A 43,128-nucleotide genomic window follows, 5' to 3' on the forward strand; every position below is an offset into this window, starting at 1 on the left:
GCAGCATCGTCGGCTCCGAATCAAAGGGGCGATCCAGTGACGATGTATGCGGCAGATATGGTTAATGACTGTTAACTGGAGCCATATTCCGGGGCGCACTCAGGCGCCCCGGAATGACCAGGACAGCTACGTGCCCAGCGCCTGTTCCAGATCGGCGATCAAATCTTCCTTGTCCTCGATGCCGATCGAGAGCCGCACCACGTCGGGGCCGGCGCCGGACTTGACCTTAGCGGCGTCGTCGAGCTGGCTGTGCGTGGTCGAGGCCGGATGGATGACCAGCGAGCGGGTGTCGCCGACATTGGCCAGATGCGAGAACAGCTGCAACTTCGACACCAGGCTGACGCCGGCATCGTAGCCGCCCTTCAGGCTGAAGGTGAACACGGCGCCGGCACCCTTCGGCGCGTATTTGCGCGCGAGCTGGTTGTACTTGTCGCTTGCAAGGCCCGCATAGTTCACCGCGGCCACCGCCGGATGGCCGGCGAGGAATTCGGCGACCGCTTTCGCATTGTCGCAGTGCTTCTGCATGCGCAGCGGCAATGTCTCGATGCCGGTGAGGATCATGAAGGCGTTGAACGGCGACAGCGCGGGTCCGAGGTCGCGCAGGCCGAGCACGCGGCAGGCGATCGCGAAGGCGAAATTGCCAAACGTCTCCTGGAGCCGGATGCCGTGATATTCGGGCCGCGGCTCCGATAGCATCGGATATTTGCCGCCTGTCGACCAGTCGAAAGTGCCGGCATCGACGATGATGCCGCCGATCGAATTGCCGTGGCCGCCGAGAAATTTCGTCAGCGAGTGCACGACGATGTCGGCGCCGTGGTCGATCGGGCGGATCAGATAGGGCGAGGCCAGCGTATTGTCGACGATCAGCGGGACGCCCGCCTTGCGCGCCACCGTCGAGATCGCCTCGATGTCGGTGATGCTGCCGGCGGGATTGGCGATGGACTCGATGAAGATCGCTTTCGTGCGCGGCGTGACCGCGCGTTCGAAGCTCGCGATGTCGTCGGGATCGGCCCACACCACGTTCCAGCCGAAGCTCTTGAACGCGTGGGTGAACTGGTTGATGGAGCCGCCATAGAGCTTTCGCGCGGCGATGAACTCGTCGCCGGGCTGGAGCAATTGCTGCAACACCACGACCTGCGCGGCATGGCCCGAGGCCACCGCCAGCGCGGCCGTGCCGCCTTCGAGTGCTGCGACGCGCTCTTCCAGCACCGCGTTGGTGGGATTGCCGATGCGGGTATAGATGTTGCCGAAGGCCTGCAGGCCGAACAGAGAGGCGGCGTGGTCGGCGTCGTTGAAGACGAACGACGTCGTTTGATAGATCGGAGTCGCGCGCGCACCAGTGGTGGGATCGGGCTGTGCACCGGCATGCACGGCGAGGGTCGAAAATCCCGGAAGGCGATCGCTCATTGAGGGCGTCCTGTTCTCGTGGTCTGAAATCGCGCGGCATGCTGATTGGCGCCGCGGCTGCCGTCAAGGCGCGGCTTCACATCGGAACGATCGTGCTACGCATTGTCGCGTTCGCGAAATGAAACCTTCGCAACTGCGTCAGCTTTGCTCGGTCTTGTTTTTGGCGGCGCGGTCCGATGCCGCGGTTTCGCCGCCGCCGACACTCATCCGATTGAGGGATAGCCGCATGCCCTGCGTCGGCACCGGAGCGCGTTTCGAGCTCAGCGTGCGTGAATTGACGCCCATCCACGAGATCTCCGACGACAGGCGGCCATATTCGATCTTGGGGCAGCGGTTCATCACCACCTTGATACCGACCGATTCCGCCTTCAGCGCCGCCGCATCGTCGCGTGCCCCCAACTGCATCCAGATCACCATCGGCAGCGGATCGAGCGTGAGGGCTTCCTCGACCACGGGCATGATGTGGCTGGAGTTGCGGAAAATGTCGATCATGTCGACGGGACGGCCGATGTCGGACAGCGAGGCGACGAAGGGTTTTCCGAGCAGCTCCTTGCCGACATGGCCGGGATTGACCGGGATCATGTCGTAGCCACGCTGGGCCAGATATTTGAACGCGAAATAGCTCGGCCGCACGTTGGCCGGCGAGGCGCCGACCATCGCGATCGATTTCACGTTGTTGAGGATGCCCCGGATGTAATTGTCGGGATAGGCGTCGTGGTTCATTGGCTCATCTTTTCGGGCTCATCTTTCGCCGTCATTGCGAGGAGCGAAGCGACGAAGCAATCCAGTCTGTCTCCGAGGAGGGATTCTGGATTGCTTCGCTTCGCTCGCAATGACGAATTACTCATCCCGCCATGTCGGCGTGCGCTTCTCGATGAAGGCGCCAATGCCTTCCTCGGCGTCGCGCGCCATCATGTTCTCGGTCATCACCTCTGCCGCATAGCGATAGGCATCTGCAAGGTTCATCTCGGCCTGGCGGTAGAACGCCTCCTTGCCGAGCTTGACGGTATAGGCGGATTTCAGCGCGACCTGTTCGGCGAGCGCAATGGCGGCATGGCGCTCGCTGCCGGCGGCGACGACACGATTGACGAGCCCGATCTCGCGAGCGCGTGCGGCCGGGATCGGCTCGCCTGTCAGCAACATCTCCATCGCCTGCTTGCGCGGCACATTGCGCGACAGCGCCACCATTGGCGTCGAGCAGAACAGGCCGATGTCGACGCCCGGAGTGGCGAAGTGTGCTGCTTCCGAGGCGATCGCGAGATCGCAGCTGGCCACGAGCTGGCAGCCGGCCGCGGTCGCGATGCCCTGGACGGATGCGACCACGGGCTTGGGCAGGTGCACGATCGCCTGCATCATCGCGCTGCAGGCGGTCATCATCTCGGCGAAGAAGGCACGGCCGCGATCCGGATCGGCGCGACGCGCGGTCAGCTCCTTCATGTCGTGGCCGGCGGAGAAGGCGGGACCGTTGGCCGCGATCACGACGCCGCGGACGGACTTGTCGTCGCGGATCTCGTTGAGCTCGGCATGCAGGCTTGCGATCATCGCCGCCGACAGGCTGTTGCGGGCGGCCGGGCGGTTGAGGGTCAGGACCGCGATAGGGCCGACGGTCTCGCGCAGCAGGATCGGCAGTTGCGGGGAGGGGGCGCGGGCGGCCTGGACGGACATCAAAGCGTTTCCGGTTGGATTATTGCGATTGGATGACGCAGATAACTTAATGTAACAGGGGACGTGAAGCGAGGGTGAGGGGCAGCATGGCGTTAGCGAAAATGAGCGTGGCGGAGCTCGAGCAGTTCCTCCGCAACGAGTTTCCCCAGGCCTTCAGCGGCGACGACATCACGATCGAGAGCGCGGACGGTCAGGCCTGCCTTTTGCGTCAGCGCTATAGCGAAAAGATGCTGCGGCCGGGTGGAACCGTGTCCGGCCCGACCCTGATGGCGCTCGCCGATTTCGCGATGTACGTGGTGCTGTTGTCCGCGATCGGGCCGATCGGGCTCGCGGTGACCACCAATCTCAACATTAACTTCCTGCGCAAGGGCCAGCCCGGGCAGGACGTGCTGGCGGAGGCGCGGCTGCTCAAGCTCGGCAAGCGCCTCGCAGTCGGTGAGGTGAAGCTATTGTCCGGCACCTCGCCCGATCCGATTGCGCATGTCACCTCGACCTATTCCATTCCAAACGTTTGAACTTTTTACGGGTATCTTAATACCATATTTCTAAGTCGTTGATATTGAACAAGTAAATTCCGCCTTTGGGCATTGACCGCGGCGCCTCTGTTCTCTAAAAAACCGCCAGTCCGGTGCGGTGTTCGCGCCGATGCTCCCCGTTCACGGAAACTCTGACATGAAAACCTTTTCGGCAAAGCCGGCTGAGGTGACGAAGAAGTGGGTACTGATCGACGCCAAGGGTCTGGTCGTCGGCCGTCTCGCCACCATCGTCGCCATGCGCCTGCGCGGCAAGCACCTCCCGACCTACACCCCGCACGTTGATTGCGGCGACAACATCATCATCATCAACGCGCAGCATGCGGTTCTCACCGGCCGCAAGCGCGAGCAGAAGACCTATTACAAGCACACCGGCTATGTCGGCCACGTCAAGGAGCGCACCGCGCGCCAGATCCTCGAGGGCAAGCATCCCGAGCGCGTGCTGGAGAAGGCCGTCGAGCGCATGATCCCGCGTGGCCCGCTCGGTCGCGTCCAGATGGGCAACCTGCGCGTCTATGGCGGCGCCGATCATCCGCACGAGGCCCAGACGCCCGAGAAGATCGACATCGCCAAGTTGAACCGCAAGAACACGAGGGCCGCATAACATGGCCGAATCCATCCAGTCGCTCGACCAGCTCTCGCAGCTCAAGACGGCGGCCGCGCCCGACGCGCCCAAGCACGAGAAGAAAGTCGACAAGTTCAACCGCGCCTATGCCACCGGCAAGCGCAAGGACGCGGTCGCCCGCGTCTGGATCAAGCCAGGCGCCGGCAAGGTCACGGTCAACGCGCGCGAGGTCGAGGTCTATTTCGCCCGTCCCGTGCTGCGCATGATGATCGAGCAGCCGTTCTCCGTGGCCGCGCGGTCCGGCCAGTATGACGTGATCTGCACCGTCGCCGGCGGTGGTCTGTCCGGCCAGGCCGGTGCCGTCCGTCACGGCATCTCCAAGGCACTGACCTATTTCGAGCCGGAGCTGCGCACCGTGCTCAAAAAGGGCGGCTTCCTCACCCGCGACTCCCGCGTGGTCGAGCGCAAGAAGTACGGCAAGGCCAAGGCCCGCCGGTCCTTCCAGTTCTCGAAGCGTTAATCGCATCGGTCGCATTCGTCGCGAAAGCGGCTTCAATGAGATGCAAAAGGGCGCTGATTTCAGCGCCCTTTTTGCTGTTCGTTTGTATGCAAATTGATGGCGTGTTTCCTGAAAACTTGGGCTCGCATGAAAACCTGAATGGAACCCGCGGGACATAGCGTCGCTTTTGGAAGGGCGCGCAAATCGGTTGATCCGATCGCGTAACTGCTATGTCTAGAAGGGGGCCGACATGATGTCGCTCGATAGCATCACGCTCTATTTGGTCGCCACCATGGTCGCCGCACTGCTCGGCGCCATGATGGTGTTTTTCGGAAGGCAGGAGAATAGCGCTGCGCTGAAATGGTGGGGCACCGCCTATCTCCTCGGCGCCGCATCGGTCGCGCTCTGGACGGCGGCGGGCGACAGATTGGGGCCGCATCTTTACCTTGCGCTGAACGCGGTCGGCTTCGTCGCGTGCGGCATGGTGTGGAATGCGGCGCGCGTCTTCCACGGCCGCAAGCCGAATTGGCCGGGTCTCCTGGTCGGCGCGCTCGCCTGGGTCGCTGCCGCCACGTTGCTCGATCCCCCCGCGTCCATGCTGCGCATGATCGTCGGCGCCGGCATCGTGTCGGTCTATGCGGCGTTGACCGCCAGCGAGCTCTGGGTCGAGCGACGCAAGAGCCTGCAACGGCGCTGGCCGGCCTTCGTGGTGCCGGTGATGCACGGCTGCGTCTTGATGCTGCCGATCGTGCTCGGCAGCTTCCTGCGTCCGCACGATGCGGGTTTCGCCAGCAGCATCTGGGTCACCGTGTTCGCGGTCGAGCTCGTGCTTTATGCCGTCGGCACCGTGTTCGTGATCTTCATGCTGGTGTCCGAGCGCACCGTCACCGCGCACCGGACCGCCGCCTCCACCGATCCGCTGACCGGCATGCTCAACCGCCGCGGCTTCTCGGAAGCCTGCGGGCGCGTGATCGAGCGCGAGGCAAAGGCCGGACGTCCCGTGACCGTGATGATCTTCGATATCGATCATTTCAAGTCGATCAACGACCGGTTCGGCCATCCCGCCGGCGACGAGATGCTGAAACTGTTCTCGACCGTCGTCGTCAGCAATCTGCGCATCAGCGACATGTCGGGTCGCATCGGCGGCGAGGAGTTCGCCGCCCTCCTGCCGTGTTCGCTCGAGGAGGGCGTGCTGGTCGCTGAGCGCGTGCGCGAGGCCTTCGAGACCTCCGGCGTCGTCGTCGACGAGGGCCCGGTCGACACCACCGTCAGCATCGGCGTCGCCGGCGGTCCGGCCGGCACCGAGCTCGAAGTGCTGCTGGCCTCGGCCGACACCGCGCTCTACCAGGCCAAGCGCGGCGGCCGAAACCGCGTCGAGTCGGCGGAGGAGCTGCCACTGTCGCTGGAGAACTGGCGCCGCCAGAGCGCCGCGCGGATCGGCGTGCCCAACACGCAGTCCAAAGCGCAGCCGGCGACCGCCTAGGCAAAGGAGGCCTCGCCGTAATCCCCTGTTTACCATTCGATCCCTACCATTGCGGTCATGGAATCGATCCGTCGACAGAACCCGCAGACCGCCTTGATGTCGCTCGAAGCCGCGGCGACTTCGGCACGCGGCGGCTTCGCGTGCCTGTTCTCGACCGCGGACGAATACGAGAGCGCGCTGATCACCGAGCGCCGCGCCCAGGGGCGCTACACGCAAGGCCGCAATTACTGGCCGCTCGCGCTGTTCGCCGGTTGTGCGCTGATGGTGGTGGGCACCGTTCTGCTGCTCGCCTGAGTGATCTTCATTCTTGGACCGGGCAGGGCGCCGTTTCGGCGCCTTTTTCTTTGTCGCGGGCTGCGGTAGACACGCCCATCGAACAAAATGGGTGGAAACAGATGATCACCGAGATCGCGCAAATCGACGTCAAGCCGGGCAGCGAGAAGGATTTTGAGGCCGCCGTTGCCAAGGCGAAGGCCGCTTTCGGCCGCTCCAAGGGTTTTCACGGTTTCGAGCTGCACAAGTCGATCGAGAAGCCGCAGCGCTATCGTCTGATGGTGAAGTGGGAGACGCTCGAGAACCACACCGTCGATTTTCGCGGCTCCGAGAATTTCACCGAATGGCGCGGCCTCGTCGGCCAGTATTTTGCTGCACCGCCTGAGGTGGAGCACACCGAAACCGTGCTCATCACCTGAGGCGGCTCAGGCCGCCTCCGCCAGAGGCGGCGCTTCATACGTCTTGAAATGGTCGATCACGACTTTGGCGATGGCGACCAGTGGCAGCGCCAGCGCCAGGCCCCAGATCCCGAACACGACGCCGAGCAGGATCTGGAACGCGAACAGCGTGGCCGGCGGAATGTCCAGTGCCTGCCGCTGCAGCAGGGGCGTCAGCACGTAGCTCTCCATGGCGTGGACGCCCATGAAGAGGAGAAACGCCGACAGCGCCGGAATCCATCCTGAGGCGAGGCTCGCCAGCACGACCACGACGCCGGCTATGATGGCGCCGACGGTCGGAATGAAGCCGAGCAGTCCCGCCTGAATCCCGAGAATGAAGGAGCCCGGGATGCCGATGATGAGAAGCCCGATCCAGGTTACCGCGCCGACCGCGAGCATGACGATCATCTGTGCGATCAGCCATCGTTCAAGTGTCTCGCTGACGCGGTCGATGATGACGGCCGTGCGCGCGCGATGTTTTGCAGGCGCGATGAACAGCAATCCCTCGCGATAGACGCTGGGTTGGGCGGCGAAGGCGACTCCCAGAAACAGCACGATGAAGATGTTTCCCACGCCGTGGATGGTGCCAAGCAGCAGCTTGAACGTCTGGCTCACGATCGCCCCGCCGCTGGAGGCAAGGGCGCCTGCGCCGGGTATTGCCCCGCGCGACGCCGTGCCGGCCGACGGCGTCGGCTCCGGTTGCGCGTCGGGAGACGAACCGGGTCCGGAGCTCCCGAAATCGAAGAAGCTGGTGTCGATGCCGTGATTGTCCAGGAATGATTTGACGTTGCCGATCTGGGATTTGATGGTTTTGCTGAGTCCCGCCGCCTGATCGGCGATGGTGGCGCCGCCGAGATATGCGATGCCCGCGAGCATCAGCGCGAGGGCCAAGCAGACGATCGCGAGCCGCAGCGTATGCGGAAGACGCGCGTGCCGGCCAAGCGCGTTGGTCAGCGCGTTGAGCCCAAGGCCCAGCAGCACCCCGGCGAAGATCAGGAGCAGGGTGGTCGCGAAGTACCAGGAGAACGCGAGCAGCACGGCGAACAGCACCACACCGATGCCGCCGACCGAAATGCCCCAAGCCAGATCAAAACGGGTCGGGGGTCGTTCATTCGGGAATGTGATCACGCAATGTCCTTTAGGTGGACCGGGGGGCACTCTTTCGACAAACACGCTTTTGATCAAGACCGCGTCAACGCGCTTGTTTGACGCTGCCGTATGAACGGTGCAGACCGACGAGGAGAGAACAGATGGGGCGCGCTTGAGTTTCATCAGCAAATGGGTGGGTCTGCTCGGGCTTCTGGCCGTGCTCGTGATTGGCGACCAGATCCGGATCAATCGGCCCGGTCACAAATATCGCCTCGCGGTCGAGGTGACGACGCCTGACGGGATCAAGACCGGGTCGGGCATTCTGTCCGTCGTGCCCGATCGCGGCTATAGCCGGGGCGGCCGCACCACGATGCGCGGCGAGGCCGTGTTCGTCGACCTCGGCCGGGGAAAGAATGTGGTGGCATTGCTCGCGCATCAGCAGGGCGCGAAGCTCGATCTCGACGACATCAACTATGTCGCGCTCCGCGCTTATGGCGCTGCGCGAGGCAACCGCGTCTCGTTCAACGAGCTCAACCGGCAGACCGGCGTCGTCGCGGTGCAGGGCGACCTAATGCCCGCGCTGGTGAGCTTTGGCGATCCCCTGGACCCTACGACCGCGCGCCTTGTCGCCGGCGACCATGTGGAGGCGGTGCTGGGCGACGGTTACGCACTCCGTGGCCTTACCGCCGAAATAGTGCCCAACGGGCTTTGGCCGATCGATTTCGGTGGCGCGCTCGGGGAGCCCGTGACGCGCGGAATCGAGACGAAACTGCCCTGGTTGGCTGCGCCGGGCGACCCGGCGGCGACCGCGCTGAAGACCGCCGGCCTGCCCCTTGGCGGCGCGATCGTGGCCCGGGAGGCATTTGCGCGAAAATAGCATTGCCGTCCCGCGTACCCTTCTGTTGAATTTGTTCCACCCCAGGGGCATGTTTGGAGAATCGTCTTCGGCGAGAGGTCTGAACGGGAGATGAGAAAGCCGGTCGTCGGCGTGATCGGGAACGCCCATCGCGTTGAGAATCGATTTCAGGTCCAGATGGTCGGCGAGCGTAATCTGCGCGCCGTGGCCGAGGTTTCCGGCGGTCTGCCGGTGATGTTCGCGGGCTCGCCCGACATCACCGATATCGGCGCGCTGCTCGATACCGTCGACGGAATCGTGCTCACCGGCGCCCGCGCCAACGTCCATCCGACCCGTTTCAACGTCGATCCGTGTGAGGCGCACGAGCCCTACGACATCCACCGCGACGAGGTGGCGCTGGCGCTCTCGGTCGCCTGCGTTGCCCGCGGTATCCCGCTGTTCGGCATCTGCAGGGGCCTCCAGGAGATGAACGTCGCCTTCGGCGGCTCGCTGCATCCCGAGATCCGCGAAATCCCGGGCCGCATGAACCATCGCATGCCAAGGCTTGAGAATGGTGAGATCCATCCCGACCCGACAGTGGTGTTCGCCGATCGTCACGACGTCGATCTGACACCGGGCGGCGCGTTCGCGGAATTGCTCGGCTGTGACAAGATCAGGGTCAATTCGCTGCACGGCCAGGGCATCCTCGATCCCGGCAAGCGCGTGCTGATCGAGGGCATTGCCGAGGACGGCACCATCGAGGCGATCCGGATCGCGGAAGCCAAGACCTTTGCGCTCGGCGTGCAATGGCACGCCGAATACGACCCGCAGCACAATCCGATCAATCGAAAACTGTTCGAGGCGTTCGGTCAGGCCATGGTGGCGAAGCAGCGCGCGGCGGCGTAGCTGCGGGGCTGCGCCGAGGCCTATAAGGCTATCGATCGTTTCGACCGGCGGCGGAGGATTGGCGATTTTCGCAAACAGGCACGAGAACTAGTCTCCAGGATGGATTTCGCGGCGCTGAATGCATCCTGCGAATTACCAACAGCGCTCGCGATCTCTCGGGCGCAATAAACCAGATATCAAGAATTGATGCGCGCCAGTTTTCTCGATTCCGATTCGTTCTTTGAGAACGAAATGGAGTCAGACGCAGAACGAAACTCGATGACCACAAAAAAGGCGCCCCGAGGGGCGCCTTTCGTGCGTCGTGGTCGTTCGGGCCGCCTAGCCCGAATAGTACATCTCGAACTCGACCGGGTGCGGGGTCATTTCGAAGCGGGCGACTTCGGTCATCTTCAGCTCGATATAGGCGTCGATGAAATCGTCGTCGAACACGCCGCCGTTCTTCAGGAAGCCGCGGTCCTTGTCGAGGTTTTCCAGCGCCTCGCGCAAGCTGCCGCACACCGTCGGGATCTGCTTCAGCTCTTCCTTCGGCAGATCGTAGAGGTCCTTGTCCATCGCCGGACCCGGATCGATCTTGTTCTTGATGCCGTCGAGGCCCGCCATCAGCATCGCGGCGAAGCCGAGATAGGGATTGGCGAGCGGATCGGGGAAGCGCACCTCGACACGCTTGGCCTTCGGCGAAGCAGTGTAGGGGATCCGGCAGGAGGCCGAGCGGTTGCGCGCGGAATAGGCGAGCAGCACGGGAGCCTCATAGCCCGGGACCAGACGCTTGTAGGAGTTGGTCGACGGGTTGGTGAAGGCGTTGATCGCCTTGGCGTGCTTGATGATGCCGCCGATGTAATGGAGGCAGGTCTCCGACAGGTCGGCGTATTTGTTGCCGGCGAACACCGGCTTGCCGTCCTTCCAGATCGACTGGTGCACGTGCATGCCCGAGCCGTTGTCGCCGAACACCGGCTTCGGCATGAAGGTGGCGGTCTTGCCGTAGATGTGCGCGACCTGATGAATGCAGTATTTGTAGATCTGCATGTGGTCGGCCATCAGCGTCAGCGTGTCGAACTTCATGCCGAGCTCGTGCTGGGCGGAGGCGACTTCGTGATGGTGCTTCTCGACCTTCACACCCATCTTGGCCATGGCGCCGAGCATCTCCGAGCGCATGTCCTGCACGGAATCCTGCGGCGGCACCGGGAAGTAGCCGCCCTTGGTGCGGACACGATGGCCGAGATTGCCGCCTTCATATTCGGTGTCGGAGTTGGTCGGCAGCTCCGAGGAGTCGAGGCGGAAGCCGGTGCTGTAGGGATTGGCGGAGAAGCGCACGTCGTCGAACACGAAGAATTCGGCTTCGGGGCCGACGAAGACGGTGTCGCCAACGCCCATCGACTTCACCATCGCCTCGGCCTTCTTGGCGATGCCGCGGGGATCGCGGTTGTAGGGCTCGCCGGTGGTCGGCTCGAGCACGTCGCAGGTGATGACCATGGTGGTCTCGGCGAAGAACGGATCGATCGTCGCGGTCACCGGATCGGGCATCAGGCACATGTCGGACTCGTTGATCGCCTTCCAGCCGGCGATCGATGAGCCGTCGAACATCGTGCCTTCGGCGAAAATGTCCTCATCGATCATGCTGATGTCGAAGGTGACGTGCTGCCACTTGCCGCGCGGATCGGTGAAGCGCAGGTCGACGTATTTGACGTCGTTGTCCTTGATCGATTTCAGGACGTCTTTGGCGGTCTTCATGCATACCCCTTTTGGCTCTGCGGGTCGGTTTCCAAACTTCGAGCGACCGTGTTCACGCTTCTTGAGGCGCGCGAGGCACAAACAAAACGAGGCCGCCGAAGCAGCCTATTTCTTGTCAGAATGTCGCAAAATGCGGGATAGCACCCGGCTCAGATAGCGTCCAGCCCGGATTCGCCGGTTCGGATGCGGATCGCCTCTTCGATGTTGGAGACGAAAATCTTGCCGTCGCCGATGCGCCCGGTTTGCGCGGCGCGGCGGATTGCGTCGATGGCGCGCTCGACCAGATCGTCGCCGATCACGATCTCGATCTTCACCTTGGGCAGGAAGTCGACGATGTATTCTGCGCCGCGGTACAGCTCGGCGTGACCCTTCTGCCGGCCGAAGCCCTTGGCTTCGGTGACGGTGATGCCCTGAAGGCCGACTTCCTGAAGCGCTTCCTTCACCTCGTCGAGCTTGAATGGCTTGATGATGGCTTCGATTTTCTTCACTGCGCGCCTCCCGGCCTTTCGAACAAATAGCAACGTCTTCGTCAGGATGCGCTTTCTTAACGCACGATCTTGTCTTCGCTATGCCGGGATCCCTGACCAGTCCGGCAACAACGGCCGGCCACACCCTGATAAATGCCAGTGAGCACGACGAACCGAAGCGACTTCCGCGAAAGCAGGGTCTATGCCAAGTTGCAAATGCCCTGATTATTGGAGCGTTATCAGCCTTTTAACGTGCAGCTCTGATAGGTGGCGCCGACCCGCACAAAATACCGCAGACTACGAAATAGGCAAACGGTTCAATACTTGTGCAGATCGTTGTTCCGCCGGATAGCCCGGTGCGGAACGTGCCTGTTGAAAAGGCTTTTGGACAGGGAAGTGGCATGGAAGTTCTGACCAACGCCGAAATGCAGCGCGCCGACCAGCTCAGCATTGCGGCAGGCACCCCCGGCTTCAAGCTGATGCTCAGCGCCGGTCAGGCGGTCGCCGAGGCCGCCCACGCGCTGGTGGAGGAGGGGCCAATCCTGATCGTGGCCGGCCCGGGCAACAACGGCGGGGACGGTTTTGTCGCAGCCGCCGAGCTCGCCGCGCAAGGCCGCGAGGTCTCGGTGATCCTGATGTGCGAGCGGGACCAGCTCCAGGGCGATGCGGCCTCGGCCGCGCGGGGTTGGAAACACCCGGTGCTCCCGTTCAACCCGCAGGCGATCGGGCGACCGGCGCTGATCATCGATGCGCTGTTCGGCGCGGGCCTCAGCCGTCCCGTCGAGGGCGAGGCGCGTGAGATGATCGAGGCGATCAACGCCAATGGTGCGCCGGTGCTCGCGGTCGACCTGCCGAGCGGCATCAACGGCACCAGCGCGGCCGTGCTGGGCGTGGCCGTGAACGCCGCCGAGACCGTCACCTTCTTCCGCAAGAAGCCGGCGCATCTGCTGCTGCCGGGGCGCATGCATTGCGGTCACGTCCGCGTCGCCGACATCGGCATCGAGGCGCAGGTGCTGGACGAGATCGCGCCGCAGATTTTTGAGAACGATCCGGACTTCTGGGGCTCGGCCTTTCCGGTGCCGCGCATCGACGGCCATAAATACGCGCGAGGTCATGTGCTGGCGGTCTCGGGCGATGCGGCGGCGACCGGTGCGGCGCGGCTCGCCGCGCGCGGGGCGCTGCGCGCCGGCGCGGGCCTGGTGACTCTGGCCACGCCGCGTGATGCGCTGGCGATCAATGCGGCTGCGCTCACCGCGGTGATGGTTCACCCCGTCGATACCGCCATCGAGTTCGGCGAGCTGCTCGGCGACAAGCGTTACAACACCTGCATCATCGGCCCTGGCGCGGGCGTCGGCGAGCGCACCTGCGATCTCGTCCACACGGCGCTTACCTCCCAGCGGCGCCTGGTGCTCGACGCGGATGCGCTGACGAGCTTTGCCGCCAATCCCGAGCGCCTGTTCGAATCGATCAAGACGTCGCAGGACAAGGCGGTGGTGCTGACGCCGCACGAGGGCGAGTTCCCGCGGCTGTTCTCCGACCTCAGCAATAAACATCCGGGGCGCTCGAAGATCGAGCGCGTGCGCGCCGCCGCCGAGCGCTCCGGCGCGGTCGTGCTGCTGAAGGGCGCCGACACCACGATTGCCGCGCCCGACGGCCGCGCCACTATCGCCGCCAACGCTCCGCCCTGGCTCGCCACCGCGGGTGCCGGCGACGTCCTCGCCGGCATCATCGCAGGCCTCCTTGCGCAGGGCGTCCCGGCGTTCGAAGCCGCCAGCATCGCGGTGTGGATGCATGGCGAAGCGGCGAGCGAGGCGGGGCCGGGCCTGATCGCGGAGGATCTCACCGAGACGCTGCCCGCCGTGCACCGACGGATCTATCATGCGCTGGGGATCGAGTACTAATGCTCAGGCCGCTCGCGCTCACCGATATGGGCGCGGCGGCGCAGGTTCACCGGGCTGCATTCGACCATGCGATGCCCTCGCTTGCTGGGCTGCATACGCCGGATGAGGACCGCTGGTTCTACCGCGAGCATGTCTTGGCGACGTGCCGCGTGTGGGGACGCTTCGATGCCGATGTACTGAGCGGAATCATCGCTGTCCGTGACGGCTGGGTCGAGCAGCTTTACGTGCTTCCTGCTGTTCAAGGGCGCGGCGTCGGCACCGAACTCCTCGATATCGCCAAGCGGGCCAGCGAACAGCTGGAGCTCTGGACCTTCCAGCGCAACGCGTTGGCGCGCCGCTTCTATGAAGCGCGCGGGTTCACGCTGATCGAGCAGACCAACGGGACCCGAAACGAGGAGAAAGAACCGGACGCTCGCTATCTTTGGACGCGTGGCCGATAGCTCACTCCACCCCGTACCAGCGCACCAGCCGCGGCGCGGCCCAGTCGGTGACGACGGATTCGATCAGCCACTGTCCGGGGGAGGCCGCAGCGAACGCGATGCGCTGGGTCTGGCCGGGTTCGATCGCGAGCGTGTCGAGCCAATAGGGCTTCCAGCCGTCGTCGAGCTTGTCGAGCAGGCGGAAATGGTGGCCGTGGAGATGGAAGACGGTTGCGACGGGGGCGGGGTTCTTGAGGGCCAACACGACGGTGCGGCCGGCCTTGGTGCGAAAGGCGGGGGCGGAGGACGTCGAGAAATTTGCGGCCCGTACCCACCCGGCGTCGGCTGCCCCGAGAGCGACATCGAATCGCAGGGCGCCCCTCAGATCGAGCCGGTCGGGCAGGTCATTCGGAGGGAGTGGCAAGAGCGGCGACAGCGGCGCACGCCGCTCAAGCTTGCCGGAGACCATCAGGCGGCCGACTTGGCGCGCCTCCTTGCGGTCATGCAGCAGGAATGGGGCCGATGTGGCCGCATCCACGAAGGCGTCGGCGCGTGCGCCGGGAGCCAGCACCAGCGCGCCGTTGCGAGCCGGGAACGGCTCGGCCGGCTGTCCGTCCAGGGCCAGCACCTGGACCTCGTGACTTTCCAATTTGATCGCCAGAACAGAACGTTGGGAGCCGTTGATAAAGCGCAGCCGCAGCCGCTCATTGGCCGAAGCTGAGAGTTCGAATGAAGTCGTTCCGTTGATTGTATAGAGCGGGGATGTGTCCTTCGGGTCCCGGCCCGGGGCAAGTGCGGTCCCATCCGGCCGCAGCCGCCACTCCTCGATCAAGAGGACCACGTCGCGATCGGCGGCGACCGTGTTGGTCTCGGTGGCGATGATCGGAAGCGGGCGCGCGGGCTGCTTCAGGCCGTCCTCGAACAGCCGGAAGTCGGCCAACAGGGTTCCCGCGGTTGGCACTGAAATGATTGATGTTTCCGTCGCGTCCGGGGCCGTCGGTGCGCGACCCCGAAGCGGGTCGGCCGCGGCCGGGCCATTGAGGCCGTACCAAACTGGTGCAAGCGGCACAGGCAGGTCGTTGCGGAAGACCACCTCGCAGCGGTCGCCACGTTTGAGGCGGACATCCCCGAGATGGCTGACGGCGGCCAGCTCCCAGATGGGTGTAGCCGGCTGCCCCGACCTCAGAGCCAGCGTTGCCGGCCTTGCCTGAAGCGCGAGTTGGGCGGTCACGGCCGGGACTGCGCCGCCCGCCGTCAGCCCGGCCGCAGAGGCGCCAAATCCGGCCAAAACCTCGCGCCTCGTCAGGTCGAAGATCCGCGTTTTCATGGGCCGATCCGGACCACGCCGTGCTGGATAAGTCCAGCCGTCGTGCCTAGGTGAAGCCTGCCTCTATCGGGCCATTTTTTTGCTGCGAACAGGCGGGCACATGCTATAAGCCCGCCGCCCGCGGCATCGCGGCCGGTCTTGATGCAAATTTACGCGGGCGTGGCGGAACTGGTAGACGCGCTGGATTTAGGTTCCAGTGACGAAAGTTGTGGGGGTTCGAGTCCCTCCGCCCGCACCAAGCGCTTTCAGCGTTTGCACGGATTACGCGATCTGCTCCCGCGCGGATGTTTGTCCGCCGGAAGTCGGTCCGATGAACCACCGGCGTTGAGGCGTTCGCCTCGCGCCGGATCGATTAATGACAGCGTCCCGACGCATGCGCGCCGGGACCGAACGAGAAGAAGATTGGACACCATGCAGGTCACAGAAACCCTCTCGGAAGGTTTGAAGCGCGAGTTTAAGATCAGCGTTCCCGCGTCTGATCTCGACGCCAAGGCCGGTGCCAAGCTCGTCGACCTCAAGGACAAGGTTCGCATCAACGGCTTCCGTCCCGGCAAGGTGCCGGTCACGCACCTCAAGAAGGTCTATGGCCGCTCGGTGATGGCCGAGACCATCGACCAGACCATCCGCGACACCAACACTCAGCTGTTCTCCGAGCGCGGCTTCCGCCTGGCGACCGAACCGAAGATCACCATGCCGACCGAGCAGGCCGAGGTCGAGGAGCTGCTCAACGGCAAAACCGATCTGACCTACACGGTTGCGATCGAGGTGGTGCCGTCGATTGCGCTCGCCGACTTCAAGACCTTCGAGGTCGAAAAGCCCGTGGCCGAAGTCACCGACGCCGACGTCGACGAGGCGATCAAGCGCATCGCCGATTCGAACCGTGGCTATGCCGCGAAGGGCGAGGGCGCCAAGGCCGAATCGGGTGATCGCGTCACCGTCGCCTTTAAGGGCACCATCAACGGCGAAGCCTTCGAAGGCGGCGCCGGCGAGGGCATCCAGGTGGTGATCGGATCCAACACCTTCATCCCCGGCTTCGAAGAGCAGCTCATCGGCATCGCCGCCAACGAGACCCGCACGCTGAAGGTGGCGTTCCCCAAGAACTACATGAACGACAAGCTTGCCGGCCAGCCGGCCGAGTTCGAGACCACCGCGACGCTGATCGAGGCGCCGCAGGATCTCGCGATCGACGACGAGTTCGCGAAGACGCTCGGCCTGGAATCGCTGGACAAGCTGAAGGAAGCGGCGCGCGAGCGGCTGGTGGCCGAGTTCGCGACCGCGACCCGCCAGCGCGTCAAGCGCGCGCTGCTCGACCGCCTCGACGAGGCCCATCGCTTCGAGGCTCCGCCCTCGCTGGTCGACGAGGAGTTCAATCTGATGTGGAACTCGGTGAAGGCCGAGATGGACTCCGCCGGCAAGACCTTCGCCGACGAAGACACCACTGAAGACGCCGCCAAGGAAGAGTACCGCAAGATCGCCGATCGTCGCGTGCGGCTCGGCCTCGTGCTCTCGGAGATCGGCGAGAAGAACAAGATCTCCGTGACCGATGACGAGGTCGGCCGCGCCGTGATCGAGCGGGCGCGCTCGATGCCGGGCCGCGAGAAGGAGGTCTGGGACTATTACCGCAGCAACGCCCAAGCGTTGGCCCAGCTTCGTGCACCGATCTATGAGGACAAGGTCGTCGACTTCATCCTCGAGCTTGCCAAGGTGACCGAGAAGAAGGTCTCGCGCGACGATCTCTACAAGGACGACGAGGCGGAAAAGACCGCGGCCTGAGGGCTCCAGAAGAGCCTTTAGGAAAGCCTCCAGGATAGCCTTGCATTAAGGATGATCAGCGAAGAGGTCGAGCTAGCCAGGTGGCCGGCTGGGCCTCTTTGTACGAATCAGCTTCAACTGCCTCACGGATTAAGCCTTAATTCGCTCCGCACTTGTCAGGCGCGAATTGGGCTATATCTGTCGCTACGCCCTCTGCTTCTGCCAAGTGCCTCTACCAAGTTCTTCTGCCAAGTTCCTGCATCACGGGACGTCCATCGGCCTTCCGGCAGATCCAGCCCCGACTGGCAGCCGGGCCTGGCGATGTCCGCCTCTTCAAAACCCTAGGTGACTCATGCGCGATCCGGTTGAAACCTACATGAACCTCGTGCCCATGGTGGTCGAGCAGACCAACCGTGGCGAGCGCGCCTACGACATTTTCTCGCGCCTTCTGAAAGAGCGCATCATCTTCCTGACCGGGCCGGTCGAGGACGGCATGTCGACGCTGATCGTCGCGCAGCTGTTGTTCCTTGAGGCGGAAAATCCGAAGAAGGAAATCTCGATGTACATCAACTCGCCGGGCGGCGTGGTGACGTCGGGCCTCGCGATCTACGACACCATGCAGTTCATTCGTCCGCCGGTCTCGACGCTGTGCACCGGCCAGGCCGCCTCGATGGGCTCGCTGCTGCTCTGCGCCGGCGAGAAGGACATGCGCTTCTCGCTGCCGAACGCGCGCATCATGGTGCATCAGCCCTCCGGCGGCTTCCAGGGCCAGGCCACCGACATCATGCTGCACGCCCAGGAAATCCTGAACCTGAAGAAGCGGCTCAACGAGATCTACGTGAAGCACACCGGCCAGACCTACAAGGCGATCGAGGACGCGCTGGAACGCGACAAGTTCCTGACCGCGAGCGACGCCAAGGAGTTCGGCCTGGTCGACAGGGTGATCGACAAGCGCGCCGAGGAAACCGCGTCGCCGAAGACCCCGTAGCACTACTGTGCCGGCAATCCCTCTGGGACCGCGGGCACATCAGGGAGCGTTCACGTTAAGGACACGTGCGCGCGTCGCAAAACGCACTTTTGCGCCCTGCGACAGGCAGAAAGTTCCGCTTTCGTGCTTGTTTTTCGTGGCAATCCAGCAACGCCGGGGTGATTTCGATCACTTCGCCCGTGCCAAGACCGGAAATCACGGTATTGTCACGGGTAGCCGGCGACCCCCGATTAGCGAATTCTTGATAGTCGGGTGCCAGCATGGTTCGCTATGACTGATCGGCTATGATCGCGGGGAATCGAATGACCGCGATTCGCACGGCATGTAACGCGTAGGGTCTTTTTTGGTACGGAATTTGCTCTATTTGAAGGACTGTACCGGCTGTCGTGCCGGAATAGGGCGATCGAGCGGACGGGATCGAACCGCGGACGGAGACATGAATGAGTAAGGTCGGCACGAGCGACTCCAAGAACACGCTGTATTGCTCGTTCTGCGGCAAGAGCCAGCACGAAGTGCGCAAACTGATCGCGGGTCCCACGGTCTTCATTTGCGACGAGTGCGTTGAGCTCTGCATGGACATCATTCGCGAGGAGAACAAATCCTCGCTGGTGAAGTCGCGCGACGGGATTCCGACGCCGAAGGAAATCTGCAAGGTGCTGGACGATTACGTGATCGGCCAGAACCATGCGAAGAAGGTCCTCTCGGTCGCGGTGCACAATCACTACAAGCGCCTCAACCACCAGACCAAGCACAACGACGTCGAGCTTGCGAAGTCGAACATCCTGCTGATCGGTCCGACCGGCTCGGGCAAGACGCTGCTCGCGCAGACGCTCGCCCGCATCCTGGACGTGCCGTTCACGATGGCGGATGCGACGACGCTGACCGAAGCCGGCTATGTCGGCGAGGACGTCGAGAACATCATCCTGAAGCTGCTCCAGGCCGCCGACTACAATGTCGAGCGTGCCCAGCGCGGCATCGTCTACATCGACGAAATCGACAAGATCAGCCGCAAGTCCGACAATCCCTCGATCACGCGCGACGTGTCGGGTGAGGGCGTGCAGCAGGCGCTGCTCAAGATCATGGAAGGCACGGTGGCTTCGGTCCCGCCGCAGGGCGGCCGCAAGCATCCGCAGCAGGAGTTCCTGCAGGTGGACACCACCAATATCCTGTTCATCTGCGGTGGTGCGTTCTCGGGCCTCGAAAAGATCATCTCGGCACGCGGACGTTCGACCTCGATCGGTTTCGCCGCTCAGGTGCTCGCACCGGAAGACCGCCGCACCGGCGAAATCTTCCGTCATGTCGAGCCTGAGGATCTCCTGAAGTACGGCCTGATCCCGGAATTCGTCGGCCGTCTGCCCGTCGTGGCGACGCTGGAGGATCTGGACGAGGCTTCGCTCAAGAAGATCCTGGTCGAGCCGAAGAACGCGCTGGTGAAGCAGTACCAGCGGCTGTTCGAGATGGAGAACATCGAGCTGACCTTCGCCGACGAGGCGCTTGGCGCGGTTGCCCGCAGGGCGATCGAGCGCAAGACCGGTGCGCGGGGGCTGCGTTCAATCCTCGAGGCGATCCTGCTCGAGACCATGTTCGACCTGCCGGGCCTCGAAGGTGTGGAAGAAGTCGTGATTTCCCGCGAAGTCGTGGAAGGAACGGCGCGTCCGCTCTACATCTACGCCGATCGGTCCGATCGCGCCGTCGAGAACGCCAGCGCCTGATTTCGGCGCTGGAACGCTCCAATCGTCTCCTCAAGCAGGGGCTGCGGAAAGTATCTCCGCAGCCGGTGTTGCGTCGCTTATTGCGTGCGTAAGCGCCTGATGGCGCGCGTCTTTCAATGACTTGACACCCCCCGGGTCGATAGCCACCTAATGTCGGCGGCGAGTAAAAATTCTCTTCAAGATTCGCCTCAGTTCCGATTCGGCAAGCCGGTCCAACCTCAAAAGGAGCGATCGGTATTGCGGGTCACCTCGGCACCTTGTGGCGGTTGCGCATGAGCATGGCGGGCTGCGTGCAAGGGGGCAAAGCAAAAGGAAAAGGCCATGACCAATCCAAAACCCAGGCCAACCATCGTCCATGGCGAAACGCACGCCTATCCCGTGCTGCCCCTGCGCGACATCGTCGTCTTCCCGCACATGATCGTTCCGCTCTTCGTCGGCCGCGAGAAGTCGATCCGCGCGCTCGAAGAGGTGATGAAGAACGACGCGCTGATCATGCTCGCGACCCAGAAGAACGCGTCCGACGATGATCCGGCACCCGATTCCATTTACGAGACCGGTACGCTTGCCAGCGTGCTCCAGCTCTTGAAGCTTCCCGACGGCACTGTGAAGGTGCTGGTCGAAGGGCTCGAGCGGGCGCGCGTGCAGAAGTACACCGATCGCGCCGACTATTACGAAGCGACCGCGATTGCGCTCGCCGATACCGATGCGAAGTCGGTCGAGGCGGAGGCCATGGCGCGCTCCGTCGTGTCCGACTTCGAGAGCTACGTGAAGCTCAACAAGAAGATCTCGGCCGAGGTCGTCGGCGTCGTGCAGGCGATCACCGATTTTGCCAAGCTCGCCGACACCGTCGCCTCGCATCTCGCCGTCAAGATCGCGGATCGCCAGGGCATCCTGGAGACGCTGTCGGTCACGCAGCGCCTGGAGAAGGTGCTGGGCCTGATGGAGAGCGAGATCTCGGTGCTCCAGGTCGAGAAGCGCATCCGCTCGCGCGTCAAGCGCCAGATGGAGAAGACCCAGCGCGAGTACTATCTCAACGAGCAGATGAAGGCGATCCAGAAGGAGCTCGGCGACGACGACGGTCGCGACGAGCTCGCCGATCTCGAAGAGAAGATCTCCAAGACCAAGCTCTCCAAGGAAGCGCGCGAGAAGGCGCAGCATGAATTGAAGAAGCTGCGCCAGATGTCGCCGATGTCCGCGGAAGCGACCGTCGTGCGCAACTATCTGGATTGGCTGCTGTCGATTCCGTGGAACAAGAAGTCCAAGGTGAAGAAGGATCTGGAAGCCGCGCAGGCGGTTCTGGATGCGGATCACTACGGGCTGGAGAAGGTCAAGGACCGCATCGTCGAGTATCTCGCCGTACAGTCGCGCGCCAACAAGCTGACGGGCCCGATCCTGTGCCTCGTCGGCCCTCCCGGCGTCGGCAAGACCTCGCTCGGCAAGTCGATCGCGAAGGCGACGGGGCGTGAATTCGTGCGCGTCTCGCTCGGTGGCGTGCGCGACGAGGCCGAGATCCGCGGGCACCGCCGCACCTATATCGGCTCGATGCCGGGCAAGATCATCCAGTCGATGCGGAAGGCGAAGTCGTCCAATCCGCTGTTCCTGCTGGACGAGATCGACAAGATGGGCGCCGATTTCCGCGGCGATCCGTCCTCGGCGCTGCTCGAGGTCCTCGACCCCGAGCAGAACGCGACCTTCAACGACCACTATCTCGAGGTCGACTACGATCTGTCCAACGTGATGTTCATCACGACCGCGAATACGCTCAATATTCCGGGACCGCTGATGGACCGCATGGAGATCATCCGGATCGCGGGCTACACCGAGAACGAGAAGGTCGAGATCGCGCGCAAGCACTTGATCCCGACCGCGGTGTCCAAGCACGGCCTGGACTCCAAGGAGTTCTCGATCGACGACGACGCGCTGCTGCTTCTGATCCGCCGCTACACCCGCGAAGCGGGCGTGCGCAATTTGGAGCGTGAGCTCTCCACACTCGCCCGCAAGGCGGTGAAGGAGCTGATGATTTCCAAGAAGAAGTCGGTCAAGATCACCGAGAAGACTCTCGAAGAGCTTCTGGGCGTGCCGAAGTACCGCTACGGTGAGATCGAGAGCGAGCCGCAGGTCGGCATCGTCACCGGCCTTGCCTGGACCGATGTCGGCGGCGAGTTGCTGACGATCGAAGGCGTCATGATGCCCGGCAAGGGCAAGATGACGGTCACGGGCAATCTGCGTGACGTGATGAAGGAATCGATCTCGGCGGCGGCGTCCTATGTCCGCTCGCGCGCGATCGTCTACGGCATCGAGCCGCCGCTGTTCGACCGGCGCGACATCCACGTGCACGTGCCGGAAGGCGCGACGCCGAAGGACGGTCCGTCGGCGGGCGTGGCGATGGCCACCGCGATCATCTCGGTCATGACCGGCATCCCGGTCCGCCACGATGTCGCGATGACCGGCGAAATCACGCTGCGCGGCCGCGTGCTGCCGATCGGCGGCCTGAAGGAGAAGCTGCTGGCTGCTGCCCGCGGCGGCATCAAGACGGTGCTGATTCCTGAGGACAACGCCAAGGATCTCACGGAGATTTCCGATGCGATCAAGGGCGGCATGGAGATCATCCCGGTCTCGCGCCTCGACGACGTCGTCGCCAAGGCGCTGGTCAAGAAGCCAGTGCCGATCGTCTGGGAAGAGGACACCAAGGTGACGGTGAAGCCGGACGGCGACGAAGCCGCCGGCGGCCTGACCGCTCACTGAGATCGCAGCTCGAAAAAGATGATAAAACGGCGCCTTCGGGCGCCGTTTTTTTGTGGGGCATTTTGTTTTGGGCAGCGGATGACGACAATGCACATCGACGGGCAATGCCATTGCGGCGAGATTACCTTTGAAGCCGAGATCGACCCGGAGACGGTGTCGGTCTGCCACTGCACCGATTGCCAGACACTGACCGGCTCGCCCTTCCGGGTGACGGCCGTCTGTTCGGGCGCCGAAGTCCGCCTGACTGCCGGCACGCCCAGGATCTACGGCAAGCGCGGCGACAACGGCCGGATGCGCTTCCAGCACTTTTGCGCCGACTGCGGTTCCCCGCTGTTCACGAGCGGCGACGGCGACCAGGAGGACGATTGGGGCATCCGCTGGGGCAGCATCCGCCAGCGCGACAAATTGCGGCCCGTCAGGCAGATCTGGTGCCAGTCGGCGGCGGTGTGGATCGACGCGGTGCCGCTGCTGCCGGGCCGGCCACAGGATTGAGGCCCTGGAATTGGCGTTCCGCGCTTGCCCGTTCGGGGCCGGTAGGGATAAAGAAGCGGCGAGGGGCGGTTAGCTCAGCTGGTTAGAGCATCTCGTTTACACCGAGAGGGTCGGGAGTTCGAATCTCTCACCGCCCACCAGCCTTTGCTCGCTTCGCGAGCTTCGGCTCGGCGAGCCAGCCTCACACGTTATTGGCGCGAAGCGAACGAAGGCTGCCGCGCCGAAGCCGATAGGCGCAGGCGGGCGATACCGAGCCACAGAGGCCCTGATGCAACAACCAAGCGGACACGAGCAGAACGCCGATCAGATCGCCTACTGGAATGGCCCCAGCGGGCAGCGCTGGGCCGATCGCCATGCGGCGCAGGAGAGCCTGCTGGGACCCATTGCCGACGTGCTGATCGCCCGCGCCAGGCCGAAGCCGGGCGAGCGCGTCCTCGACATCGGCTGTGGCTCCGGTGCGACGACGTTCGCGTTCGCGAAGGCTGTCGCGCCTGATGGCTTTGCGCTCGGGCTCGACGTCTCCGAGCCGATGCTGTCGCAGGCGCGCGCGTTTGCGCCAAAAGGCCTGCCGCTCGATTTCGTGCTGGCCGATGCGACGGTGCATCCGTTCGAGCCGGCGAGCTTTGACCTGCTGGCCTCGCGGTTCGGCGTGATGTTCTTCGCCGATCCCATCGCGTCTTTCACCAATCTCCGCCGCGCGCTGAAGCCGACGGGACGGTTGGCGTTTGCCTGCTGGCGCGAGCCGAAGGAAAATCCGTGGATGATGGCGCCGCTTATGGCGGTCTACAAGCACGTTCCCAAGATGCCGCCGGTCGGGCCGGAGGAGCCGGGCCCGTTCGCCTTCGCCTCCGAAGAGCGCGTGACGCGCATCCTGAAAGGCGCGGGCTTCGTCGACGTCGCGATGGAGCCGCACAATCTCGCGATGGACGTCGCGATTGGCGGCGGGCTCGATGCCGCGGTCGAAGGCTCGCTCCAGATCGGCCCGGCGAGCCGCGCGCTGCAAGGGCATCCGCCGGAGACCTATGCCGCGGCAAAAGCCTCGATCCGCGAGACGCTCGCGCCGTTCCTGAAGGGTCAGAGCGTGGCGCTCCAGGGCGCGATCTGGATCGTGACGGCGAAGGCGGCGTAGGCGTCGCTCTGTCCCCATCATTGCGAGCGCAGCGAAGCAATCCAGACCGTTCTCCGCGGAGGCAGTCTGGATTGCTTCGTCGCTTCGCTCCTCGCAATGACGATGGGGACGCAGCAACGCAACTACCTCACACCACGTCATCCGGCGCCAGCGCGCAGCCATTGTCCGGATGCGTCTCGATCTGAAGCGTGGTGTGGCCGATGCGGTGGGAGCGCTTCAGCATCTGCGCCGTCTCCATCAGGAAGGCATCGCCGGCGCCGGTGGGCATGACGAGGTGGCAGGTCAGCGCCGTCTCGGTGGTCGAGATCGGCCAGACGTGGAGATCGTGGATCGCAGTGACGCCGGGCCGCTCCAGCAGAAGGATCTTGATCGCGGCAATGTCGGTGCCCCTGGGCGCCGCCGCCATCGACATGTCGATGGAGCCACGGAGCAGGCTGGTGGTGCTCCAGAGGATGGTGGCGCAGATGACGAGGCTGGTGACGGGATCGAGCCAGAGCCAGCCGGTCCAGATGATCAGCGCCGCCGAGATGACGACGCCGAGCGAGACCGCGGCGTCGGCCGCCATGTGCAGATAGGCGCCTTCGATGTTGATGTCGTCCTTGCGACCGCGCGCGAACAACATGGCGGTAAAACCGTTGATGAGGATGCCGATGCCGGCGACCACCATCACGGTGATGCCGGCGACCGGCTCCGGCTCCCGCAGGCGCAAAATCGCTTCCCAGCCGATCGCGCCGGTTGCGACCAGCAGGAACACCGCGTTCGCCAGCGCCGCCAGGATGGTGGAGGCGCGCAGGCCATAGGTGAAGCGGCCGCTGGGCGCGCGCCGCGCCGCGATCGACGCGCACCAGGCCACGACCAGGCCGAGCACGTCGCTAAGATTATGGCCGGCATCCGCAAGCAGAGCCGTGGAGTTGCCGATATAGCCGTAGACGGCCTCCGCCGCGACCAGCGCGGTGTTGAGTGAGATGCCGATTGCGAACGCCTTGCCGAAACTGGCGGGCGCATGGGCATGGGCGTGGCCACCATGATCGTGATCATGGCCGTGGCTATGATCATCGTGATGATGGCCGTGATGGTCGTGGCTGCCCACCTCTATCGCTCCCTGGACGCTGCCAAATCAGGCGCCATTGTAGGCGTTTCGGCAGCCCCGTCACGGCGGAACAGCACGTAGAGCGCCGGCAGCACCAGCAGCGTCAGCACGGTTGAGGAGATGATACCGCCGATCACCACAGTCGCGAGCGGCCGCTGCACCTCGGCGCCGGCCCCGGTGGCAAGAGCCATCGGCACGAAGCCGAGGGACGCGACCAGCGCCGTCATCAGCACCGGACGCAGGCGTGTCAGCGCGCCCTCGCGCACCGCGTCGGTAACGGGTTGGCCCTCGCTGCGCAGCCGCTCGATGAAGGCGATGATGACGAGCCCGTTGAGGACAGCGACGCCCGACAGTGCGATGAAGCCGACGCCGGCGCTGATGGACAGCGGAATACCGCGCAGCAGCAGCGCCATGACGCCGCCGGTCAGTGCCAGCGGCACGCCGGAGAACACGAGCGCCGCATCAGCCGCCGATCCCATGCCCATGAACAGCAGCAGGAAGACCAGCAGCAGCGCCAACGGCACCACGAGCGTCAGCCGCTTGGTGGCGGAGACCAATTGCTCGAACTGTCCGCCCCAGCCGATCCAGTAGCCCGGCGGCAGCTTGACCTTCTCCGCGACGGCTGCCTCGGCCTCGGTGACGAAGGAGCCGAGATCGCGCGCGCGGACATTGGCGGTGACCACAATGCGCCGCTTGCCGTTCTCGCGGCTGATCTGGTTCGGGCCAGGCGTCGCTTCGACGGTTGCGACCGACGACAGCGGCACATAGCGCATCTGGGCAAGGGGAGGGGCGGGCAATGCGGTCCGGATTGGCGCGCCGATTGCTGCTTCCTCACCCGGCGGCAGCGGGATCGGGATCGCCCGGATGACCTCGAGATCGCCGCGCAGATGTTCCGGCAGGCGCACGACGATGTCGAAGCGGCGGTCGCCCTCGAACAGCTTGCCGGCCGACTTGCCGCCGACCGCGATCTCGACGATGCCCTGCACCTCGCTGATGCTGAGCCCATACCGGGCGAGCGCCTGGCGGTCGAGGCGGACGGTGAGGATCGGCAGGCCCGAGACCTGCTCGATCTTGACGTCGCTGGCGCCGCGGATGCCGCGGATCGCGGCTTCGACCTGTTTTGCCGCGCCTTGCAGGATCTCGAGGTCGTCGCCGAAGATCTTGACGCCGACGTCGCTTCGCACGCCGGAGATCAACTCGTTGACGCGGAACTGGATCGGCTGGGAGATCTCATAGGCGCTGCCGGGGATGTCGTCAGCGGCACGGGCGATGGCCTCGATCACCTCGGCCTTGGAGCTGCCAGGGTCGGGCCATCCGGCGCGCGGCTTCAGCATGATGTAGCCGTCGGTCTGTGCCGGCGACATCGGGTCGGTTGCGATCTCGGCGGTGCCGATGCGGGTGAAGAACTCCTTCACCTCCGGAATCTGCTTGACGCGCTTTTCCAGCGCCTTTTGCAGGTCCAGCGACTGGGTCAGGCTGGTGCCGGGAATCCGGATCGAGGCCAGCGCGACGTCGCCTTCGTCCAGGCTCGGGATGAACTCGCCGCCCATGCGCGCGGCGGCAACGCAGCTTGCGACCACGATGATGGCGGCCATGATTGCGACGCCGAGGCGATGGTCGATCGCCAGCCGGAGCACGGGGAGATAGGCGCGCTTCGCCAGCCGCATGAACAGGTTTTCGTGTTCGGACACCTTGCCGGTGACGAAGATGGCAACCGCCGCCGGCACGAAGGTGATGGAGAACAGCACCGCGGCACCCAGCGCCATCAGCACCGTCAGGGCCATCGGCGTGAACATCTTGCCCTCGACGCCGGTCAGCGTCAGCACCGGCAGGTAGACCACTGCGATGATCAGCGTTCCGAACAGGCTCGGCTTGATCACCTCGCTCGACCCACTCCGGATCGCGCGCAGCCGTTCGGAGATCGTGAGCAGGCCGCCTTTCTCGCGCTGGACCTCGGCCAGCATGCGCAGGCAGTTCTCGACGATGATCACGGCGCCGTCGACGATGATGCCGAAATCGATTGCACCCAGGCTCATCAGGTTCGCGCTGACCTTGGTCTCGACCATGCCGGTGACCGTCATGGCCATGGACAGCGGAATGACGCAAGCCACCACCAGCGCGGCGCGGATGTTGCCGAGGATCAGGAACAGCACGGCCACGACCAGGGCCGCGCCTTCCAGCAGATTGCTCTCGACGGTGCGGATGGTGGCTTCGACCAGATCGGTGCGGTCGTAGACGGTCCGCGTCACGACGCCGTCGGGCAGCGATTTGGCGATATCCTCCAGCCGGGCCGCGACACGGCGCGCCACGGTGCGGCTGTTCTCGCCGATCAAAAGCATGGCGGTGCCGAGCACGGTTTCCTCGCCATCGCGCGTTGCGGCTCCCGTGCGCAAATCGCGGCCTTCGGTGACGGTCGCGATATCCCTGATCCTGACGGGATTGCCGCCGCGCGAGCCGATGACGATGTCCCTGATTTCGCCGACATTGCCGACCTGGCCCGGCGAGCGAACCAGATATTGCTCGCCGTTGCGCTCGATATAGCCGGCGCCGACATCGGCATTGTTGGCGGCGAGCGCCGTCATGACGTCGCGAAAGCCGAGCCGGTAGGCCATCAGCTTGCCGGGATCGGGGAGCACATGGAATTGCCGCTCGAAGCCGCCGATGGTGTTGACCTCGATCACCCCCGGCACGTTGCGAAGCTGCGGCTTGATGATCCAGTCCTGCACGGTGCGCAAGTCGGTCAGCGAATAGTCGTGGCCGCCTTGCGTCTTCGCGCCCGCCTTGGCCTCGACGGTGTACATGAAGATTTCGCCGAGCCCGGTCGAGACCGGTCCCATCGCGACCTCGACGCCGGCCGGAAGCTGGTCCTTCACCTGCTGGATCCGTTCGCCGACGAGCTGGCGGGCAAAATAGATGTCGGTGCCGTCCTTGAAGACGACGGTCACCTGACTCAGGCCGTAGCGCGACAGCGAGCGCGTGTAGTCGAGCTTGGGCAGCCCGCCCATCGCGGTCTCGACCGGGAAGGTGATGCGCTGCTCGGTTTCCAGCGGCGAATAGCCGGGGGCGCGGGTGTTGATCTGGACCTGGACGTTGGTGATGTCAGGCACGGCGTCGATCGGAAGGCGTTGGAAATTCCACGCTCCGAAAGCGACGGCGCCGAGCGCGAGCAGCAGGACCAGCCAGCGCTGCTGCAGCGAGACCGCGATGAGACGCTCAATCATGCTCGGCCTCGCCCTTGCCCATCTCCGCCTTCACGACGAAGCTGTTTTCCGCGACGTAATGCTCGCCGGCCGATAGACCGGCCTTGATCTCGACATGGCGCGGGTCGGAATCGCCAAGCTCCACCGGGCGCGCCTCGATCTTGTCGCCGTCCTCACGAACGAACACGATAGTCCTGTTCTCCAGCGTCTGGATCGCGCTTTTGCGCACCGCGACCGCGACGTTGCGGGCGGCGAGGATCAGCCGTGCCGTGACAAACAGGCCGGGACGCAAGCGCCCGTCCGGATTTGGCAGCACCACGCGCGCCAGCGCCGTCTGGGTCTCGCTCGAGCCGATCGGGGCCATGTAGGCGATCGTGCCCTTGATCTCGCCGCGGCCGTCGTCGGGATCGATCAGCACCTCGTCGTTGAGACGAACGCGCCGCAGATCCTGGCGATAGATCGACAGATCGACCCAGATAGTGGAGAGGTCGGCGACGACGAAGGCCGGCTTCTGCTCGGAGGCGTATTCGCCGAGCGAAATCTGCCGCTCGATGACGGTGCCGGCAAGCGGCGCCTTGAGCTCGTAGACGGTGAGACTCTGGTTGCTCTCGATCGCGGCGAGCAGATCGTCCTTGCCGACCTCGTCGCCGATGCGCTTCTGGATCGATTTGGCGACGCCCGGAAAGCGCGGCGTCACCTGCACCACGGCTTCCTGGTTGGCGCGCAGGATGCCGTTGAAGGCGAGCGTGTCGGTCAGCGTGACGCTCGCGGCTTCCGCCAGCGTCACGCCTGCGGCGGCGAGCTTGACGTCGGAGATGCGGATCCGGTCGGCGCCGTGCTCGTCCTGCTCGACATGGTCGTTCGGCTTCTCCGGCTTCTTGTCCGCGGCGTGTTCGGCATGCTCGACCCTGGCCGGGCCGAGCAGGGAATAGCCGTAAGCGCCAAGTGCGACGCCAAGTGCGGCGGCAACGAATGCGACGAGGATGGTGGAGGACGTCTTCATCGTGCGCTCTCCCGCGCCAGCGTAAAGGGATTGCCGACGAGCCCTTCGATGGTCGCCACCCCCGCGTGGAAATTCTGCAGCGCCTCCTGCTCGCGCAGCCGCGCCTGGGTGACGCTGGCCTGGGCATCGAGCACTTCGAGCAGGCTGAAGCGGCCCTGGCCGTAGCCTTGCGCGATGGCGTCCGAGGCTTCGGTGGCCTTGGGAATGGCGCTCTCGCGCAGCACCGCGAGCTCGCGCAGCGAGCCCTGGAGCGAGTCGTAGGCGCGGCCGGCGACCACGATCAGCGTGTTGCGGTTGGCCTCGCGCTCGGCCTTGGTCTTGGCGAGGCTTTCCTGGGCCGAAAGGATATTGCCCTGGTTCTGGTCGAACACGGGGATCGGCACCGAGACGGTGAGGCGCGCCGCGTCGTCATTGGTCTCGTTGAAATGGCGCCAGCCGGCGGCGATCCGCACGTCGGGATAGGGCCGTAGCCGCGCCAGCAACAGCTCGGCGTTGCGCTGGGCATAGATCGCGGTCCAGCGCACCAGCTGCGGATTGGCATCGATCGCGGCGACGACCGACTGGAACGTCGGCGGCCGGCCCATGGTGTCGAGCCGTCCGGAGACCTCGCCGAATTTCGGTGCCGCGTCGCCCATCAAGACCGCAAGCTCGCGCCGGGCGCTGGCCAGCGTCGCCTTGAAGCGCTCGCGGTCGGCCTTCACCAGTGCGGACGCCACCTCCGCACGGCCGGTCTCGGCCGGCGAGGAGGCGCCGGCCTCGACGCGTCGGCGCAAAAGCGGCGTCAGCCGGTCGATGGCGGTGATCTGCTCGTCGAGGATCTGGATGCGCCGCTGTGCGCCGAGCACGCTGAGGAAGGCGATCGCGGTCTCCGACAGCACCTCCAGCCTGACGGCTTTGCGCTGGATCGCGGCGACCTCGATGCCGGCGACGCCAGCTGCAATCCGCGCGTCGCGCTTGCCGAACAGCTCGAAGGCCTGGCTGATCTGGAGCGTGGTCTCGGCCGATCGTGTGCCGCGATAGATGCCGGACCCGAACGAATTGTCCTGTTCGTAGGTCAGTTCCGGATTGAGAAGCGCACCTGCCTGGATGCGCTGGCCCGTGGCGATGCCGACATCGCGCTCCGCCGCGGTCAGCCGCGGGCTCGCGGCCAGCGCGCGCGAAAGCGCGCTCCGCATCGTCAGAGTCTGGGCGTGAGATGGCGCAAGCGCCGATCCGGCAATCAGACACGCTGCCGCGCACGCCAGGCGCGCGGCCATTCCCCTGAAAAACATGAAACCGACCTGTGAGGATGAACCGAATGGACGCTCGTGGCGCCCGACCAATCCGTTCAGGCCATATGTTTGGGAGGCGGGGAGTCGGTGTCGGGAACAATGCCGGCGAGCCGGGGTGCGCGTTGCGGGCGCGATGCGGACACGAGCCCGATCGATCCGGCCGGTGGCGTCGGCTGCGCCACCGTCACCGAGAAGCAGCCATGGCAATGATGCCCCCCGATGGCCTTGTGGTCGTTGTGATCCGCCGAGCCGTCAAGCACCGCGCTGATCTCCGAGCCGCCACCGGGCGTGGTGACGTCGATGTCGTGCAGGCCATGCAGCGCTCCCGCGAGCAGGTAGACGACCGCGATCAGCACAGACAGCAGCCCGCGCCAGTTGCGCGGCCGGCATGATCCTGAGGGCTGGCGGTTCGCGAGCACGACGTCACTCTGGTTGCGGTCTGCGCCCGGCCTAGCATGGCGTTGGGAACAGTGTCGACCCGCAACATTGTTACGTTCCGGGAACAATTGCCGCAGCGCTCGCGAAGACGGCAGCTCTTCTCATTGGCGTGTGATCAAGCTCAGCCGAGCATCGGCTGCCGCTCCGCGTGCCACGTTCGGCATATCGCCGCCTTCGACCGTGACGACGGCGCGGCAGCCCGCTTCCATGGCCCGTTCCAGCCATTTGATGGCTTCATCGATCCACTGGTCGTGGTGCTCGGGATCGGCGATCGCCTTTTCCCGGAATGCATCTGCCTGATGAAGGCACGCGGTTCTGCGATCCACGCGGCTCTCCCGATCCGGAGGTTCCCGCCCCGAGCGCATCCTTGATGATCCGAGAGCCGGCGTCGTTAACATAGGACAGGAACCGGCGCACAAAAAGAAAGCCCCAGCCGGGACTTACCGGCTGAGGCTTTCGTGCTCACAAACTTCATCCTTGGGACTTGGACAGATAATCCGCATCGCGCGGGTTCGTTCCCGCGGGCTCGGTCCAATTTGGAACGTTCCTTGTTCATTGTGATTAGCGACGAGGAGAAATTGAGGAGGACGGACCATGGACGGATTGATTTATCTCATCGGCTTGATCGTGGTGGTCATGGCGATCTTGTCGTTCTTCGGCTTGCGCTGAGAGAGCGGCGATGACCATGGAAACTCTCATACGGGAAGACATCGTGGAAGGCGGCGGCGTCGCTGCCGATGAAAGGCGCATCATCCAGTGGAGCTCGGTGATCGCAGGCGCTTTGGCTGCCGGCGCAATGTCGTTCATCCTGGTCGGCTTTGGAGTCGCCGTCGGCCTGGGCGTCAGTTCAGCCTCGCCGACATGGCGCGATGCATCGGCGGCGCTGGCTTTGCTGTCGGGGCTGTATCTGATCATCCAGGCGATTATCAGCTTCGGCTTCGGCGGCTATATCGCCGGCCGGACGACGCGACCAGCCCCGGCGGTCACAACGATCGAAGACGAGGGCGAACGGCGGGACGGGCTGCATGGCCTGATGTCCTGGGCGCTCGCCGTGCTGCTTGGTGCCGCTCTGCTCGCGATGCTCGGCGCAGCTGCGATTGACCGCTCGCCGATGCGCAGTTCGGCGAGCAGTACCTCCGCCGCCGAGCCTCTGTTGAGCTACGAGCTGGATAAGCTGTTTCGCGCAGCGCGGCGGCCCCCCAACACCGACCTCAGGGAACCTCGTGCCGAAGCGGGACGCATCCTGATGACGTCGTCGAGCCACAGCGGCGTCAGCACCGATGACCGGGCCTACCTCGTGCAGCAGGTGGCCGCGTTGACGGGACTTGCAGCACCCGACTCGGAGCGACGGGTCGACACGCTGATCGCGGATTCAAGGACGGCCATCAATCGGGCGCGGCGTAACTCCATCATCGTCGCCTTCTCCGTTGCGGCAGCAACCCTGATCGGCGCTGCGGTGGCCTGGGCTGCGGCTGTTGCCGGTGGCCGGCATCGCGACGGCGCGCCGCTCCCGAACTGGATGGCGAGCTCCAACCGCTTCCATCGCTCTCCGCGTGCGATGCGGGTGCCGTAACGTGCAGGACGATGGCCGGGAGCGATCCCGGCCATATTGCCTTTTGACGAGAGGCCTAAGCCTTCTCCTCCCAGATCATGGCGAGATGGACGATCGTCTGCACCGCCTTCTCCATGTCCTGCCGGCTGACCCATTCGAGCCGGGAGTGAAATGCGTGCTCGCCGGCGAAGATGTTGGGGCAGGGCAGTCCCATGAAGGACAGGCGGGAGCCGTCGGTGCCGCCGCGGATCGCGGTGCGCATCGGGCGCAGGCCGGCGCGGCGGATCGCTTCGATGGCGTATTCAAGAATGTGCGGGTGGCGATCGATCACCTGCTTCATGTTGCGGTACTGCTCCCGCACCTCGAATGTGTAAGTCGAGCGCGGAAAATCCTTCATCACGTCCTTGACGATGTTCTCGAGCAGGATCTCCTTCTCCTTCAGCCCTTCCTCGGTGAAGTCGCGCACAATGAAGGAGAGCGTAGCCTGCTCCAGCGCACCCTCGATCCCGATCGGATGCAGAAAACCCTGCTTGCCTGATGTCGTCTCGGGCGAGCAGCCTTCCCGGGGCAGGCGCTCGACGATGGCGGCGGCGATCTTGATGGCGTGCTCCATCTTGCCCTTGGCATAGCCGGGATGGGCGCTGACGCCGTTGATGGTGATGGTGGCGCCGTCCGCCGAGAAGGTCTCGTCCTCGACGCTACCCGCGCTCTCGCCGTCCATGGTGTAGCCGAAATCAGCGCCGAGCTTCTTGATGTCGACATTGTCGACGCCGCGGCCGATCTCCTCGTCCGGCGTGAACAGGATCTTGATGGTGCCGTGCTTCACTTGCGGGTTGTTGATGAAGAAATGCGCGGCATCCATGATCTCAGCCACGCCGGCCTTGTTGTCGGCACCGAGCAGCGTGGTGCCGTCGGTGGTGATGATGTCGTTGCCGATCTGGTTCTTCAGCGCCGGATGCTCGGCGAAGCGGATCACCTGGCTGGTATCGCCCGGCAGCGTGATGTCGCCGCCGCGATAGTTCTTCACCATCTGCGGCTTGACGTTCTTGCCGGTGACGTCGGGCGAAGTGTCCATGTGCGAGCAGAAGCAGATCACCGGTACCTTCTTAGGTGTGTTGCCCGGAATCGTTCCATAGACGTAGCCGAAGTCGTCGAGATGCGCGTCCTCGACGCCCATGGCCTTCAGTTCGGCGGCGAGCACGCGGCCGAGGTCCTTCTGCTTCTCCGTCGAGGGCGAGCTCGGGGATTCCGGATCGGACTGGGTGTCGATGGTGACGTAGCGCAGGAAGCGCTCGGTCACGGTATGCGAAAAGGTGAGGGAGGACATTTCTGGTCAAACCGCCGGGTCAGGGGAGAGAGGCGGTATACCAGAAAAGCAGGGTGCGGTGAGGCCGGAGGAGGCTGATCAGGCTTAACGAAACGTGAGTGGTCAGATCGCCTCTTTTAGTTCCTTGACGGGGCGGAAGGCGACCTTCTTGGTGGCTTTGATGTGGATCGGCTCGCCCGTGGCGGGATTGCGGCCGGTGCGGGCGGCGCGCTTGCGGACCTGGAGGATGCCAAGGCCGACGATGCGGACGCGGTCGCCCTTCTTCAGGTGCTTGGTGATGAGTTCGACCATGTCGGTCAGAACGGCCTCGGCGCGCTTCTTCGACAGGTCCTGGCTCTCCGCAATGTCGGCGGCGAGGTGCTTGAGCGTGATGGTGGCGGGCGCGGCAGCCTTCTTCGTGGAATCCTTCTTAGCCATATCTGGCCTCCTCAATCACAGGGGCCCCGGAAAAGGCGGTAAAGGGTGGGGATCCCTCCAAGTCCTGGAAGGCCTAGACGATTCGGGCTTCGGCTGACTATGGCGCAAGTTCTCGACGGATGCCGGCAATCGCCGTCACAGCCGCGAAAGGCGTGTAGAAGTTTGCTCTAAGGCTATGAAGGAATTGCCAAAATGGCGCGAGAGACGGGGCTCGAACCCGCGACCTCCGGCGTGACAGGCCGGCTTTTTTTGTAAGACAAAGAGCTAAAGTTTCAACTTTTCCAAGCGGCTAACGAGCCCCAAGCCGGCGCGAAGTTGAAACCACCCCAACCGCAAAAACCAATGTTGCCAACATTGGTTCCGACGACGAACCGGCCAGCGGCGCCCGGCATTTTAAGCGCTGCATCACTGCCGCAATTTCGCGGCTCACTACCAACCTGAAAAGTACAATGAACAACAAACCTGTTTTTGTCTCAACCCTGTCCGCTCAATTCAAGGTCACTTCGAAATGGCGCGACAATAACTCAAAGCGATTTGCTCACGACCCTAGAAATGCAGATGCTGCAAAGCGACTGCTAGATTTGGAATCGCAGATTCACATTTCTGACGAAACCTGGGTTCAAATTGCCCCCCTAGTTCAGGATGATGCATCGTGCTTATCGGCGATTAGCGAGACCAATCGACTCGTGGGCTTCAAAGAGCGGCCTGCCGACTTCTCGGCGTGGCTCGAAAGCTTCTGCACCATTCTGTCGCGTCATTGATTGCAGATAGATGAAGCACCAACCAGCCGTCACAACGACGGTCCTACCCGGTTCACTGTTGAGTCAGTACCAGTTGCTACGTGCCGTCATTGACGCGCCATGGGCAACACGTCTGGATATCAAAGTCGTAAGCCACGTCATAGAAAGGCACTTTGCTAAACACGGGAACGCTCGTGCCAGCTTGCGTTACCTTGAAGTCGCGACAGGCGCAGAGAGAAACAAAATCATTCCGTCGTTGGCTAGGATTATCGACAACGGCGCAATTGAAGTAATTCGGAAAGGCATCGGTACCCGGCCAACCGAATATGGCCTCAACTTCGATTTTGCAGTTTGCAAAAAACCTTTTGCAAAAAACAAAAAACCTATCGGACCCGCTGCTAGCGGTGCCGTCCAAGGCACTTCTAGCGATTTTAGCGGTTCCTGTGACGGCACCTCTAATGATGAACCTAGCGGTGCCCGTGAAGGCACCTCTACTAGCGGTGCCCCGGAAGGCACCTCTTGTGGTGCCGATGAAGGCACCTCTACAGGCTCTAGCGGTGCCCGTGAAGGCACCCAAACCTTCCTACGTACTGAGCTTACTAGCTCACGTACGGTAGGAAGAAATGAAGATGCCCCAGCCGGGCCTACGGCCCCGCCCGTGTCGGGCCTAGAGGCCCACACGGCGGAGACGGCTGTGGACCCGAAGAAAGCCGCCGCATCAGACTTGCCGGTTGGCTTCGAACAACTCTGGACCGTCTGGCCGCGGAAGCATCACATTGCAAAGGCCCGCGCCACGTACAAGGCATTAGCGCCAGACCCTGCTCTACACGCCACCCTCGTTGCTAAGGCCACTCAGTGGGCCGCGCATTACCAGCAAACGGCTACTGAGAAGAGGTGGTGGAAACACATGCACACGTGGCTCGCGGAAGAACGTTATCTTGAAGACCCGCCGGAGCCCTATGAAAATCCAAAGGAGGCGGCCATAGCCCGCAAACGAGAGAGCGGGCCGCGTAAGGCCAGCAAGCAAGAGACAGTTGGTAAATCCGGGTTGTCATCCGGAACGCCGATCGGCCGCCACAAGGTCAGTATTACCGACTTCGACATGACGGGGGGCAGCTTCGATAAGGAACGGGAATTCATCGTGTCGTTCAAGATCGAAGACGGGGACCACGGCGGCAAAGTCTTCTCACACACGTTCAATTTTATTTCGAGTGACGAAGACACACAGACGGCCGGGCAAATGCACTACACGAATATCCGGCACGCCACCGGAATTCTAGAGCCCGACGATACCAGTGACTTCCATGGCAAGACGCTGGTGGCCAACGTCAAAGCAATGGGGCGGATCGAGTACGCCAGTCTGTAGAGTTGCACGCCAGCCCGGTCACGACCGGGTTGGCAACTAGCAAAGTGCAATCGGGATTGCAAAATGTACATTTTGCGGCTACACTTGTTCTACGATTTCTTACTGCGCCCCGAAAACACGTGCAGCTACGAAAGTGCAATCGGGATTGCAAAATGTACCGTTTCAGGTTAAGTTACCCTCATGAGTAAGAGGTGTCTCTGACGCCGACTCGCGACAACCCGCCCCTTCGGCGGGTTTTTTATTGCCTCAACGCCAGCACGCGCCCGCACGCGTGTCTGGCTATTTTTTTGAACTAACGAACTGCGATTTTAGAAAATGGATTTTCCCTCATGACGGGCACCGTTCCCGATCTGGTACGCGCGACGCATGAGCGAAGCAAACTACCAGCCACCTATATTAACCAGAGAGCCCGCGAGATTCAGAACGCCGGGCTGCTGCCGCTCGCCAAAGGCTCGGCTTACGCCCGCGCTCGTCCTCGCGATCTTGTCAACTTGCTACTCGCCTTTTCGGCCGACAAGGTCCGGCATGCTCCGGCCACCGTGAATCAATATTCCAACCTGCAAAGGCTGGTCGAAGCCGAACACACCAATGCCGGCGCCGCGCTTGAGGCATGGGTGACCAAGATATGGGCCGGTGATCGCGACGAAGCCGACAAAACCCTCCGCCTCGTTCAGACATGGCAAGAAATTGTTTTCGAGGACCGCGACGGTCACACCGAGCACTTCTACCCAGCCGATACGCTGATGGAGCAGCACGCCTTGTTTGATGTGCGCCGCTCGATTGAGATTCCCGGCAGGGTAATTGCGCAGATCGGTGCGGACCTTGGAATTCGAGGCTGCTCATATGCAGCTTAATCCCCTAAAGTGGTTCGAAACCAAGTCGACCACGTACGACTTGTCCGACCCGCTCCTAGCCCAGTTCTTCGGTCAGGTTTCGACGCTCTCCGGTGTCAATGTTGGTCCGGAAACGGCGCTACATGTTCCGGCCGTGAACGCCGCAGTCAGGGTTATTTCGGAATCGGTGGCATCGTTGCCGATTAATATTTTGAAGGGCGACGGTACCGCTAAGACGGTGGCAAAGGATCATCCGCTTTACCGGCTGCTACATGCCGAACCTAACGGCTGGACTAGCAGCTACGACTTCCGTCTGCAGATGCAGGTTGATACCCTCTTGCACGGGAACGCGTATGCGTTCGTCAATCGCGTCGCTGGTGAAGCTAAGGAACTCTTGCGGCTCATTCCAAGTTCTGTTGCCGTGACAATCGACATCAACAGCGGCGAGCCGACATACGAGATCACCAATCGCGACGGTAAGCGTCGGCAGTGTTCGTACACCGATATCATCCACATCAAGGCGCTGTCTACGAACGGCTTCACCGGCATAGCTCCCATTCAGAGCGCACGTGAAGCAATCGCACTTGCGCTAGCGTTGGAAGGCCATGCGGCCAGACTCATGGGAAACGCGGCGCGGCCGGGGGGCATCCTCAACTTTAAGGGCGCTAAGCTTACTGATACTCAGCTACAGCGCATCAAGCACCAGTGGCAAGCCAGTCACAATTCCGGAACGTCTGGCTCTACCGCAATCTTCGATAGCGAGACGACGTTTCAACCGCTGACGTTCAATTCAGTGGATATGCAATTTGTTGAGCTGCGCCGTTTCCAACTGGATGAAATTTCGAGAGCCTTCCGCGTTCCACCGCATTTGTTGAGCGAGCTTGGCCGAGTCACATGGGCGAACGCCGCAGAGTTGGGGCGAAACTTTATCGACTTCACTCTTGGACCTTGGCTTGTGAACTGGACCGGCGCATTGAGCCGATCGCTTCTGACAAGCGAGGAACGCGCTGATACGTTCATTGCTTTCGATACGTCGGAACTAACAGCAGCCAATCTTCAAGATCGCACAACCGCGATGGTCAAGGCAGTCGGCGGCCCGTATCTCACGGCTGACGAAGCGCGCGCGCTCGAAAATCGCGCACCGATCGAAGGCGGCAACGTCCTGAATGAACCCGTTGGCGCTGCACCGACTGCGGCCAATGACAACGCCGAACCGAAGAAAGAAGCGGCATGACCACCAACACCAAGGAAACAGGAAACTGTTTCGAGTTCGACGTTAAGGCGGTTGCCGAGGACGGCACGTTTAGCGGCTACGCCAGTGTATTCGGTGTGACCGATCTTGGCGGTGACTCCGTCCAGCCGGGCGCGTTCACCAAAAGCTTGAAGAGCAAGCCGGCCGCCAAAGTGAAGATGCTTCGTGGTCACGACACGTCTGAGCCCATCGGTGTTTGGACTTCGATTGTAGAGGACTCCCGCGGTTTGAAAGCAACGGGCCGATTGATCCTCGATACCAACAAAGGTCGCGAGACTTACGCGCTCCTCAAGGCCGGTGCTCTTGATGGACTGAGCATCGGATACCGAACCAAGAAAGAAAGCTTCGATCGGACGAAGAAGGTTCGCCTACTGAACGAACTTGAATTGCACGAGGTAAGTATCGTGACGTTCCCAATGAATCCTACCGCTACAATTTCACGCGTCAAGAGCACGGACTTTTCCCGCCTCGTCGCCGCTATCAACCGTGCCACCGCGGCACTTCACTAAGGACTACATTTTTGAATACCAATGCATTGCGACTTGAGACCAAGGACGACTCCGATATTGAGACCAAGGCGATCGAAACCGCACTGGCCAATATGACCACGGCGTTCGAAACGCACAAGAAGGCATCTAACGATAACGACGCCGCACAGAAGAAGCGTATCGACGATCTTGAACTGCGGCTGAACCGCCCCGGTGGTCACGCCAACGACAACAAGGAACCCACCGACGAAACCAAGGCGTTTGAGAAGTACATTCGTCGCGGCGCGGAAGCGTTGGGTGAGGAAGTTAAATCGCTGCGTGTGTCCGACAACACGGCCGGTGGTTATTTGTCGCCGGACGAATTTAACGCCGAACTTGATCGCAACGTTGTGCTGTTCTCGCCCGTGCGGCAGGTTGCCCGTGTTCTTCCGACAGGTGCGCCGGCCGTTCTGTGGCCAAAACGGCTCTCTGGATTCACAGCGTCCTGGGTTGGCGAAACCGGTGCACGGCCAGAAACAACGGCCACCTTCGGCCAGTCCCGATACCCCATTTTTGAACTTGCTGCATGGGTCGACGTGGCGAATGCCATGCTGGAAGACTCTACCTTCGACGTTGCTTCGATGCTCAGCTTCGAGTTCGCCCAAGAATTTGGGCTTGAGGAGGGCAAGGCTTTCGTCAACGGTGCTTCTGCGCTTTCGCCGTCCGGCTTCATGCAGGATGCGGGAGTTGCATACACCCCGACGACGAGCGCTACAGCTGTCTTGCCGGATAGCTTGTTTGACATCTACCATGCGGTGAAGTCGCCGTACCGAGCGAACGCCGTGTGGGGCATGAACAGCAACACGTTGGGCTACGTTCGGAAGTTGAAGGATGGTCAGGGCAACTATCTGTTGTCGCATGGCGGAGTCGCTAATGCGCCAATCACGACTATCCTCGGCAACCCCGTAGTTGAAATGCCTGACATGCCCGACATTGCGGGCGGTGCGTTCCCGATTGTGTTCGGTGACTTCTCGCAGGGTTACCGCATTTTCGATCGTGTTAGCTTGAGCGTCCTTCGCGACCCCTACTCGCAGGCCACGAACGGCGCGACCCGTTTTCACGGTCGCCGTCGCGTTGCTGGCGGTGTGGGTAAGGCGGAAGCTATCCGCAAGCTGAAGGTTTCAGTCTCGTAAGACAATTCTCGGCCGGGGATTCATCTCCCCGGCTCTTTCTCATTTCTAAGGATTTTAATTTTGCGCGATCTTATGAATCAGTTGCACTTCAAGCCGGCGTTTGCGCCGGTCGCGGCTGTCGTCGACAACACGGCTCAGGTTTCTACCATTCTTGACGTTTACGGTTTTGGTTCGGCTGTTCTGGCAGTCGTCACCGGCACCCTAACTGACGCCGATGCAACCTTTGCTCTCACGTTCAACGAGTCGAATGACCCGGCTATGGCCGGCGCCAATGCGGTCGCAGCGACCGATATGACCGGGACAACGGCGCTCGCGAGTTTCACGTTCGCTGATGATATCAAGTGCCGAAAGATTGGTTACATCGGGGCTAAACGTTTTATCCAGGCGACAATTACGCCGGCCGCTAACACCGGCAACCTCTTTGTTGCTGGCATCTGGGTTCAAGGTCATCCGGCCAGCGCTCCAACGACTAACCCGCCGCAGTAATTCAGGGGGAAGGGCAAAGGCTCGGATAGCCGGAGTCACCCGCCCCTGGCCTGTTCAACCGGGTGGCTTGAATATCCATGACCACAGCGGGTCTCAAATCCTCGCAAATGGTCACGGCTAGTGCGTCATCCCCGCACTAGCCACCAATACGGATGGGCTGGCCATGCGGATGTACCGTGGCTGGCCCTATTCTGTCTCAGGAATGATGATGACGAAACACGCACGCATCTGCGCATGCGGCTACCGCGTTGCTGGCGGTACCCTATGCGCGTGTCAGAAGCGGAGGCAGGCTGGACGCCCCAGCGCGAGGCAGCGGGGCTACGGTGCTGATTGGCAGGCCCTGCGAGCCGCCCAGCCGCATACGCCATGCACGGCCTGCGCTAGGCCGTACAAGAGCGGCTTCCACTTGGACCACAAGCTGGCCCGGAACGCTGGTGGCACTGATGATCCAAGCAATCTGCATTGGCTCTGCCACGGCTGTCATAGCAGGAAGACCGCGAAAAAGGATGGCGGCTTCGGACACCCCCGGGTGGCCTGACAGACTTTCGACATAGGGAGCAAGGACCGCATGGGTCTCAAGTTCGGTATTTCACCGAATTGGAGATTTGACGCCAAACTTGACCAGCGTCTGCTTTGTCATCTCGCATTCTTGGCCGCCCCTGCCACTCATTACGGCTGCGATGTGGGCAGCATCCAACTCGATAAAGTCGACGAGGACCAGACGCCAATTTGCTTTCTGAAGCGGTGCCATCAGTTTTGCGAGGGCAACGCTACGGCTAACCATCTCGTCCCATGCTGGGTCTGGTATCGCAGACACGTCCACGCCGCGATTTCTAACCTCGCGCCGCAGCAACAAGCGAGCCCCTTTTTCGGGAAACCAATATGCGGTGCCAAATTTGAATAACAGCAAGACCATCGCAACGCCAAGGATACCGGCTACCGCTTCCCACATTTCACGCCCCCCGCGCCGAACGAACACAATTTAACACAGGACCCAACGTGAAGGGAAGAAAACCCGAAATAACCGCGCTCCCCGGCGCCCTCGATACCCCCCCATCGGCGCCAACGTGGCTGCCGAAGTTCGCTAAGAAGGAATGGGCACGTGTCGTGCCCGCATTGGTCAGGGCTCGCAGCCTCGCTTCGCACGAGTTGTCGACCGTCGAATCGTACTGCATCGCCGTCGCCCGCGTCCGTGAGTGCGAGGCGGTCATTCAGAAACATGGCTTAACCTACGTCTCTCCGACAGGCGAAAGCAAACGCCGGCCAGAGTCAACGCTGGCCAAGGAAAATATTGAAGCCGCTCGGCGGCTCGCGGCAGAGCTAGGTATCACACCGGCCAGCCGCTCGAAGAACAAAGGCGGCGCTCCCGAACATGACAACGAAGACGAATTTGGCGTGGATATTTGACAGCACGCAACTTCCCGACCCTCACGGTTATGGCGAGCGCGCCGTAAAGTTTATCAAGGCCCTTCGCCATCCGAAAAGTGACCGGCCGAAGAAGGCTTTCCAGCTTGACCCATGGCAGGAACGGATTGTTCGTCGCATCTACGGCGACACGCTTCAGAATGGCCAGCGTCGAATCAAGACCGTCTTTATGCTGATCGGCCGCGGCAATAGGAAGACGACCCTCGCTGCGGCAATCGAGTTGCTGCACACCGTTGGTCCGGAGCGCGTGCCGCAAGGGCTTGCCGTCTCTATCGCCAACGATCGCGATCAGGCCCGGCTAACGCTCGAGGAAATGGCCGGGATGATTGCTGTTCATCCTCGCTTGGTCGAAGCGACCCGCGTTCAGTCGACCAACAACAGGATCACGCACGAGAAGTCCGGCGCACAATACCGTGCCATGTCGGCGGACGCGGCCACGGCCCATGGCCGCACACCAAACTTCGGATTCGTCGACGAGCTGCACGAGTTCAAGAAAGGCGACCTGTATTATGCGATCACGTCGGGCCTAAACAAAACGGCAGGCTCACTTCTCTTCATAGCCACCACGGCTGGCGTCGGTCAGACCTCCATAGCGTGGGATTTGTATGAGTATGCCAAGCGGGTTGCTGAGGGCGCGGTAGTGGACGACTCGTTCCTGCCGATATTGTTTCAAGCCGATGCAGATGCCGACTGGCGCGACGAACAGGTATGGCAGG

General features: G+C 62.9%; 42 protein-coding genes and 2 tRNA genes. 28 read left to right on the forward strand and 16 right to left on the reverse strand.

The annotated features are described in order from the left end of the window. Positions 1-126: 126 nt before the first annotated feature. From IVB32_RS10330 to IVB32_RS10340, 3 genes are all read right to left on the reverse strand, one after another. Positions 127-1,407, reverse strand: coding sequence for an O-acetylhomoserine aminocarboxypropyltransferase (locus IVB32_RS10330; RefSeq protein WP_085353375.1), 1,281 nt, complete (start codon positions 1,405-1,407; stop codon positions 127-129). 138 nt (positions 1,408-1,545) lie between these two features. Continuing rightward, a complete protein-coding gene (locus IVB32_RS10335) occupies positions 1,546-2,130 on the reverse strand; it encodes a CoA-binding protein (protein WP_085384765.1) in 585 nt (194 codons plus the stop codon). A 117-nt stretch (positions 2,131-2,247) separates the two neighbouring features. Then, positions 2,248-3,072, reverse strand: a complete 825-nt coding sequence (locus tag IVB32_RS10340) for an enoyl-CoA hydratase (protein WP_247369865.1) — start codon at positions 3,070-3,072, stop codon at positions 2,248-2,250. Between the two features lie 86 nt (positions 3,073-3,158). On the opposite strand from IVB32_RS10340, the gene IVB32_RS10345 reads away from it, so the two are divergent. From IVB32_RS10345 to IVB32_RS10370, 6 genes are all read left to right on the forward strand, one after another. Beyond that, positions 3,159-3,587 (forward strand): PaaI family thioesterase, encoded by a 429-nt coding sequence (locus tag IVB32_RS10345; RefSeq protein ID WP_007603483.1) that lies wholly within the window; start codon positions 3,159-3,161, stop codon positions 3,585-3,587. Positions 3,588-3,744: 157 nt separating this feature from the next. Further along, the gene (gene rplM / locus IVB32_RS10350; protein WP_018455120.1) at positions 3,745-4,209 is read left to right on the forward strand and encodes a 50S ribosomal protein L13; all 465 of its coding nucleotides are present in this window, start codon (positions 3,745-3,747) and stop codon (positions 4,207-4,209) included. A gap of 1 nt (position 4,210) precedes the next feature. Further along, positions 4,211-4,690 carry a 30S ribosomal protein S9 gene (rpsI, locus tag IVB32_RS10355; RefSeq protein ID WP_007603485.1) on the forward strand — a complete coding sequence of 160 codons (480 nt, stop codon included), beginning with the start codon at positions 4,211-4,213 and terminating at the stop codon, positions 4,688-4,690. Positions 4,691-4,919: 229 nt separating this feature from the next. After that, positions 4,920-6,152, forward strand: coding sequence for a GGDEF domain-containing protein (locus IVB32_RS10360; protein ID WP_247369868.1), 1,233 nt, complete (start codon positions 4,920-4,922; stop codon positions 6,150-6,152). A 57-nt stretch (positions 6,153-6,209) separates the two neighbouring features. Further along, positions 6,210-6,446 (forward strand): hypothetical protein, encoded by a 237-nt coding sequence (locus IVB32_RS10365; RefSeq protein WP_018455118.1) that lies wholly within the window; start codon positions 6,210-6,212, stop codon positions 6,444-6,446. 101 nt (positions 6,447-6,547) lie between these two features. Then, a complete protein-coding gene (locus IVB32_RS10370) occupies positions 6,548-6,844 on the forward strand; it encodes an antibiotic biosynthesis monooxygenase family protein (RefSeq protein WP_018455117.1) in 297 nt (98 codons plus the stop codon). A 6-nt stretch (positions 6,845-6,850) separates the two neighbouring features. Here the strand turns inward: IVB32_RS10370 and IVB32_RS10375 are convergent, their stop codons facing one another. After that, on the reverse strand, positions 6,851-7,987 hold the full coding sequence (locus tag IVB32_RS10375; RefSeq protein WP_039799329.1) for an AI-2E family transporter: 1,137 nt from the start codon (positions 7,985-7,987) through the stop codon (positions 6,851-6,853). Positions 7,988-8,123: 136 nt separating this feature from the next. On the opposite strand from IVB32_RS10375, the gene IVB32_RS10380 reads away from it, so the two are divergent. Continuing rightward, the gene (locus tag IVB32_RS10380) at positions 8,124-8,828 is read left to right on the forward strand and encodes a hypothetical protein (RefSeq protein ID WP_247369870.1); all 705 of its coding nucleotides are present in this window, start codon (positions 8,124-8,126) and stop codon (positions 8,826-8,828) included. Positions 8,829-8,918: 90 nt separating this feature from the next. After that, on the forward strand, positions 8,919-9,692 hold the full coding sequence (locus IVB32_RS10385) for a gamma-glutamyl-gamma-aminobutyrate hydrolase family protein (protein WP_018455114.1): 774 nt from the start codon (positions 8,919-8,921) through the stop codon (positions 9,690-9,692). Between the two features lie 318 nt (positions 9,693-10,010). Here IVB32_RS10385 and glnA read toward each other — a convergent pair whose 3' ends face one another. Both glnA and IVB32_RS10395 read right to left on the reverse strand, forming a co-directional pair. After that, positions 10,011-11,420: a type I glutamate--ammonia ligase gene (gene glnA / locus IVB32_RS10390; RefSeq protein ID WP_007603494.1), complete on the reverse strand. Its 1,410-nt coding sequence runs from the start codon at positions 11,418-11,420 to the stop codon at positions 10,011-10,013. 149 nt (positions 11,421-11,569) lie between these two features. Then, positions 11,570-11,908, reverse strand: a complete 339-nt coding sequence (locus IVB32_RS10395; RefSeq protein WP_007603495.1) for a P-II family nitrogen regulator — start codon at positions 11,906-11,908, stop codon at positions 11,570-11,572. Positions 11,909-12,288: 380 nt separating this feature from the next. Here IVB32_RS10395 and IVB32_RS10400 point away from each other — a divergent pair, with 380 nt between their 5' ends. Then, positions 12,289-13,788: an NAD(P)H-hydrate dehydratase gene (locus tag IVB32_RS10400; protein WP_085384770.1), complete on the forward strand. Its 1,500-nt coding sequence runs from the start codon at positions 12,289-12,291 to the stop codon at positions 13,786-13,788. Then, positions 13,788-14,228, forward strand: a complete 441-nt coding sequence (locus IVB32_RS10405; RefSeq protein WP_247410299.1) for a GNAT family N-acetyltransferase — start codon at positions 13,788-13,790, stop codon at positions 14,226-14,228. The genes IVB32_RS10400 and IVB32_RS10405 overlap by 1 nt, the downstream gene beginning before the upstream one ends. 1 nt (position 14,229) lies before the next feature. On the opposite strand, the gene IVB32_RS10410 is transcribed toward IVB32_RS10405, so the two are convergent. Beyond that, positions 14,230-15,534, reverse strand: coding sequence for a multicopper oxidase domain-containing protein (locus tag IVB32_RS10410; protein WP_247369875.1), 1,305 nt, complete (start codon positions 15,532-15,534; stop codon positions 14,230-14,232). 153 nt (positions 15,535-15,687) lie between these two features. On the opposite strand from IVB32_RS10410, the gene IVB32_RS10415 reads away from it, so the two are divergent. The 8 genes from IVB32_RS10415 to IVB32_RS10450 all read left to right on the forward strand — a co-directional run bounded on the left by IVB32_RS10415 (position 15,688) and on the right by IVB32_RS10450 (position 24,352). After that, positions 15,688-15,772 (forward strand) — tRNA-Leu (locus IVB32_RS10415). A gap of 173 nt (positions 15,773-15,945) precedes the next feature. After that, positions 15,946-17,307 carry a trigger factor gene (tig, locus tag IVB32_RS10420; protein WP_085362115.1) on the forward strand — a complete coding sequence of 454 codons (1,362 nt, stop codon included), beginning with the start codon at positions 15,946-15,948 and terminating at the stop codon, positions 17,305-17,307. A gap of 331 nt (positions 17,308-17,638) precedes the next feature. Beyond that, the gene (locus IVB32_RS10425; protein ID WP_007611005.1) at positions 17,639-18,274 is read left to right on the forward strand and encodes an ATP-dependent Clp protease proteolytic subunit; all 636 of its coding nucleotides are present in this window, start codon (positions 17,639-17,641) and stop codon (positions 18,272-18,274) included. A gap of 440 nt (positions 18,275-18,714) precedes the next feature. After that, positions 18,715-19,986: an ATP-dependent Clp protease ATP-binding subunit ClpX gene (gene clpX, locus IVB32_RS10430; protein ID WP_007603503.1), complete on the forward strand. Its 1,272-nt coding sequence runs from the start codon at positions 18,715-18,717 to the stop codon at positions 19,984-19,986. A gap of 321 nt (positions 19,987-20,307) precedes the next feature. After that, complete coding sequence (gene lon, locus IVB32_RS10435) at positions 20,308-22,731, forward strand: endopeptidase La (protein ID WP_018455109.1); 2,424 nt, start codon at positions 20,308-20,310, stop codon at positions 22,729-22,731. Positions 22,732-22,818: 87 nt separating this feature from the next. Beyond that, the gene (locus IVB32_RS10440) at positions 22,819-23,223 is read left to right on the forward strand and encodes a GFA family protein (protein ID WP_018455108.1); all 405 of its coding nucleotides are present in this window, start codon (positions 22,819-22,821) and stop codon (positions 23,221-23,223) included. A gap of 63 nt (positions 23,224-23,286) precedes the next feature. Then, positions 23,287-23,363 (forward strand) — tRNA-Val (locus tag IVB32_RS10445). A gap of 128 nt (positions 23,364-23,491) precedes the next feature. Further along, positions 23,492-24,352, forward strand: coding sequence for a methyltransferase domain-containing protein (locus IVB32_RS10450; RefSeq protein ID WP_085353363.1), 861 nt, complete (start codon positions 23,492-23,494; stop codon positions 24,350-24,352). A gap of 127 nt (positions 24,353-24,479) precedes the next feature. Here the strand turns inward: IVB32_RS10450 and IVB32_RS10455 are convergent, their stop codons facing one another. The 6 genes from IVB32_RS10455 to IVB32_RS10480 all read right to left on the reverse strand — a co-directional run bounded on the left by IVB32_RS10455 (position 24,480) and on the right by IVB32_RS10480 (position 31,719). Then, a complete protein-coding gene (locus IVB32_RS10455) occupies positions 24,480-25,442 on the reverse strand; it encodes a cation diffusion facilitator family transporter (RefSeq protein ID WP_162496492.1) in 963 nt (320 codons plus the stop codon). A gap of 2 nt (positions 25,443-25,444) precedes the next feature. Then, the gene (locus IVB32_RS10460; RefSeq protein WP_247336876.1) at positions 25,445-28,663 is read right to left on the reverse strand and encodes a CusA/CzcA family heavy metal efflux RND transporter; all 3,219 of its coding nucleotides are present in this window, start codon (positions 28,661-28,663) and stop codon (positions 25,445-25,447) included. Continuing rightward, positions 28,656-29,645 (reverse strand): divalent metal ion exporter adaptor subunit IhpB, encoded by a 990-nt coding sequence (gene ihpB, locus IVB32_RS10465; protein ID WP_247369879.1) that lies wholly within the window; start codon positions 29,643-29,645, stop codon positions 28,656-28,658. Before ihpB ends, IVB32_RS10460 begins: the two co-directional genes overlap by 8 nt. Further along, entirely contained in the window at positions 29,642-30,916 is a 1,275-nt protein-coding gene (gene ihpA, locus IVB32_RS10470) for a divalent metal ion exporter subunit IhpA (protein WP_085353357.1), read from the reverse strand. The genes ihpB and ihpA overlap by 4 nt, the downstream gene beginning before the upstream one ends. Positions 30,917-30,972: 56 nt before the next feature. Further along, complete coding sequence (locus IVB32_RS10475) at positions 30,973-31,335, reverse strand: hypothetical protein (protein ID WP_085353356.1); 363 nt, start codon at positions 31,333-31,335, stop codon at positions 30,973-30,975. A gap of 120 nt (positions 31,336-31,455) precedes the next feature. Continuing rightward, a complete protein-coding gene (locus tag IVB32_RS10480; RefSeq protein ID WP_247410301.1) occupies positions 31,456-31,719 on the reverse strand; it encodes a hypothetical protein in 264 nt (87 codons plus the stop codon). A 314-nt stretch (positions 31,720-32,033) separates the two neighbouring features. Between IVB32_RS10480 and IVB32_RS10485 the strand changes: the two genes are divergently transcribed. Beyond that, entirely contained in the window at positions 32,034-32,927 is an 894-nt protein-coding gene (locus IVB32_RS10485) for a hypothetical protein (RefSeq protein ID WP_018455101.1), read from the forward strand. Between the two features lie 55 nt (positions 32,928-32,982). Here IVB32_RS10485 and pepT read toward each other — a convergent pair whose 3' ends face one another. Next, complete coding sequence (gene pepT, locus IVB32_RS10490) at positions 32,983-34,233, reverse strand: peptidase T (RefSeq protein ID WP_085353354.1); 1,251 nt, start codon at positions 34,231-34,233, stop codon at positions 32,983-32,985. Between the two features lie 102 nt (positions 34,234-34,335). Then, positions 34,336-34,650 carry an HU family DNA-binding protein gene (locus IVB32_RS10495; protein WP_085353352.1) on the reverse strand — a complete coding sequence of 105 codons (315 nt, stop codon included), beginning with the start codon at positions 34,648-34,650 and terminating at the stop codon, positions 34,336-34,338. 449 nt (positions 34,651-35,099) lie between these two features. Between IVB32_RS10495 and IVB32_RS10500 the strand changes: the two genes are divergently transcribed. From IVB32_RS10500 to IVB32_RS10530, 7 genes are all read left to right on the forward strand, one after another. Continuing rightward, a complete protein-coding gene (locus IVB32_RS10500; protein ID WP_247410303.1) occupies positions 35,100-35,411 on the forward strand; it encodes a hypothetical protein in 312 nt (103 codons plus the stop codon). Positions 35,412-36,084: 673 nt separating this feature from the next. Beyond that, positions 36,085-36,756 (forward strand): hypothetical protein, encoded by a 672-nt coding sequence (locus IVB32_RS10505; protein WP_247410304.1) that lies wholly within the window; start codon positions 36,085-36,087, stop codon positions 36,754-36,756. A 329-nt stretch (positions 36,757-37,085) separates the two neighbouring features. Beyond that, positions 37,086-37,610 carry a hypothetical protein gene (locus IVB32_RS10510; protein WP_247410305.1) on the forward strand — a complete coding sequence of 175 codons (525 nt, stop codon included), beginning with the start codon at positions 37,086-37,088 and terminating at the stop codon, positions 37,608-37,610. Next, entirely contained in the window at positions 37,600-38,823 is a 1,224-nt protein-coding gene (locus tag IVB32_RS10515) for a phage portal protein (protein WP_247410306.1), read from the forward strand. Before IVB32_RS10510 ends, IVB32_RS10515 begins: the two co-directional genes overlap by 11 nt. After that, the gene (locus IVB32_RS10520) at positions 38,820-39,350 is read left to right on the forward strand and encodes an HK97 family phage prohead protease (protein ID WP_247410307.1); all 531 of its coding nucleotides are present in this window, start codon (positions 38,820-38,822) and stop codon (positions 39,348-39,350) included. The genes IVB32_RS10515 and IVB32_RS10520 overlap by 4 nt, the downstream gene beginning before the upstream one ends. Before the next feature lie 11 nt (positions 39,351-39,361). Next, complete coding sequence (locus IVB32_RS10525; RefSeq protein WP_247410308.1) at positions 39,362-40,501, forward strand: phage major capsid protein; 1,140 nt, start codon at positions 39,362-39,364, stop codon at positions 40,499-40,501. Positions 40,502-40,561: 60 nt separating this feature from the next. Beyond that, positions 40,562-40,987, forward strand: coding sequence for a hypothetical protein (locus IVB32_RS10530; RefSeq protein ID WP_247410309.1), 426 nt, complete (start codon positions 40,562-40,564; stop codon positions 40,985-40,987). Between the two features lie 589 nt (positions 40,988-41,576). Here the strand turns inward: IVB32_RS10530 and IVB32_RS10535 are convergent. After that, complete coding sequence (locus tag IVB32_RS10535) at positions 41,577-41,939, reverse strand: hypothetical protein (RefSeq protein WP_247410310.1); 363 nt, start codon at positions 41,937-41,939, stop codon at positions 41,577-41,579. Positions 41,940-41,986: 47 nt separating this feature from the next. Between IVB32_RS10535 and IVB32_RS10540 the strand changes: the two genes are divergently transcribed. Beyond that, positions 41,987-42,394, forward strand: a complete 408-nt coding sequence (locus IVB32_RS10540) for a phage terminase small subunit P27 family (protein WP_247410311.1) — start codon at positions 41,987-41,989, stop codon at positions 42,392-42,394. Further along, positions 42,360-43,128, forward strand: a 769-nt coding sequence (locus IVB32_RS10545) for a terminase large subunit (protein WP_247410313.1), incomplete at its 3' end; no start/stop codon positions are given. The genes IVB32_RS10540 and IVB32_RS10545, both read left to right, overlap by 35 nt.

Source organism: Bradyrhizobium sp. 23 (assembly GCF_023073295.1).
GTDB classification, from domain to species: domain Bacteria; phylum Pseudomonadota; class Alphaproteobacteria; order Rhizobiales; family Xanthobacteraceae; genus Bradyrhizobium; species Bradyrhizobium canariense_D.

Bases quoted from the DNA above. Each gene is read 5' to 3' on its own strand.
- lon (WP_018455109.1), top strand. From the start codon at position 20,308: ATGACCAATCCAAAACCCAGGCCAACCATCGTCCATGGCGAAACGCAC.
- clpX (WP_007603503.1), top strand. From the start codon at position 18,715: ATGAGTAAGGTCGGCACGAGCGACTCCAAGAACACGCTGTATTGCTCG.
- IVB32_RS10495 (WP_085353352.1), bottom strand. From the start codon at position 34,650: ATGGCTAAGAAGGATTCCACGAAGAAGGCTGCCGCGCCCGCCACCATC.
- IVB32_RS10410 (WP_247369875.1), bottom strand. From the start codon at position 15,534: ATGAAAACGCGGATCTTCGACCTGACGAGGCGCGAGGTTTTGGCCGGA.
- IVB32_RS10520 (WP_247410307.1), top strand. From the start codon at position 38,820: ATGACCACCAACACCAAGGAAACAGGAAACTGTTTCGAGTTCGACGTT.
- IVB32_RS10460 (WP_247336876.1), bottom strand. From the start codon at position 28,663: ATGATTGAGCGTCTCATCGCGGTCTCGCTGCAGCAGCGCTGGCTGGTC.
- rpsI (WP_007603485.1), top strand. From the start codon at position 4,211: ATGGCCGAATCCATCCAGTCGCTCGACCAGCTCTCGCAGCTCAAGACG.
- IVB32_RS10400 (WP_085384770.1), top strand. From the start codon at position 12,289: ATGGAAGTTCTGACCAACGCCGAAATGCAGCGCGCCGACCAGCTCAGC.
- ihpB (WP_247369879.1), bottom strand. From the start codon at position 29,645: ATGAAGACGTCCTCCACCATCCTCGTCGCATTCGTTGCCGCCGCACTT.
- tig (WP_085362115.1), top strand. From the start codon at position 15,946: ATGCAGGTCACAGAAACCCTCTCGGAAGGTTTGAAGCGCGAGTTTAAG.
- IVB32_RS10500 (WP_247410303.1), top strand. From the start codon at position 35,100: ATGAACAACAAACCTGTTTTTGTCTCAACCCTGTCCGCTCAATTCAAG.
- pepT (WP_085353354.1), bottom strand. From the start codon at position 34,233: ATGTCCTCCCTCACCTTTTCGCATACCGTGACCGAGCGCTTCCTGCGC.
- IVB32_RS10485 (WP_018455101.1), top strand. From the start codon at position 32,034: ATGACCATGGAAACTCTCATACGGGAAGACATCGTGGAAGGCGGCGGC.
- IVB32_RS10405 (WP_247410299.1), top strand. From the start codon at position 13,788: ATGCTCAGGCCGCTCGCGCTCACCGATATGGGCGCGGCGGCGCAGGTT.
- IVB32_RS10365 (WP_018455118.1), top strand. From the start codon at position 6,210: ATGGAATCGATCCGTCGACAGAACCCGCAGACCGCCTTGATGTCGCTC.
- IVB32_RS10440 (WP_018455108.1), top strand. From the start codon at position 22,819: ATGCACATCGACGGGCAATGCCATTGCGGCGAGATTACCTTTGAAGCC.
- glnA (WP_007603494.1), bottom strand. From the start codon at position 11,420: ATGAAGACCGCCAAAGACGTCCTGAAATCGATCAAGGACAACGACGTC.
- IVB32_RS10335 (WP_085384765.1), bottom strand. From the start codon at position 2,130: ATGAACCACGACGCCTATCCCGACAATTACATCCGGGGCATCCTCAAC.
- IVB32_RS10510 (WP_247410305.1), top strand. From the start codon at position 37,086: ATGACGGGCACCGTTCCCGATCTGGTACGCGCGACGCATGAGCGAAGC.
- IVB32_RS10370 (WP_018455117.1), top strand. From the start codon at position 6,548: ATGATCACCGAGATCGCGCAAATCGACGTCAAGCCGGGCAGCGAGAAG.
- IVB32_RS10450 (WP_085353363.1), top strand. From the start codon at position 23,492: ATGCAACAACCAAGCGGACACGAGCAGAACGCCGATCAGATCGCCTAC.
- IVB32_RS10515 (WP_247410306.1), top strand. From the start codon at position 37,600: ATGCAGCTTAATCCCCTAAAGTGGTTCGAAACCAAGTCGACCACGTAC.
- ihpA (WP_085353357.1), bottom strand. From the start codon at position 30,916: ATGTTTTTCAGGGGAATGGCCGCGCGCCTGGCGTGCGCGGCAGCGTGT.
- rplM (WP_018455120.1), top strand. From the start codon at position 3,745: ATGAAAACCTTTTCGGCAAAGCCGGCTGAGGTGACGAAGAAGTGGGTA.
- IVB32_RS10535 (WP_247410310.1), bottom strand. From the start codon at position 41,939: ATGTGGGAAGCGGTAGCCGGTATCCTTGGCGTTGCGATGGTCTTGCTG.
- IVB32_RS10480 (WP_247410301.1), bottom strand. From the start codon at position 31,719: ATGCGCTCGGGGCGGGAACCTCCGGATCGGGAGAGCCGCGTGGATCGC.
- IVB32_RS10340 (WP_247369865.1), bottom strand. From the start codon at position 3,072: ATGTCCGTCCAGGCCGCCCGCGCCCCCTCCCCGCAACTGCCGATCCTG.
- IVB32_RS10385 (WP_018455114.1), top strand. From the start codon at position 8,919: ATGAGAAAGCCGGTCGTCGGCGTGATCGGGAACGCCCATCGCGTTGAG.
- IVB32_RS10425 (WP_007611005.1), top strand. From the start codon at position 17,639: ATGCGCGATCCGGTTGAAACCTACATGAACCTCGTGCCCATGGTGGTC.
- IVB32_RS10330 (WP_085353375.1), bottom strand. From the start codon at position 1,407: ATGAGCGATCGCCTTCCGGGATTTTCGACCCTCGCCGTGCATGCCGGT.
- IVB32_RS10360 (WP_247369868.1), top strand. From the start codon at position 4,920: ATGATGTCGCTCGATAGCATCACGCTCTATTTGGTCGCCACCATGGTC.
- IVB32_RS10345 (WP_007603483.1), top strand. From the start codon at position 3,159: ATGGCGTTAGCGAAAATGAGCGTGGCGGAGCTCGAGCAGTTCCTCCGC.